Source organism: Mumia sp. zg.B21 (assembly GCF_019550855.1).
Taxonomy (GTDB): domain Bacteria; phylum Actinomycetota; class Actinomycetes; order Propionibacteriales; family Nocardioidaceae; genus Mumia.
In genome coordinates this window covers 451,178-508,848 of sequence record NZ_JAHWCJ010000004.1, presented here as the reverse complement: position 1 = coordinate 508,848, position 57,671 = coordinate 451,178, and the positions used below count along the sequence as shown (strand labels likewise).

Below are 57,671 nucleotides of genomic sequence, written 5' to 3'. Positions count from 1 at the left end.
TGCGACCTCGTCGGTGATGAGAAGCTCCTCCACCTGCGCCTTACGCAGGGCGTCGATGACCCGGTCGATGCCCGTCACGGCCATGGCGTTGCGGCCGAGCTCCTGACGGAAGCGGTCGACCGAGGCTGCCCGGCGCCGGACCCGGAACGCCTCGAGCACCTCGTCCACCTTCGCCTCGAACGCACCGTTGATCCCGTTGTGACGAGCGCCGCCCGGCACGTGCTCGGTGAGGTCCTTGGCGGCCGCGCCGAGCGCACCGTGAACCAGCGCGACGGCCCGGACGTCTCCGGTGATGACGAGGAGGTCAGGACGACGCTCGCTCACGATCCGGTCGAGATCCGCGGCGACGGTCTCGGCGTTGCGCTCCCACGAGTCCTCGACGCGGCTCTCGATCCGCTTGTGCGAGAGTCCTCCCCCGCGAATCTTGTTGAGCACGTCGTGGTCGCCGTCCACGCTCTCGCGGACCGGTGAACCGCCGACGGCGCCGGAGGTGGAGTCGTACAGGGTGACGTCAGCGCCGGTCCGGTCGATCGCCGCCAGGAGATATCTGACGGTGTCGTCGGCCTCCCGCGCCAGGGCGAAGACGTCCGGCCCCGTGGAGAGGACGGCCTCGTCCTTGCGGGGCGGGAAGAGGAGCAGGCGGTCCATGAGGATGCCTTCGTCCGAGGCGACGATGAGACGCCCGTGCGGACCTGTGGCCCTGGTCGGCTGCAGCACCTGCTCTTCCAGCACCGCTGACATCTCCGGCGTGATCCCTTGCCCGTCGAGCGAGCGGCGGAGCTCGGACCATCGTGCCGCGACGGTCCGGTCCCCGCTCTCGGTGTCGCGACTTGCGTCCATGACCACGGTCGCCAGCATCTCGTCGGACGGAAGCTGCTCAGTCAGCCACTGGAAGTGCATGCGTGCCCCTCTCTGCGGTGGGATCCCGGTCCTGCCTGCAGGGTCACGCACTGAGCGCCCCTGGGCAGGTCATCGGCTTGCCTCCACCCTGCCCCAGCCCGACGTTGCGGACAACCGTGATGCACCCGCGGCTCGGGGCCCCGGCTGGCCGTCAGACGCCGACGGGAGGCAGCGGCGCGTCGTCGCGGTGCGTGCCGGCGGCCGGCTCCCGCGGGAGGGTCAACCACGCGACGAGGAGCAGCCCGAGGAGCGCGGCGACCGGCCAGACGAAGAGCATCCCGTACGCGTCGAGGGCGACCTGCCCGGAGACCGTGGCACCCGCCGGCCGCGAGCCGACAGTCGGCTCAGGGGGCCCGGCCAGCACGCCTGTCCCCCATGCCACCAGCGCACCGACGACGGCGCCCAGAGCAGTCCGGACGATCACGGCGTTGCCGCCGGCGCGTCCCCAGAGCCAGGTGGCGACGGAGCCCCACAGCGCCGCGATCACCGCGCCGATCCAGGCATAGGTGACTTCGACGCCGAACTGCGCGGTCGACGCCGCCTCGTCTGCGCTCAGCCCGGACTGGTCGCCGATCCGGACGACGGTGTACTGGATGGGGTCGCTGAGCAGGGCCCAGAGGACCCCGGCGACGGCACCGGCAACGACGAAGCCGACCACCGTCGCGAAGCCACCCTTGCGTGTCCTGCGCACACGTTCCTCCTGTGCCCTGCGCCCGCGACGGGCGCGGTGTCCATCCTCCCCCACGGGGTACGGACGCGTCGGCGCGGTCACGAGACGAGGCAGCCGGGACCGAGCAGTGCCTTGAGGTCGGCGATCAACGACGACGACGGGGACACGCGAAGGCGCGGGTCCAGGCGCATGAGCTTGGTGCTCTTGGTCCCCACCAGACGCAGGTGGACCTCGGTGGCGCCGGGGTGGCTCGCGAGGACGTCGCGGAGCTGGTCGAGGGTTGGCGGAGTGCAGCGCGCGGTCGGGATGGAGAGGACGACGGGACCGTCGTCACCCACGCTCAGATCCGCGGCCGTGAGCTCGGTCGCCGCGATCTCGGGCGTGTCCTCCTTGCGCTTGAGGCGTCCCTTGACCACCACCACCGCGTCCTCGACGAGAAGGTGCCCCGACAAGGTGTAGACCGACGGGAAGAGCATCACGTTGACGGCACCCTCGAGGTCCTCGACGGTCACGATGGCCCAGGGATCGCCCTTCTTGGTCAGCTTGCGCTGGATCGAGGTCACCAGGCCGGCCACCGCGATCTGCGCCCCGTCGGGTCGCTCCTCGTCGGCGATCACATCGCCGATCGTGCAGTCGCTGGCCGCACGGAGGACGTGCTCCAGACCGAACAGCGGATGGTCGGAGACGTACAGGCCGAGCATCTCGCGCTCGTGGGCGAGCAGCGTCGTCTTGTCCCACTCGTCGAGGTCGGGGACGACGACGGCCGAACCGGCGAACCCGGCATCGGCGTCGTCGAGGCCGGCGAAGAGCGAGTCCTGCCCGATCGCCTCGTTGCGCTTGATGTCGACGTACTGGTCGACGGCATCCTCGTGGACGGTCACCAGGGCGCGGCGGTGGTGCTTGAGCGAGTCGAAGGATCCGGACTTGATCAGCGACTCGATCACGCGCTTGTTGCAGACGACCGGCGGGACCTTCTCCATGAAGTCGGCGAAGTCGGTGAACGGGGACTTCTCCGTCCGCGCCTCGACGATGGCGTCCACGACGTTGTGCCCCACGTTGCGCACGGCGGACAGACCGAACCGGATGTCGCGGTCGACGGCCGTGAAGTTGGCCTCGGAGTCGTTGACGTCGGGCGGAAGCACCTTGATGCCCATCCGGCGGCACTCGTTGAGGTAGATCGCCGACTTGTCCTTGTCTCCGCGCACGCTGGTGAGGAGGGCGGCCATGTATTCGGCCGGGTAGTGCGCCTTGAGGTAGGCGGTCCAGAACGACACGACTCCGTACGCCGCCGAGTGCGCCTTGTTGAAGGCGTAGTCGGAGAACGGCAGCAGGATGTCCCACAGCGTCTTGACCGCCGCCGCCGAGAAGCCGCGCGCGTTCATGCCGGCGGAGAAGTTCTCGAACTGCTTGTCCAGCTCGGACTTCTTCTTCTTGCCCATCGCGCGGCGGAGCAGGTCGGCCTGTCCGAGCGAGTAGCCCGCCAGCTGCTGCGCGATGGCCATGACCTGCTCTTGGTACACGATCAGGCCGTACGTCTCGCCCAGGATGTCCTCGAGGGCGTCAGCGAGCTCGGGGTGGATCGGCTCGACCTTCTCGCGCCCGTTCTTGCGGCGGGCGTACTTGTTGTGCGAGTCGGCGCCCATCGGGCCGGGACGATAGAGCGCACCGACGGCGGAGATGTCCTCGAAGCTGTCGGGGCGCATGCTCCGCAGCAGGGCTCGCATCGGGCCGCCGTCGAGCTGGAAGACGCCGAGGGTGTCGCCGCGCGACAGCAGCGCGAAGGTCTCCTCGTCGCTCAGCTCGAGGTCCTCGAGGACGACCTCCTCGCCACGGTTGGCGCGGATGTTGTCGAGGGCGTCGTCGAGGACCGTGAGGTTGCGCAACCCCAGGAAGTCCATCTTGATCAGTCCGAGCGCCTCGCACGTCGGGTAGTCGAACTGGGTGATGATCGCGCCGTCCTGCTCGCGCTTCATCACCGGGATGATGTCGAGCAACGGCTCGCTCGACATGATGACGCCGGCGGCGTGGACGCCCCACTGACGCTTGAGGCCCTCGAGGCCGACCGCCGTGTCGACCACGCGCTTGGCGTCGGGGTCGGTGTCATAGAGCGACCGGAACTCGCCGCCCTCGTTGTAGCGGGCGTGCCCGGCGTTGAAGATCTCCTTGAGCGGGACGTCCTTGCCCATGATCACCGGCGGCATCGCCTTGGTGATCCGCTCTCCCATGGAGAACGGGTAGCCCAGCACGCGCGACGCGTCCTTGACGGCCTGCTTGGACTTGATCGTGCCGTAGGTGACGATCTGCGAGACGCGGTCGTCGCCGTACTTGTCGGTGACGTAGCGGATGACCTCGCCGCGCCGACGCTCGTCGAAGTCGACGTCGAAGTCGGGCATCGAGACACGGTCGGGGTTGAGGAACCGCTCGAAGATCAGGCCGTGGACGATCGGGTCCAGATCGGTGATGCGCATCGCGTACGCGACCATCGATCCGGCGCCGGAGCCTCGGCCGGGCCCCACCCGGATGCCGTTCTCCTTGGCCCAGTTGATGAAGTCGGCAACGACGAGGAAGTATCCGGCGAAGCCCATCTTGAGGATGACATCGACCTCGAAGTCGGCGCGGGCCCGCACCTCCTCCGTGATGCCCTGGGGGTAGCGATCAGCCAGCCCGCGGTCGACCTCCTTGAGGAGCCACGTCTCCTCCGATTCGCCCTCGGGGACCGGGAACCGCGGCATGAAAGTGCCGTTGCCCTCGGTGAACTCGACCTCGCACCGCTGCGCGATCAGCAGTGTCGTGTCGCACGCCTCGGCCAGACCGGCGTCCTGCTCCCAGATCTGCCGCATCTCCTGCGGCGACTTGATGTAGTAGCCGTTGCCGTCGAACTTGAACCGCGTCGGGTCGGCCAGCGTCTTGCCGGACTGCACGCACAGCAGCGCCTCGTGCGCCGTGCTGTCCTCCGGGTTGGTGTAGTGCGAGTCGTTGGTGGCGACGAGGCGGAGGTCGAGGTCCTTGGCGAGGCGCAGGAGGTCGTCCCGGACCCGCGTCTCGATCGAGAGGCCGTGGTCCATGAGCTCGACGAAGAAGTTGTCACGGCCGAAGATGTCCATGAACTCAGCGGCGGACTGGCGAGCCCTCGCGTAGTCGCCGATGCGGAGCCACGTCTGCACCTCGCCGGACGGGCACCCGGTCGTCGCGATGAGCCCCTCGGCGTACTCGGCGAGAAGCTCGCGGTCGGCACGGGGCTTGTAGAAGAAGCCCTCGAGCGAGGACCGCGACGACAGCCGGAACAGGTTGTGCATCCCGGTGGTGCTCTCGGCGAGCAGCGTCATGTGCGTGAACGCACCGCCGCCCGAGACGTCGTCACCGCCGCCCTTGTTCCACTGGACGCGCTTGCGCTCCGAGCGGTGGGTGTCGGGGGTGAGGTAGGCCTCCATGCCGATGATCGGCTTGACCCCGGCCGCCTTCGCCTTGGCGTAGAAGTCGTACGCCCCGAACACGTTGCCGTGGTCGGTCATCGCGATGGCGTCCATCCCGAGCTCGGCCGTCCGCGCGAACATCTCGGTCAGCCGGGCCGCCCCGTCGAGCATGGAGTACTCGGTGTGGACGTGCAGGTGCACGAACGAGTCGGCGCTCGACATCGGGGTGGGGCCTCCTGGAAGAACGGGCCGGCGAGGGGGTCGATGACAGCCTACGACCACCGACCGACACCCGGGACGAGGCTCGCGGGGTGGTCTCGATCGGTGGTCGGCAGGTGTCAGTCGGCGTTGCGGATGACCTCGAGCGCACGCTCCAGGTCGTCGGGGTACGGCGAGGTGAACGTCACCCAGTCACGGGTCCGAGGATGCTCGAAGCCGAGCCTGTGGGCGTGCAGCCACTGGCGTTCGAGCCCCACCCGCTTGGTCAACGTCGGGTCCGAGCCGTAGAGCGGATCGCCGACGCACGGATGCTTCAGCGCGGCCATGTGGACTCGGATCTGGTGCGTACGACCGGTCTCGAGCTTGATCTCGAGGAGGCTCGCGAAGCGGTGCGCCTCGAGCGTCTCGTAGTGCGTCACGCTGGCCCGTCCGTCGGCCATCACGGCGAACTTCCAGTCGTGCTTCGGGTGGCGGGCGATCGGGGCGTCGACCGTGCCCTCGAGCGGGTCCGGGTGCCCCTGCACCATCGCGTGGTAGGTCTTGTCGACCTCGCGCTCGCGGAAGGCGCGCTTGAGGACGGTGTAGGCGTGCTCCGACTTCGCGACGACCATCAGCCCGCTGGTCCCGACGTCGAGCCGCTGGACGATGCCCTGTCGCTCCGGGGCACCCGAGGTGCTGATCCGGAAGCCGGCGCCGGCCAGGTGACCCACGACGGTCGGCCCGGTCCACCCGACGCTGGGGTGGGCGGCGACCCCCGCCGGCTTGTCGACGACGACGATCTCGTCGTCGTCGTGGACGATGCGGAGGTCGTCGACGATCTCGGGGACAACCTCGGCGACGTCGCGCTGCCGCGGGATCTCGACCTCCAGGAACGCCCCGGCCTCGACGCGGTCCGACTTGGACGCCGGCTTGTGGTCCACCGTGACCAGGCCGTCGGCGACGAGCTCGGCGACACGGCTGCGCGAGAGGCCCAGGAGGCGGGCCAGCGCGGCGTCGAGCCGCTCGCCCGCGAGCCCGTCCGGGACGAAGTAGGCACGCTGCTCCGCGGCTGCGGCGGGGCCGGTCATGGCGCTTCCGGCTCGGAGCCGGCCTTCTTGGCTGCCCGGGTGCCGTCGAGACCGACACCGCGGACGGTCTGCAGGACGATGATGACCGCCGCGATGTTGATCATCACGTCGGCGATGTTGAAGACCGGCCAGTTGGGTGGCCAGTCGGGGAACTGCAGGAAGTCGACGACGTGGCCCTCGAGCGGCGAGGGCTCTCGGAAGATCCGGTCGGTCAGGTTGCCCAGGGCGCCTGCCAGGAGGAGACCCAGTCCGACGGCCCACAAGGGGTCGCGCAGCTGTCGGGCCATCCGGATCACGACCACGCACACCGTGATGGCGATGAGCGTGAGCACGATCGTGAACCCGGTCGCCATCCCGAAGGCGGCGCCCGGGTTGCGCAGGAAGGTGAGGTGGAGCACGTGCGGCACGAGGACGACGGGGTCGGCGTCCTCGAGGCGTGCGACGGCGATGATCTTGGTGATGAGGTCGGTGAGGTAGCCGACCAGCGCGACCACCGCGAACAGCACGATCCGTCGGGACCGTGCTGGGGGGTGGTCGGCGTCGTGATCGGGGGTCAGCGACGTTCCTCGCGTTGCTTGCATGTCATGCACAGTGTGGCACGGGGGAACGCCATCAGCCGCATCTTCCCGATCGGCTGACCGCAGATCTCGCAGTTGCCGTAGGTGCCGGCCTCGATCCGGGCGAGGGCCTTCTCCACCTGGAGGAGAAGCTCGCGGTGGTTCGCGGCGAGCGACATCTCCGCGTCGCGCTCGAGGGACGTGGAGCCCACGTCGGCCTGGTCGTTGCCCGCCCCGTCTACTCCCCCGCTGAGGAGGTCGGCGAGTCCACGCTCGGCCACCTGGATCTCGTCCAGGAGTCGGGTCCGGTCGGCCTCCAGCGCGGCGCGGACCTCCGAAATCTCGTCGGCGGACCAGGGAGCCTCGTCGGCCTTGACAGCCAAGGAGCCGGTCGTCGTCGGGTTCGTCACAGTTCTCGGTGCTCCTGTCGTACGGGGTCGCTTCGCGGCGCCCTTGGCTGGTGTCTTCTTCGCGGTCGCCTTCTTGGCCGGCGCCGCCTTCTTCGCGGTCGCCTTCTTGGCCGGCGCCGTCTTCTTGGCCGGCGCCGTCTTCTTGACCGGCGCCGCCTTCGTGGCGGTCGCCTTCTTGGCCGGCGCCGTCTTCTTGGCGGTCGTCTTCTTAGCCGCCGGCGACTTCTTGGCGGTCGTCTTCTTAGCCGCCGCCTTCGTGGCGGTCGCCTTCTTGACCGGCGCCGCCTTCTTGGCCGCCGGCGCCTTCTTCAGGGTCGCCTTCTTGGCCGGCGCCGCCTTCGTGGCGGTCGTCGTCGTGTCCGGCGCCTTCTTCGAGGGCGTCGCCTTGCTCGCCACCTTGCGTGCGGCACCCTTCACGGCTGCCACGCCGCGCGACGCGGCACTGCGCTTGCTGGTCTTGGTCGTGCTCGCCATCTCTGGCCCCCTCGATGTGCACGAAATGCCACACATCGAGGCCATCCGCTCGGGATCGCCTCGATGTGACGTGGTGCCCGAACAATAGGCGGGCGTTCGGCCGTTCACAAGCCGATTTGCCTGTGTCGCCCGCTCTGCCCGACTCCTGGCGTGCTGCACTAGACTGGTGTCCGCCGCAGGCATCGACGAGGACGCGCGGCGTACGTCTCCTGAGCACGAGCGATCCGGGGTTGGTGCGAGCCCGGAGCCCAGCCGTACGCCGTATCACCTCGGAGCCGCCGGAAGAACGGCGCACACCGTGCGCTCACTAGACCCGCGCAGCGGCAGACCAGAGAGGGTGGGCGGATCGTCGTCCACCAAGGAGGGTGGTACCGCGGGGCCGAGCGCCTCGTCCCTTCGCCGAGCCGAAGCTTTCGTGACTTGTCGGAGGAAGACCGTGACCGCCGCGTACCCCGCTGTTCCCGCCCACGTGGACCTACCCGCCATGGAGCGCGACATGATCGCGCTCTGGGAGCGGGAAGGCACCTTCGAGGCCTCGCTCGAACGGCGCGACGGCGCCCCGCGCTGGACGTTCTACGAGGGCCCTCCGACCGCCAACGGCACGCCGGGCGTCCACCACGTCGAGGCGCGGGTCTTCAAGGACGTGTTCCCGCGGTTCCGCACGATGCAGGGCTACCTGGTCGAGCGCAAGGGCGGCTGGGACTGCCACGGCCTCCCCGTCGAGATCGCCGTCGAGAAGGAGCTCGGCTTCAACGGCAAGCCCGACATCGAAGCCTTCGGTGTCGCCGAGTTCAACGCGAAGTGCCGCGAGGCGGTGCTGCGCAACGTCGGCCTGTTCGAGCAGATGACCGAGCGGATGGGCTACTGGGTCGACACGGACAACCCGTACCGCACGATGGACACGCCGTACGTCGAGAGCGTCTGGTGGGCTCTGCAGCAGATCTTCGACAAAGGGCTGCTCGCGGAGGACTACCGCGTGGCGCCGTACTGTCCGCGATGCGGCACCGGCCTGAGCGACCATGAGGTCGCCCAGGGGTACGAGTCGGTCGTCGACCCGTCGGTCTACGTGCGCTTCCCTCTGACCTCTGGTCCCCTGGCCGGCGAGGCCTCGTTGCTGGTCTGGACGACCACGCCGTGGACGTTGGTGTCCAACGCCCTGGTCGCGGCCAAGGCCGACATCACGTACGTGGCGGTCAGCAACGGGCACGAGACGCTCGTCGTCGCGGAGCCCTTGGTCGAGACGGCCCTCGGCGAAGGATGGACCGTCGATGCGCGCTTCGAGGGCGCCGAGCTCGAGGGGTGGACGTACGCGCGTCCGTTCGACCTCGTCGACTGGCCCGACGACAACGCGCACTACGTGGTGACCGAGGACTACGTCACCACCGACGACGGCTCGGGCCTGGTCCACCAGGCGCCAGCGTTCGGCGCGGACGACTTCGCGTCCGGGAAGCGCAACGGCGTGGCGATGGTCAACCCGATCGACCCCACCGGCCACTTCGAGGACGGGCTGGACCTGGTTGGCGGCGCGTTCTTCAAGAAGGCCGACGCGATCCTGGTCGAGGACCTCGAGCGTCGAGGCCTGCTCTTCCGCCACCTCCCCTACGAGCACAGCTACCCGCACTGCTGGCGCTGCCACACGCCTCTGATGTACTACGCCTCCCCCGCCTGGTACGTCCGCACCACGGCAGCCAAGGACGCACTGCTGCGCGAGAACGAGAGCACGAACTGGTTCCCGCAGACGATCAAGTGGGGCCGCTACGGCGACTGGCTGCAGAACAACGTCGACTGGTCCCTGTCGCGCAACCGCTACTGGGGCACCCCGCTGCCGATCTGGCGCAACGACGCCGATCCCGGCCGGCTGGTGTGCGTCGGGTCGCTCGCGGAGCTGTCGGAGCTCACCGGGCGCGACCTGTCCGACCTCGACCCGCACCGCCCGTACATCGACGACGTCACCTTCACGGTCGAGGGCGAGGAGGGCACCTACCGTCGAGTGCCGGAGGTCATCGACGCATGGTTCGACTCCGGGTCGATGCCTTTCGCGCAGTGGGGATACCCGCACCTGCCCGGCTCGGAGGAGAAGTTCCGCCAGGCCTTCCCCGCCCAGTACATCTGCGAGGCGATCGACCAGACGCGGGGATGGTTCTACTCGCTGATGGCCGTCTCGACCCTCGTCTTCGACCAGAACTCGTACGAGAACGTCGTCTGCCTGGGGCACATCCTCGCCGAGGACGGCCGCAAGATGTCCAAGCACCTGGGCAACATCCTGCTCCCCGTCCCCTTGATGGACGAGCACGGCGCCGACGCCGTCCGCTGGTTCATGGCCTGCTCAGGCTCGCCGTGGCAGGCCCGCCGTGTGGGGCACTCGGCGCTGCAGGAGATCGTGCGCAAGGTCCTGCTGACCTACTGGAACACCGTCGCCTTCCACGTCCTGTACGCGCGCACCGCCCACTGGTCGCCTGCCGACGGCGCACCGCCCGTCGCGGAGCGCCCGATCCTCGACCGCTGGCTGGTCTCGCGGACACAGGGCCTGGTCTCCGAGGTCACGACCTGCCTGGAGCGGTTCGACACCCAGCGCGCCGGCGCCCTCCTCTCGCAGTTCGTCGACGACCTGTCCAACTGGTACGTCCGCCGCTCCCGGCGCCGGTTCTGGAGCGGTGATCCTGCGGCGCTCGCGACCTTGCACGACACGCTCGACGTGCTCACGCGTCTGATGGCGCCGTTGGTCCCGTTCGTCACCGAGCGGGTCTGGCAGGACCTCGTCCGTGCGTCCGACCCCGATGCGCCGCCGTCGGTGCACCTGGCGTCGTGGCCCGTGGCCGACGAGTCGCTGGCGGTCAACGGTCTGGACGAGCAGGTCGCGCTCGCGCGGCGGGTCACCGAGCTGGGACGTGCCGCACGCGCCGAGGCCAAGGTCCGGACGCGGCAGCCGCTTCGCCGTGCGCTGGTCCCCTCACGTGCGTGGGAGCAGCTCGGCGACGAGCTTCGGGCAGAGGTGTGCGACGAGCTCAACGTCGGCTCCCTGGAGTCTTTGGCGGCTGCGTCGGGTGACCTCGTGGAGCACTCGGCCAAGGGCAACTTCCGCAGCCTCGGCAAGCGGTTCGGCAAGCAGACGCCGAAGGTGGCCGGCGCTGTCGCAGAGGCCGACGCCGCCGAGCTCGCCGCAGCCGTCGCGGACGGCGGGTCGTACGCCCTGCAGGTGGACGGCGAGACGATCGAGGTGACGGCCGACGACGTCATCGTGTCGGAACGTCCTCGAGAGGGCTGGGCCGTCGTCAACGACCAGGGCGAGACCGTCGCGCTCGACCTGGACCTCGACGAGGACCTCCTCCGGGCCGGCACCGCACGCGAGGTCGTCCGCATGCTCCAGGAGGCGCGCAAGAACGCCGGTCTCGACCTCACCGACCGGATCCGCGTGACGTGGGCGGCCGAGGGAGAAACCGCGGAGGCGGTCCGGGCCCATGAGTCCACGATCGCGGACGAGGTCCTCGCGGTCGAGATCGCGCAAGGTCCGGCAGTCGTCGACGGACACGTGGCGACCGACGAGGACCTGGGGGTGACCGTCTCGCTGCGCAAGGCCTGAGCAGGTCGCCGACGTGCGAAGGCCCCCTCCGACCCGATGGTCGGACGGGGCCTTCGAACGTGCGGTGAAGAGCCGGTGGCTCAGGAGCGCTCGTCGTCGCCGAACAGCGACTTGAGACGGCGCGGCGCGTGCTCCGGGGTGGGGGACCCGTGCACCGCCGCAGGCGTCGGGCTGCTGGTCGGCAGCGACGCCGCGACCGGCTGCTCGCCCTCGAGGTGCGAGAGCTGCGCCTGGAAGTAGCTCTTGAGGCGGCTGCGGTACTCGCGCTCGAAGGTGCGGAGCCGCTCGAGCTCGCGGTTGAGGTCGTCGCGCTCCTTCTCGATGTTGCCGAAGGCCTGCTGGCGGCGCTCGGCGGTCTCGGCGTCGAGCTTCTGGGCGCGCATCCGCGCCTCGCTCTCGAGCCGCTCCGCCTTGCCCCGAGCCTCGTTCTCGACCCGGTCGGCCTTGGTCCGGGCCTCACCCAGGATCCGGTCGGCCTCGTTCTTGGCGGCGTCGACGAGCTCGTCGGCGTTGTGCGTCGCGATCTCGAGGAGGCGGGCAGCGGCGCTGGAGGCGTCACCCACCGACGAGGAGGCCGGCGACTGCGCCTGGACCGGCATCGGAGCCGGCGGCGGCGGAGCCATCGGCGCCGGAGCCGGGGCGGGCGCGCGGAAGCTGTCGAACGACGAGGTCGACGAGCCGGAGCCGGACGAGGCGGAAGCGAGCTTGCTCCTCAGGTCCTCGTTCTCCAGGGTCAGACGCTCGAGCTCGGCCTCAACCTCGTCGAGGAACTGGTCGACCTCGCCCATGTCGTAGCCCTCACGAAGGCGGACCGGGGTAAATCGCTTGTTCCGCACGTCCTCTGGCGTCAACGGCATGGTTTCACCTCGGGGTCATGTTTCATCGGACAGTCCTGACAACGGTACTTGGTCGGGGAAGCCATCCCTGCGGCACCCCGTGGGGAACCACCTTAGTGCGACTCCCCCGCGGGAAAGAAGGCTCATGCTCAGCGGAAGAAGATCTGAGCGTTGATGATCTGGAGAAGGTAGAGGCCGATCAGCAGCACCATCGGCGACAGGTCGAGCGCCATCCCGCCGAAGCGGATCGGCGGGATCACGCGGCGCACCGCCCGCATCGGCGGATCGGTGACCGAGTAGATCGCCTCGCAGAACACGAGCACGATGCCCTTGGGCTGCCACGAGCGTGACAGCACCTGGACCCAGTCGATGACGAAGCGGGCCAGCAGGAGCAGGATGCACGCCCACAGAACGAAGTTGATGACCTCACCGACGACGACCATGAACGACAGTGTGTCCTACGTCAGCTCTGGTTGAAGAACCCGCCCTGCGCGAGGCGCTGGCGATCCTCCGCAGTGACCGTCACATTGGGCGGCGAAAGAAGGAACACCTTGCTCGTGATCCGCTCGATCGACCCGTAGACGGCGAAGATGAGTCCGGCCGCGAAGTCGACGAGACGCTTGGCGTCGTTGTCGTCCATCTCGCTGAGGTTCATGATGACCGGGGTGCCCTCGCGGAAGTGCTCGCCGATGATCCGGGCCTCGTTGTAGGTCCGCGGGTGCAGCGTCGTGATCCTCGTGAACTCTGCCGGCGCGGGCACGACCGTCGGGGTCGACGCCGGTCGGCGCCGGTCGTCGATCCGGGCGACAGGCCGCGGCTCCGCCTCGCGCACGGCCGGGCCCGCCGGTCGGACGGGCCGACGCGCGGCCTCCGGCTCCGACTCGTAGTCGTCGTACTCGTCGTACTCGCCGGACTGCTCGACGAGGCCGAGGTACTCACCCATCTTGCGCATCGCGCCAGCCATCGCCTGACCTCCCTGAAAACCACGCTGCTTGCTCGAACTCATGAACCGGCGGTGTGCTCACCGTCGCCCTCAACCTACCGGAGCGGAGGGCGCTCTCCGAGCACCGAACGCCCGATCCGTACGTGTGTCGCGCCGTGCTTGACAGCCACCTCCAGGTCACCGCTCATGCCCGCGGAGATCGCCGTCGCACGCGGGTACGCCGCCGCGACGCTGGCCGCCACCTCCGCGAGGCGCGCGAACGCGTCGTCGGGGTCGGCGTCGAGGGGGGCCACGGCCATCACGCCTTCGAGCCGCAGCGCCTCTGCCGCGTCGACCTGCGCGGCGAGCCCCAGGACGTCGCCGGGGGCGGCGCCGGCCCTCCCGGCGGGGTCGTCGTCGCGGCCCTCGAGGTTGACCTGGACGAGCACGCCGAGGGTACGGCCCGCCTGACGCGCGCCACGGTCGAGCGCATCGACGAGCCTGGGCCGGTCCACCGAGTGGACGACGTCGGCGTAGCGGGCCACCGCGGCAGCCTTGTTGGTCTGCAGGGCGCCCACGAAGTGCCACCGGAGGGCGGCGGCAGGATCGCCCGCCTCCTCCCGCTTGCGGGCCGCCTCCGGGTGGCGGTTCTCGCCGACGTCGGTGACCCCCAGGTCGCCGAGGAGCGCGACGTCGGAGGCAGGGTAGGTTTTGGTGACCACGATCAGGGTGACCTCGTCCGGTGCGCGACCGGCCGTGGCGGCCGCGGTCTCGATGCGGTCGCGGACCGCACGGAGGCTGCGGGCGAGCTCGTCACGGCGTGCGTCGTTGGTGTCGGTCACGCGCTCAGCCTCGCACGCGGACGAGCGCGGCGAGCCGGCCGGAGCGCTCACCCTGGCGCCGGTAGGAGAAGAAGTCCTTCTCCCCCTCGATCGTGCACATCGGGTGGTGGTCGGCGAGGTCGACGACGTCGACGTCCGCGGCACGGAGCTGGCCGGCGACACCGGCCGCCAGGTCCAGAGCAGGTGTGCCGCTCCGGGTCTGTGCCCACGTGCCGGTGACCTGGCGTGCGACCTCGTCACGCATCGCCTCCGGGACCTCGTAGCAGTGCCCGCACGCACGAGGTCCCAGCCACGCCGTGATCCGCTCGGCGCCCAGGGCACGCATCGCCTCGACCGCGGCACCGGCGACGTCGAGGACGACGCCCTTGCGCCCGGCGTGGACGACTGCGGCGACCGCGTTCTCGTCGTCGACGAGCACGACAGGAAGACAGTCGGCCACCCGGACGACGAGCACCGCGCCCGGCACAGCTGTCACCAGCGCGTCGGCAGCGGCGCGCGGGGCGGTCGGGTCGTCGTCGGCCGTCACGACACGGACACCACGGCCGTGCACCTGGCGTACGAGATGCGTCCGGTCAGGGTCCCCACCGAAGGCCTCGACGGCGTCTCGAAGGTTGCGCGCGACTGTGGCCTCGTCGTCGCCGTTGCTCGCCCCCAGGTTCAGCGAGGCCCAGGGACCCGTGCTGTGACCGTCGTGACGGTCGGTGAACGCGAGGTCGGCGCGCGAGAGGGTCTCGTGGAAGGCGAACACTTACTTCAGGAAGTCGGGGATGTCGAGGTCGTCCTCGAAGGGATCGACAGCCTGACGCTTCGGGGTCGACGGCCGAGCCCCGTTGCCTGAGCCGGTCGCCGGACCCGTGACAGGGGACGGGCCGCGCGAGGCACGGGACTCGGTGGTCGGGGTGGTGCTGTCGCCGGCCTGGCTGCGCACCCCCACGGGGACACGGTCGCCGCGGCTGGCCGTCTCCGCCGGCGCTGCCGGTGCGGCGGGCGGCTCCTTGGTCACGGGCCGGGCCGGCGCTGTGTCGCGGCGCAGGGCAGGACGTGACGCGTCGCGTCGTTTGGGCGTGCCTCCGTCGAAGCCTGCGGCGATGACGGTGACACGCACCTCGTCGCCGAGGGCGTCGTCGATCACGGCACCGAAGATGATGTTGGCCTCGGCGTGAGCTGCCTCGCTGACGAGCGCCGCGGCCTCGTTGATCTCGAAGAGGCCGAGGTCGGACCCGCCGGCGATCGAGAGCAGCACGCCGTGCGCACCGTCGATCGACGCCTCGAGCAGAGGGCTGGAGACGGCCATCTCCGCGGCCGCCACCGCGCGGTCGTCTCCCCGAGCGGACCCTATTCCCATCAACGCTGAGCCGGCATCAGACATCACGGACTTGACGTCGGCGAAGTCGAGGTTGATCAGGCCCGGCGTCGTGATCAGGTCGGTGATGCCCGAGACGCCCTGGAGGAGGACCTGGTCGGCCTGCTTGAACGCGTCGAGCATGGTGACGTTGCGGTCGCTGATCGACAGCAGCCGGTCGTTCGGGATGACGATCAGCGTGTCGACCTCCTCCCGCAGCCCTTCGATGCCGTCATCGGCCTGGTTGGCGCGGCGTCGACCCTCGAAGGAGAACGGGCGGGTGACGACGCCGATCGTGAGGGCGCCCAGCGAGCGGGCGATGCGGGCGACCACCGGCGCACCGCCGGTGCCCGTGCCGCCTCCCTCACCTGCGGTGACGAACACCATGTCGGCGCCCTTGAGCACCTCTTCGATGTCGTCCGCGTGGTCGTCGGCCGCCTGTCGCCCGGTGTCGGGGTTGGCGCCGGCGCCGAGGCCGCGGGTGAGCTCGCGACCGATGTCGAGCTTGACGTCGGCGTCGCTCATCAGCAACGCCTGGGCGTCGGTGTTGATCGCGATGAACTCGACTCCCTTGAGGCCGGCCTCGATCATCCGGTTGACCGCGTTGACGCCACCTCCGCCGATGCCGACGACCTTGATCACGGCCAGGTAGTTCTGAGCTGCCACGATGGTGCCCCTCACGTGCTTGTGTGTCCGAGTCTTCACGAGGCACCGCAGTCCGGTGTCGGCGCCACAGGCTCCGAGCGGTGAGCCCAGAACCCTAACCCTCAAGTTCAGGGTTATAGTTATGTCAACCTCGTGTCTGTGCATGAACCTACGTGCTCGACCGCGCCGCTCTGCGCCGACACGCCGCCGGTCCCGCCGCTCCTCGTCGAGATGTCACCCACAGAGCGTGCTCGGAGGTCGGTCACGGCCGGATGGTCGGCCGTTCAGGTGCACGGACGTCGTAGGCGCTGGCCTTCTGGGGCAGCAGCGCCGAGAGGACCTGGGCCTTCAGACCGGCATGGTCGGCGCTCCCCCAGGCGACCTCGGCACCGTCCCGCAGCTCGAGCGTGATCCCGTCCCGACTGCTCACCCGGACCTCACGGACCCTCCGGGCGAGGTCTCGGTCCATCGCGCGGACGGCGTCGGCCGCCTCCTTCAGCGCCTCCGCCCTGGGCCCCGACCCCGAGGCGAGGACGACCCGCGGCAACCGGCGCGGCGTCTTGCCGGCAGGAGGATAGACGACTCCGTCGCGATCGAGCAGGCGTACGTCGTCGCCGGACAGGCGTGCCACAGGAGTCCGCTCGGTGACCTCGACGACGACCGAGCGCGGCCACCGGCGGCTGACGTCGACGGTCGCCACCTGCGGGATCTGCTCGACACGTTCGCGCACGGCCTCCACGTCGAGGCGCGCGAGGGGACGGCCCTCCACGACGTCGGCGCGTGCGCGGACCACGCTCGGCGACACGGTGGTCGCCCCACGGACCTGGACGGAGTGGGCACCCAGGACGGACGTCTCGAGGGTGACCCACGCGCCGGCGCCGATCACGGCGAGCGCGGCCGCCACGAGGAGGTACGGACGCAGCCGCCCGAGCCGCGCCCGCCAGCGCCGCCCTGCGAACCGGTCCGTGACGGTCACGAGCCCACTGCCCTCTCCCGCAGACGCGCGACGAGCCGGGGTCCGACCGTCGTGATGTCACCGGCGCCGAGCAGGAGGACGAGGTCACCCTCCGCCGCGAGGTCGGCCAGCTGGGCGTCCAGCGTCTCGAGGTCGGCGCCCGCGTGGACGTCCTCCGGCGGGAGGGACACCGCGTCCCGAACGAGGGCCGAGGTCACGTCGGGGTCGGCGTCCTCGCGGGCGAGATAGACGTCGGTCACGACGACGACGTCGGCCGCGCTGAGCGCCTCCCCCATCGCCGTGCCGAAGATTCGGGTCCGGCTGACGAGGTGGGGCTGGAACGCCACGACGACCCGCCCGTCACCCGCCAGTGCCCGCGCCGCCTGGAGGTCACCGGCGATCTCGACCGGGTGGTGGGCGTAGGAGTCGTACACCGTCACGCCGGCACCCTCGCCGATCCGCTCCATCCGCCGGCTCGCGCCGGTGTAGGCCGCGAGACCGGCTGCGGCGTCGGCGAACGACGCGCCGCACTCGAGCGCGGCGCCGAGCGCTCCGAGAGCGTCGACGACGTAGTGCTCCCCCGGGACCTGCAACCTGACCCGCCCGAGCGACTCCCCCCGGCGGACCACGGTGAACGAGGTGCCTCCACCCTCCGTCACCAGGTCGGTGCCGCGCAGCTCCGCCGACTCGCCGAGACCGGCGCGCAGGACCCGCAGCCCACGTCCCTCGGCACGGGCCTCCAGCGCCGCAGCACCGGGATCGTCGACGCAGAGCACGAGGAACCCGTCAGGCGAGACGCGGTCGACGAACCGCGCGAAGGCCTGCTCGTACGCCTCCGGCGTACCCCAGACGTCGAGGTGGTCGGCGTCGACGTTGGTGACCACGGCGGCGTACGGCTCGTAGACGAGGAAGGCGCCGTCGCTCTCGTCGGCCTCCGCGACGAACCAGCGACCCGTGCCGGCGTGCGCGTTGGTCCCGAGCGAGGCGACCGGCGCCCCGATCGCGTACGAGGGGTCCAGCCCGGCATGCACCAGCGCGCTCGCCAGCATCGACGTCGTCGTCGTCTTGCCGTGGGTGCCGGCCACCGCCACCACGTCGTGCCCGACCATCACCGACTGCAGACCCGCGGACCGTGGATACAGCCGCAGGCCGCGTGCCAGGGCCGCCACGATCTCCGGGTTGTCGGCGCGGACCGCGGTCGTCGCGATGACGGTGTCGGCCTCACCGAGGTTGTCGGCCGCCTGTCCCACCGTCACTGTCGCCCCGTCACGCTCGAGCGCCCTGAGGAGGTCCGAGTCGGCCGCATCGCTGCCCTGCACGGTGATGCCCCGCTCGAGCATGATGCGGGCGATCGCCGACAGGCCGGCGCCGCCGATGCCGACGAGGTGGACCACGCCGAGCCGTTCGGCCGCGTCGATCTGCTCCGGGACCTCGATCTTCATCCCTGCGCCGCCTCACCGGCAGCCTCGAGCACGATCTTGGCCAGCACCTCGTCGGCGTCACGGGGCATCAGGTGCGACGCCGCCGTGGACATCCGCGTCAGCCGGTCGGGATCGCGCAGCAGCGACACGACCGCGGTCGCCACCCACTCGGGCGTCAGCGCCGCGTCGTCGACGAGGATGCCGCCGCCGGCGCCGACGACCGGGTGTGCGTTGAGCGCCTGCTCGCCGTTGCCGATCGGCAGCGGGACGAAGATCGCGGGCAGTCCCACGGCTGCCACCTCGGCGACCGTATTGGCCCCCGACCGGCAGACGATCGCGTCAGCAGCGGCGTAGGCCAGGTCGATGCGGTCGATGAACGGGAGGGTGACGTACGGCGGCTCGCCCGGTCCACGCTTGACCTGCGCCTCCTCGACGCGGCCTGCGGCGTGCAAGACCTGCACGCCGGCAGCGGCGAGCTCGTCGGCGGCGCCCGACACGGCCTCGTTGATGCGCCGTGCGCCCTGCGATCCGCCCGTCACGAGCAACGTCGGGAGCTCGGGATCGAGCCCGAACGCACGGCGGGCCTCGGCGCGCTCGGCGCCCCGGTCCAGACGCGCGATCTGCTCGCGCATCGGCAGGCCGATGTAGCGCGAGCTCGGCAGGGGCGTCTCGGGGAAGCTGGTGAAGACACGCGAGGTGAATCGTGCTCCGAGCTTGTTGGCGACGCCGGGGAGGGCGTTCTGCTCGTGGACGACGATCGGCACCTTGCGCTTGCGGGCGACGAGGTAGGCAGGGACCGACACGTAGCCGCCGAACCCGACGACGACGTCCGGACGCACCCGGTCGAAGACCTCACCGGTCGCCTTGACGGTCCCGGCGAGCCTGCCGGGAACCCGGAGCAGGTCGGCTCCCACGCTGCGTGGGAGCGGCACCGCCGGGACCAGCTCGAGGGGGTAGCCCGCCTGCGGGACCAGCGTCACCTCCAGCCCTCTGGGGGTCCCCAGTGCCGTGATCTCCGCCTCGGGGGTGAGCCTGCGGACCGCAGCAGCGGTGGCCAGCAGGGGTGAGGTGTGGCCGGCGGTGCCTCCGCCGGCCAGCAGGACGCGTGGCGCCACCGATCATCCTTCCTCGCGGACGATGCGTCCGACAGGTCGTGGGGCAGGTTTGATGGGGTCGTGCAGCGGCACCGTACCGCTCGCGCCGCGCCCCCGGGCACGGCGGCGTCGGTGCGCCCGCAGCGCCGTCTGCGCACCAGGCTCGTTGCGCGCGAAGTTGGCGAGCATCCCGAGCGCGACCACGGTCGGGACGAGTGCGGAACCACCGTAGGAGATGAGCGGCAGAGGGATGCCGATGACCGGCAGCATGCCGAGCACCATCCCGATGTTGACGATCGTCTGGACCATCAGCCAGACGGTGATCCCGGCGGCCGCGAGGCGGCAGAACGGGTCGCGCGCCCGTCGCGCGATGCGGAAGCCGACGTAGGCCAGAAGGCCGAAGAGCAGCAGCACGCTGAGGGCTCCCACCAAGCCGAGCTCCTCGCCGATCACGGCGAACACGAAGTCGGTGTGGGCTCCCGGCAGCGAGCCCCACTTCTGCCGGCTATATCCGAGCCCTACCCCGAACCACTGGCCGGTCGCGAGCCCCATCAGTCCGTGGGCGGCCTGGTAGCCGCTGTTCTGGGCGTCGGCGAAGGGATCGGTGAACGAGGTGATGCGCTGCAGACGCTCTGCGCTGGAGCGCACGAACACCAGGACCACGGCACCGATGCCGAGGAGCGAGACCAGGAAGAGGCGTCCCGGAAGTCCGGCGACGAAGAGCAGGCCCAGGATGATCGCGAAGAGCACGAGCGCCGTACCGAGGTCGCGCTGCAGCACGACGAGCATCGCGACGAACCCCGTCACCGGCAACATCGGCAGGAGGACGTGCTTCGGCTGGTGCAGCAGGCGCTGCTTGCGGGCGAAGAGGTCGGCCGTCCACAGCACGATCGCGAGCTTCGCGACCTCCGACGGCTGGATGAGGAACGGGCCTCCGAAGTCGAGCCAGTTCTGGTTGCCACGCACCTCCTCGCCCAGCGGGGTGAAGGTCAGGCCGAGCAGCACCAGGGCCAGCAGCAGCAACGGGTAGACGCACCATCGCATCGCGCGCAGCGGCATCTTCCACGCCACCAGGCCCAGCACGAGGGCCGCCACGAGGAAACCTCCCTGGCGGGCGGCGATGGCGTAGGGACTTCCGTTGTTGAGCTGGGAGGTGACCGAGCTGGCGCTGAGCACCATCACCATGCCGAAGCCGATGAGCAGGCCGGCGACCGCCAGCACGAGGTAGTAGGAGGTCAGGGGCTTCTCGAGGGTGTCGCGCAACGTCGCGACCCACGTGTGCCTGCCCGACCTCGCCACCGGTCGCCTCCCGCTCGTGTGCTCGTCGGGCGGCGGCGGTCTCACCGTCGCGTCGCCGCGTGCCTGGCCACGGCTGCGGCGAAGGAGTCGCCTCGCTCCGCGTAGCTCGTGAACTGGTCCAAGGACGCGCACCCCGGGGCGAGCAGCACCGTGTCGCCCGGCCGGGCGAACCGCACTGCCGCGTCCACGACGCGATCCATGAGCACATCCTTGCCCGCATCGACCTCGACGACCGGCACCTCCGGCGCGTGTCGCCGCAACGCGTCCCGGATCACGGCGCGGTCGGCGCCGATCAGCACCGCCGCCCGCAGCCGAGAGCCCGTGCGCTCGACGAGACCGTCGAACGTCGTGCCCTTGGCCTGTCCGCCGGCTACCCAGACGACCGAGGGGTAGGCGAGGAGCGACCCGATCGCCGCGTGCGGGTTGGTGGCCTTGGAGTCGTCGACGAACGTGACGCCGTCGACCTCCGCGATCTGCTGGATCCGGTGGGCTCCGGGCTGGTAGGCCCGCAGCCCGTCGCGCACGGCGACGGGCGGCACCCCGTGGGCACGGGCGAGCGCGGCGGCCGCCAGTGCGTTGGCGACCACGTGAGGCGCGGGCGGCTCTCCCGCGGGACCGGCGAGGTCACCCAGCGTGGCAAGCTCTGCGGCGCTGGTCGTGCGCTCGGGGACGAAGGCGCGGTCGGCGAGCACGTCGTCGACCATGCCGACCATCCCGACCGACGGCACGCCGAGGGTGAACCCGATCGCGCGCGCGCCTTCCTGCACGTCGGCGTCGCGCACCAGACGCTCCGTGGCCGGGTCGTCGACGTTGTAGACGCACGCCCGCTCCACGTGCTCGTAGATCCTGCCCTTGTCACGGGCGTAGTCGGCCGGGCCACCGTGCCAGTCGAGGTGGTCGTCGGCGACGTTGAGCACGGCCGACGCCTCGCAGGCCAGGGATCGGGCGAAGTGCAGCTGGAAGCTCGACAGCTCCACGGCCAGCACGTCGTAGCCTGCGGGGTCCATCACCGCCTCGGTCACCGGGACCCCGATGTTGCCCACGGCGGGCGCACGGAGCCCGGCGGCAGCGAGGATCGACTCGAGCATCTGGACGGTGGTGGTCTTGCCGTTGGTGCCGGTGACCGCGAGCCAGGGTGCCGCGCCCGGTTCGCGCAACCGCCACGCGAGCTCGGGCTCGGACCAGACCGCGACGTCGCGGGCCTGCGCCGCCTCGGCGACGATCGGCGTGCGAGGTGGCAGTCCCGGGAACGGAACGAGGAGAGCGGCCCCGGCGGGCAGGGTCGCGGTCGCACCCGGACCCAGCCGCACCTCGGCCCCGAGCACCTCGAGGATGCCCGCCCGCTCGCGCAGGAGGTCGCCCTCGCCGTCGTCGAGGATGGTGACTCGCGCACCGACCTGCACCAGGGCGTCCGCGGCGGCGTAGCCGCTGGCGCCCAGGCCGGCGACGACGGCGTGCACCCCCTCCCACGAGTCGTGCCGTCCGAGGTGGTCCACAGAGGGCTCGGCGGTCACAGTCCGCTGACCCACTCGGAGTAGAAGATGCCCAGGCCGAGCGCTACGAAGAGCCCGCTGATGATCCAGAACCGGACGACGATGGTGATCTCGGCCCACCCCATCAGCTCGAAGTGGTGCTGCAGCGGCGCCATCCTGAACAGCCGCTTGCCCCCCGACATCTTGAACCACCCGACCTGGAGGATCACCGACAGCGTGATGATGACGAACAGGCCGCCGAGGACCAGGAGGAGGACCTCCGTACGGGTCATGATCGCGAAGCCGGCCATCGCGCCGCCCAGCGACAGCGACCCGGTGTCGCCCATGAAGATCTTGGCCGGTGAGGCGTTCCACCACAGGAAACCGAAGCAGGCGCCGGTGAGGGCGGCCGCGACCACGGCGAGGTCGAGCGGGTCTCGGACGTCGTAGCACTTGGGGCCGGGGTTGAAGGCGCACGACTGGTTGCTCTGCCAGAGGTTGATCAGCATGTAGGCGCCGAAGACCATCACGGACGCTCCGGTCGCGAGACCGTCGAGACCGTCGGTGAGGTTGACCGCGTTGCTGGTGCCCCAGATCATCACGAGCACCCAGATGACGATCAGCGCGGCGGGGACGGTCCACCCGGGGATGTCACGGATGAACGAGATGCCCTCGGAGATCGGGGTCCGACCGTTCGCGTCGGGGAAGCTGAGCGCGAGCAGGGCGAAGCTGAGCGCGACGAGCGCCTGCCCCGCCAGCTTTGCCTTGGACCGAAGACCGAGGCTGCGCTGCTTGATCACCTTGATGTAGTCGTCCAGGAACCCGACCAGCCCGAGCCCGACGAAGAGGTAGAGCAGCAGGACCGCTGAGGCCGACGGCACGCTCCCCGTGATCAGCTTGGCCAGCGCGTAGGCCAGGACGACCGAGATGATGATCACCAGGCCGCCCATGGTCGGCGTCCCGCGCTTGGTGTGGTGCGAGGTAGGACCGTCGTCGCGGATCAGCTGCCCGTAGCCCTTGCGGACGAGCAGACGGATCGCCAGCGGCGTGCCGAGCAACGTGCCGATCAGCCCGAAACCGCTGGCGATCAGAATGGCCCTCATCGACCGTCGTTCCCTTCGTCGTCGCGTCCTCCGCCGTCCTCGGGCTCGGTGCCCGCGACTCGTTCGTGCTGCGCCGGTGGCGAGAGCAGCGCGTCAGCCACCCGCTCCAGACCACTCGCGCGAGAGGCCTTCACCAGCACGATGTCACCCGGGCCGGCGTACGTCCGCAGCCACGCGACGGCGTCGTTGACGTCGTCGACGGCGACGGACGGAGCGCCGGCGGCGAGCACCGCCTCGTGGATCGGGCGTGCGCCCGACCCGACGGCGACCACGTGGGTGACACCGAGGTCCGCGGCGAGACTACCAACGTCGGAGTGGGCACGGTGAGACGCATCGCCGAGCTCGAGCATCTCTCCGAGGACGGCCACCACTCTCCCCTCTCCCCGCATCGCTGCCACCGCGCGCAGGGCGGCTGCCGTGGACTCCGGGTTGGCGTTGTAGGCGTCGTTGACGACCACGAGGCCGTCGTCGCGCACGAGGCGCTCCATCCGCCACGCCGAGCGCGTCGTGGCCGCACCGAGGGCGTCGCTCACGGTCGGAAGGTCCATGCCGACCGCGAGTGCCACCGCGGCCGCCGCAGCAGCGTTGGAGGCCTGGTGAGCACCGAGCAGCGGGACGTGGACCCCGACGCTCTCGTCGCCGGCGACCAGCCGGAAGCGAGGCTCGCCGTCGGGTCCGACAGCGAGGTCGCGCACCGCCACGTCGGCGCCGTCGGACATGCCGTAGGTCACCACCCGCGCCCTCGTGCGTGTCGACATCGCCGCGACGGTCGCGTCGTCGGCGTTGAGCACCGCCACACCCTGCGGAGGGAGCGCTTCCACGAGCTCGCCCTTCGTGCGCGCGATCGTCTCCACCGACCCGAACTCACCCAGGTGGGCCGACCCGACGCTGAGGACGGCGCCGACGTCCGGGCGGGCGATCGCACACAGCTCGGCGATGTTGCCCAGCGCTCGCGCCCCCATCTCGACGACGAGGAACCGGGTGTCGGGGTCGGCGCGCAGCACGGTGAGCGGCACCCCCAGCTCGTTGTTGTAGTTGCCAGCGGTGGCCACGGTCGTCCCCGCACGGGTGAGGACCTGCGCCAGCAGGTCCTTCACACTGGTCTTGCCCTGCGACCCGGTCACCCCTACGACCGTGCAGCCGTCCAGCCGGTCGCGCACGTCGGCCGCGAGCGTGCCGAGCGCTCGGGTCACGTCGTCGACGACCACGCAGGGGCCGTCGACCCGGCGCTCGCCGAGGACTGCGGCGGCACCCGCCCGCAGCGCCGCGGGCGCGTATTCATGACCGTCGACGTGCTCGCCCCGGACGGCGACGAAGAGCCCCCCGGACGCGACGTCGCGCGAGTCGAGCGTGGCGGGGCCGGTGACGACCACGTCGTCGGAGTCGTAGGCCGTACCGTCGACGAGGTCGGCGACGCGGGCGAGCGAGGTCGCGATCACCCGTCTCTCCTCTCCCGGTCACGCAGCGCCTCGGCGACGACCTCGCGGTCGTCGAACCGGTGCACGACGTCGCCCACGACCTGTCCGCTCTCGTCGCCCTTGCCCGCCACGACGACCGTGTCGCCGGGCCGGGCGTCGGCGACGGCGTGCGCGATGGCCGCCCGTCGGTCGCCGATCTCGACCAGCGTCGCGGTGGCCCCGCGGAGGATGGCGTCCTGCGCCCCGGCCAGGATCGCGGCCCGGATCGCGGCCGGCTCTTCCGTGCGCGGGTTGTCGTCGGTGACCACCACCACGTCGGCGAGCTCAGCAGCGACGGCGCCCATCAGCGGACGCTTGCCGGGGTCGCGGTCGCCGCCGGCACCGACCACGACCAGCAGCCGCCCGGGGCCCAGCCCACGCAGGGACGCCAGCACCGCTCGGAGGGCGTCCGGCTTGTGCGCGTAGTCGACCAGGGCGACGAAGTCCTGACCCACGTCGACGGGCTCCATCCTGCCCGGCACGCCGGTGCAGGCGGCGATCCCGGCCAGCGCGTCGTCGACCGCACGGCCGGTCGCGGTGACGGCTGCGAGGACGGCGAGCGCGTTGGCGACGTTGAAGCGGCCCGGCAGGCCGACGACGAGCGTCCTCTCCTGACCGTCCGGTCCGACGACCTCTGCGGTCGAACCGGAGGGGGTGCTCTCCAACGACGCGACCCGCCAGTCGGCCTCCTCGCGCCCGTCCACCGAGACCGTGGTCACCGGGAGGGCGGTCTCCGCGGCCAGCCGACGGCCGTACGGGTCGTCCACGTCGACGACGGCGTGGCCGGCGTGCTCGGGAGTGAACAAAGACGCCTTGGCCGCGAAGTAGTCCTCGACGTCGGCGTGGAAGTCGAGGTGGTCGCGGCCCAGGTTGAGAAAGACCGCGACGTCGTAGACGACACCGTCGACGCGGTGCAGCGCGAGGGCGTGGCTGGAGACCTCCATCACGACCGCGTCGGCCCCGTGGTCGCGCATCACCGCGAAGAGCGCGTGCAGCGCCGGGGCCTCGGGAGTCGTCAGCGCCGAGCTGACCGGACGGTCCTCCAGGAAGGCGCCGGTCGTGCCGATCACACCCACACGGTCGCCGCACGCCCGCAGCGCAGATGCCATCAGGAAGGCACTGGTCGTCTTGCCCTGCGTGCCCGTGATCCCGATCGTCGTCACGCTCTCGGCAGGCCAGCCGTAGACGTGCGCAGCGACGCGACCGAGCACCTCTCGGGGGTCGTCGACGCGGAGGACGGGCACGTCCACGCCGGCCTCGGAGAGAAGGTCGGCACCTGGCCCGTCGGTGAGCACGGCCACGGCGCCGGACGCCACGGCGTCCGCGGCGAAGCGCGCCCCGTGGGTTCGCATGCCCGGGAGCGCGGCGTAGAGGTCGCCGTCCCGCACGTCGCGCGACGACAGGGTGACGCCGGTGACGACACCTCCCGTACCGCCGACGAGGGTGGCGCCGACAGCCTCGGCGAGATCATCGAGAGCGACCGGGACCACCGAGGGCGGTCGCGTGTCGAGAGGGGTGAGAGGCTCAGAAGACATCGCAGCCGAGCGTATCGAGTCTCACCACTTGACCGGCGTCCTGGGCGCACGCGACCCGCTCGGCGCGATGCCGTAGCGCTGCAGGGACTGCTGCATGATGTCTCGGAAGACCGGGCCTGCCGTGCCGCTGCCCGATCCTCCCCCCTGCGGGTTGTCGAGCACGACGTAGGTGAGGAAGCGCGGCTTCTCCGCCGGCGCGAACCCGATGAACGACACGGTGTTCTCGCCGCGCACGTACCGCCCGGTGTCGGGATTCACCCGCCAGGCGGTGCCGGTCTTCCCGGCGACCCGGTAGCCGGGGATCGACACGTTGGGCGCCGACCCCCGCGGCGAGGTGACCGCCTCCATCATCGTCGTGACCATCGACGCGGCCTCGGGCGAGACGACCTCACGGGCCTCGGGTGCCTTCCGCGGGACCGTGGTGCCGTCGGCGCGACGGACCTCGGTGACCAGGGTCGGGCTGGTGTAGCGGCCGCCGTTGGCGATCGCTGCGACCGCGGCGGTCTGCTGCATCGCCGTCACCGAGATCCCCTGGCCGAACGAGATGGTCGCGTGCTGCGCCCTCGACCACCGCTCCGCCGGGGTGAGGATGCCTCGCGACTCCGAGGACAGCCCGACGCCCGTGGGCCGACCGAACCCGAACTTCGTCAGGTAGTCGTGCATCGTCGCGTCGTCCATCTGCTGGGCCAGGGCGATCGTGCCGAGGTTGGACGACTTCGCCACCACACCCGCGGCGGTGAGCCGCAGGCGTCCGTGGTCCCACCAGTCGCTGATCGTGAACCCGTCGAGACGCAGCTCGCTGGGCACCCGGACCTTGGTCTGCGGCGTCACGAGACCGGCGTCGGCGAGCGCGGCCATCGTGACGACCTTCTGCACCGAGCCCGGCTCGTAGACGTTCTGCACGGCGCGGTTGTTCATCGACGCCGGCGTGACGGTCGAGCGGTCCTCGGCGTCGAACGTCGGGAGCTGCGACAGCTGCAGCACCTGCATCGTCTCGAGGTCGACCGTGATCGCGACGCCCCAGTCGGAGTCGCTCGCGCGCACGGCCGCGGCGAGACGCTTGTCGGCGTACCACTGGAGGTCGCGGTCGATCGTGGTCACCACGTCGGCGCCAGGCACCGCCTCCTTCATCGTCTGACGCGCCAGCGGGATGCGTACCCCCTTGGGGGAGGTCTCGTAGGTCGCCTTCCCGTCGCTGCCCGTCAGGTCGTCGTCGAACGCCTTCTCCAGCCCGCTGGTGCCCTCGCCCGTCTCACCCGAGACCAGGCCGATCAGCGTGGCGCCGAGAGTGCCGCCGGGGTACGTCCGGACCGCGTCGCGCTCCGTCGTCACACCGTTGAGGAGGCCGGCGTCGGCGAGCTTGGCCATCGCGCTGCTGGCCTGGTAGGCCGGGACCTTGCGGGCGACGTAGACGAACTGCGTCCCCTCGCGACGCAGCTTCGTCACCGTGTCGAAGTAGTCGACGCCCAGCTCCGCGGCGAGGATGCTCGCAATCTCGGTGGCCGGCTTGGCGGTGAACCTCGGGTTGGCGATGATCGACTGCGCGTCGAGCGAGGTGGCCAGAGGTTCACCGTCGCGGTCGAGGATCCGCCCACGGTCGGCGTGCAGCACCGTCGGCTGCACCGTCTCCTTCAGAGCACGCTCGGCGTACGCGTTCGCGTCGACACCCTGGATCTGGAAGAGGCGGCCGGCGAAGATCACGAGGAGGGTCGCGACGACCACGAAGCAGAAGCGCGCACGGTTGCGGACCGCCGGACTCACTCGCGGGCTCCCACGGCGGCCGGCGACGGCCCTCCGACCCCGGAAGGGCTTTCGCCCCGGGCGGCGGGCTCCGGGTCGCCGACGACCTTCCCGTCGGAGAGTCGCAGGAAGACGGGAGTCGTGTTGGGCACCATGCCGAGCTCTGCGGCTCGCTCCGCGAGTGCCGCCGGGGTCGCACGCTCCTCGACCTCGAGGGACAGCTGGGCGTGCCTGCTCTGCAGCGTCTCCGCCTCCTTCTCCAGCTCGGCGAGCTGGAAGGCGCCGTTCTGCATCGAGGTGTTGAGGAGCAGCAGACCGACGAGCCCACCGGCGAGCAGGGTGACCACGAGGAGCACGAAGGGCGCGCGCGGCGAACGGGGGCGAGCGGCCGGGACGACGCGCAGGGGACTGCGCGTCGGCTGCGGACGACCCGGCGCCCGGCGCGGAGCGCTGTGGACGACACTCATGCTGCCTCCTTCACTCGCTCGACGACGCGGAGCCTGACGGGCTTCGCGCGGGGGTTCTGCTCGATCTCGGCCTCCGACGCCGTCTCGGCGCCGCGGGTGACGAGTCGGAACCGGGGCTCGAGGGCCTCGGGGACGACGGGGAGTCCTGGCGGGACGTCCAGCCGGGTGACCTTCGCGAACGCCTGCTTGACGATCCGGTCCTCGAGGGAGTGGTAGGCCATGGACACGACTCGACCACCGAGGCTGACCGCGTCCAGCGCGGCCGGGACAGCACGCCGGAGCACGCCGAGCTCGTCGTTCACCTCGATGCGCAGTGCCTGGAAGGTCCGCTTGGCGGGGTTTCCGCCGGTGCGCATCGCCGCCGCGGGGAGGGCCTCGCGGACCAGCGCCACCAGTTCGTCGCTCGTGCGCAGGGGTGCTTCGGCCCGCCTCCGTACGATCGCGTCGGCGATCCGCCCCGCGTGCTTCTCCTCGCCGTAGGTCCGCAGGATGCGGGCCAGGTCGTCCCGGCTGTAGGTCTCGAGGACCTCCGCCGCGGTCGTCCCCTCACTCCCCATGCGCATGTCGAGCGGAGCAGGGCGGGAGTACGAGAAGCCGCGCTCGTCGAGGTCGAGCTGCATCGAGGAGACGCCCAGGTCGAACAGGACGGCATCGACGTGGGAGCGCCCGGCCTCGGCGATCGCCTCCTCGAGCTGGTCGTACACGCCCTCGAAGAAGGTCACCCGGTCTCCGAAGGGAGCGAGGCGCTCGCGAGAGCGCCGGAGGGCCTCGGGATCACGGTCGATCCCGATCAGCTGCACGCCGGCGAAGCGCGACAGCACCGCCTCCGCGTGCCCGCCCAGGCCCAGCGTCGCGTCGACCAGGACCGCGTCGCTTCCGGCCAGGGCGGGCGCGAGGAGCTCGACCGTCCGATCCAGCAGCACCGGTACGTGCTTCGTCTCACCCATGCGTCCCGGCCCCGGGACGTCCGACCACCATCTCGACCCCTCGTTCCGTGTGGTTCAGCGTTGTGTGCGCCTCGATCCGCTACCCGTGCGGTCTGATCGCGGGTGGTTCGTCCGGCCAGGTCCCTGGCCGCTTGCCCTGGGAAGTCACCTCTTGGCACCGGGGAAGTGGAGCCAGGAGGTGGAGCAAGCGGCCCAGAGGCCTCGACGGACGAGCCTCTAGAGCAGTCCCTCGATCACCTCCTCCGAGAGGGTCGCGAAGCTCTCCTCCTGCTCGTCGGAGTACTCCGCCCAGCGTGCGGCGTCCCAGATCTCGACCCGCTCCATCGCCCCGACGACCACGCAGTCGCGGTCGAGCCGGGCGTAGTCACGCAGAGGTCCCGGGACGGTGATGCGGCCTTGCTTGTCGGGAACCTCGTCCGAGGCGCCCGAGAACAGGACGCGGACGAAGTCGCGAGTGGCCTTGTTGGTGAACGGCGTCTTGCTGATCCGGTCGCTGAACTCCTGGAAGCTCGCCTGCGGCCAGACGTAGATGCAGCGGTCCTGCCCCTTCGTCAGCACGAGACCCTCCGTGAGCCGGTCGCGGAACTTGGCGGGGAGGAACAGGCGACCCTTGTCGTCGAGTCGAGGCGTGTATGTGCCGAAGAACATCGCACCGCACACTCCCTCGTCTCGCGCCGCCGAACCGGACACCCGAGGACCCGAAAGTCGATGACCGGCTGTTGCTCCACTTTGCGCCACCATACTCCACAACGCACCACGAATGCCGATCTTGCACGTCGGCGCGCCCTCCTGACGCCGTCGCGCACGAGAGGGCAGGTCAGGCGTCGATGCCTCGCGATCGCTGGGATCCCAGGCACTCCCCTGGCCGTGGCGCAGAGGATGGGGAAGAGTGGAGGAGAAGTGGAGGACGAGAGCGCGCGCTCCGCGTTCCGAGGTGGCCCGTTGGGACGCGCGGGTAGTCTCGGAACCTCCGGGGGGTGATCGCGTCATCTCCCGACCGAGCCCCGCTGGAGCCCCAGGAGACTGCCGTGACGACGACACCTCGCCGAGAGCCGGCCGCCCCTCCCGGGCCGGACCAGACCGACGAGCTCGTCGTCGCCGCGCAGCGTCTGGTGGACAACGTCGGGACGGTGATCGTCGGCAAGGCCGACGTCGTCCGCACCGCCGTCATCGTGCTCCTCGCCGGCGGACATCTCCTCCTCGAGGACGTCCCCGGAGTCGGCAAGACGATGCTCAGCAAGGCGCTCGCGCGATCGATCGACGGGTCGATGCGGCGGATCCAGTTCACTCCCGACCTACTCCCCAGCGACGTCACCGGCTCGTCGGTCTGGGATCCGGCGACCCGCACCTTCGAGTTCCGGCAGGGCGCGGTGTTCGGCAACGTGGTCGTCGGAGACGAGATCAACCGCGCGTCCCCCAAGACGCAGTCGGCGCTCCTGGAGTGCATGGAGGAGCGTCAGGTCACCGTCGACGGCACCTCGTACCCGCTCGACGACCCGTTCATGGTCGTCGCCACCCAGAACCCGCTGGAGATGGAGGGCACCTACCCGCTGCCCGAGGCGCAGCGTGACCGGTTCATGGCCCGCGTGGCGATGGGCTACCCGTCCGCCGATGCCGAGGCGGCGATGCTGCGCGAGCACGGCAGCACCGACCCTCTCGCCGACCTCGTCCCGGTGACCGACGTCAAGCAGGTGGCCGACCTCGTCGCCACCGTGCGCACCGTCCACGTCGCGCCCGCCATCGAGAAGTACGCCGTCGCGCTCACGACCGCGACCCGCTCCTCGCCCCGCCTGCGGCTCGGCGCCTCCCCGCGCGCCACGCTGCACCTCGTGCGTGCGGCTCGCGCACGCGCTGCGCTGGAGCGGCGTCCGTACGTCCTGCCCGACGACGTCTCGACCCTGGCCGTCCCGGTGCTCGCTCACCGTCTGCTCCTGTCCCCCGACGCCGTCGTCGCGGGTTGGCAGGCTGCCGACGTCGTCAGCGAGGTCCTGTCCGACGTCCGCGTGCCCGACCCTGGGCGATGACGTGCGCTCGACGCTCGGTGCTCTGACGTCGCGCGGCCGCGCGTTCCTGGCCGCGGGGACCACCGTGGTGCTCGGGGGCATGTTCCTGGGACTCGACCTCCTGGTCCGCATCGGCGCCCTCGCGCTCGCGCTGCCGCTGCTGGCGGTCATCGCGGTCGCTCACAGCCGGAGCACGGTGGGCGCCAGCCGCGAGGTGTCGCCGGCGCGGGTGCCTGCGGGCACGGACGTCGACGTGTCGCTCGACCTTTCCGGCCGTGGTCGAGGCACGTCGGGCACCCTCCTCCTGGAGGACCGGCTGCCCGACGCCCTGGGGGGCGACCGCCGCTTCGCCGTCGACACGGTCGGAGCGCGGTGGCAGTGCCCGGCCCGTTATCGACTGGTTCCTCGGCGGCGCGGCTTCTATTCCCTGGGTCCCCTGTCGGTCCGGGTCGGAGACCCCTTCGGCTTCCTGTCCGTCCGCAAGACCTTCCACACCACGACGCCCCTCGTCGTCACCCCCACCATCCACCCGCTCGGCCGGCTGTGGGCGGGAGGCGTGGGAACCGAGCAGGGAGAGCACCGGGTCCGGCTCGGCTCGAACGGACGCCCCGACGACGCCTCCGTACGCGAGTACCGCATCGGCGACGACCTCCGCCGCATCCACTGGCGCACGACGGCGCGGACCGGAGAGCTGATGGTCCGCCGCGAGGAGGAGGGTCGCCACGCCGACGTCACCGTCTACCTCGACACCCGCCGCCACGTCCACCGCCCTGGCTCGGACGGCTCCTTCGAGTGGGCGGTGTCGGCAGCCGCCTCGGTCGTCGCCCACTTCGCCGGCAACGGGTGGGACGTCCGTCTGATCACCGACACCACCGACTCCCACGACTCCGCACGTGACGAGCTCGGCCTGATCCTCGACGACCTGGCCGCCGTACGCATGTCGGCCCGGCGCGGGAGCGACCTGGTGCCCGCCGACGTGATGGCGTCGCGAGGAACGGTCGTGGCCATCGTCGGCGGAGCAGACCCGGACTCGCTGGAGCACGTCAACCGGTGCTCGCTCGGCGCCGGACGGCGACTGGCCCTGGTGCTCGACGGCGACGGCTGGCTGCGCGGGGCCCACGGTGGTTCGGGCACCGCGGCCGACCTCGCCTCCTCGGCACGCGCGCAGGGTTGGGCCGCCACGGCGGTCGGCGGCGGCGACACGGTGGGCGAGGCGTGGCACGCCCTTGCGGCCCAGTCCACGAAGGATGCGGTGCGATGAACGCGTCGGTGGCGCACACGTTCTGGGTCGGGCTGTGGGTGTGGCTGCTTGCGGTCACGACGGGAGCCGCGTTCTCGCCGCTGGTGGCCGACAGCCGCTTCCTGCTCGAGGGCGCGCTCGGCGCCGCGGCCGTGGTCCTCGTCGGCGTCGTCGTCCGCGCGGCAGGCGGACGCCGACCCGTCGTCGTCGCCGCGCAGGCCGCGGTGACGCTCGGGTGGCTCACCGCGGCGTACGGGGCAGGCACCGGGATCGCCGGGGTGATTCCTACCCCCGACACGCTCGAACGTGCCGGTGCCCTGGCCGAGGCGACCTATCTGCACGCCCAGCGATATGCGGCGCCTGTCCCCGACACCGCGGCGCTCACCGCGACCCTCGCCGCCCTCGTCATCGTCCTGGCGCTGGTGATCGACGTCCTCGCCGCCGAGCTGCGATGGACGCCGGCCCTCGGGCTCGTCCTCCTCGCCGTCGTCATGGTGCCGGCGACCCTCCTCGAGGGTCGCTCGCCGCTCCTCGTGTTCGTCCTGGGCGCTGCGGCGTACGCCGGCCTGCTCGCCGTCACGCGCAACGACGACGGCCGTGCCTGGGGACCGCGCGTCACCGCGGTCGGCTCCCAGCCGCAGGACCCCGTCGACTCCGCGGTCGGGCACGTGCGCGCGTCGATTCCCGCGGTCGGGATCGCGATCGGCGCGATCGCCGTCGCCCTGGTCGTCCCCCTGGTCACGCCGACCGCCGGTGAGAGCTTCCTCGACGGGGCCGGCTCGGGTGCCGGATCCGGCATCGGCACGGGCCTCGACAACCCGGTGCTCGACATGCGCCGCAACCTCCGCGGACAGAGTCGCGACGTCCTCCTGACGATGACCGAGGAGAAGGACGCGCCCCGGCCGCGATACGTCCGGCTCGCCTCGATGCAGTCGGTCGGCGACCAGGGGTGGACCCTCGGTGACCGCGTCGGTGCCGGCCAGCAGCTCGACGACGACCTCCCGTCGGTGCCGGGTCTCAATCCCGGCGTGCCGACGACGACAGCGCGCTACCGGACCGCGGTCTCACCCGGGTTCGAGACGCGCTGGCTCCCCCATGTCTATGCTCCGACCGCCGTGAGGCTCGAGGACTCCTCCGGTGTCGAGATCAACCGGAGCATGCTCGACATCAGTCGCCTCCCACGTCTCGGGTCCTTCGCCGGAGCGTCCTACGACGTCGAGGTCATGGTCGCGCGTCCGACTCAGGCCGACCTGCGCACCGCTCCTGCCTCGACGCTGACGATGTCGTCCTACGTCGATCTCCCCTCCTCCACGCCGGATGTCGTGAACGAACGCGCGGAGGAGGTCACCGCCGGCGCGTCCAACGCGTTCGACCGTGCCCTCGCTCTCCAGCGGTGGTTCCGTCAGGACGGTGGCTTCAAGTACTCGCTCGCCCAGCGCCCCGGATCGGGGATGGAGACGATCGAGGCCTTCCTCACCGACGATCGGGTCGGCTACTGCGAGCAGTTCGCCACCGCGATGGCAATGATGGCCCGGTCGTTGGGGATCCCCTCACGCGTCTCCGTCGGCTTCCTCTCCGGTGAGCCCGCCCGTCAGAAGGGCACGTGGGTCTTCCGGGGAACCGCCATGCACGCGTGGCCCGAGCTGTACTTCGCGGGCGTCGGCTGGATCGGCTTCGAGCCGACACCTGGCGGCAGCGGCTACACACCTCCGACGTTCGCCGAAGGCTCGGCCGACCCGCAGGAGGCTCCGGACCCGTCAGCAGACCCGACGGCGCTGCCGACCGGCGCCGCGTCCCCGGCTCCGGGCAGCGCTGAGGCAGACGCCGCGGGGGACGCCGCTGACGGCGGAGGGTCGTGGGTGCCCGTGGCCCTCGTGGTGCTCGGGCTCCTCACGGTCGCGCTCGCCGTCCCCGCGGCCGTCCGCACCGCCCGGCGACGCCGTCGACGCGCGGCCCACGACGATCCGGCGGCGGCAGCCGAGGACGCCTGGGCAGAGGTCCGCGACACCGCGACCGACCACGGGATCGGTTGGACCGAAGGCGTCTCACCGCGAACGTCGATCGCGCCGCTGCGGGCACGGCTGGACGACGACCCGGTGGCGCGAGAGGCGATCGACACGCTCGTCGACGCGGTCGAGCGCAGTCGCTACGCGCCTGTCTACGAGCCGGCAGACCTCACCGCGGCGGTCGACCACCTAGTCGGTGCGACGGCGGCCGGCGTCACGCGCCGGCAGCGACTGGGTGCCGCGGTGCTCCCCCGGTCGGTCCTCGTGCCGGCCGAGCGGCGTGTCGGGGTCCGGGAAGAGGACGAGGTTCTTTCGCTGCGGGAGTAGCCCGCGGGGCGAGAGTCGGAAGCTCGGTCCCGAGCGGGCACGCCCGCTCAGGAGGCCGCAGCCGTCAGGAGCCGGAGTCGTCGCGCCGGCGGCGCCAGCGCTCCTCCATGCGGTGCATGAAGGAGTCCGAGGTGCTTCCGCTGCCCTGCTTCGGACGCGGCGGCGCGGTCTGGGTGGACTCGTCAGGTCCTTCGACGTCACGCGAACGCCACGTCGTGAGGAAGAAGTAGGCGCCCGCGACCATGAGGGCGAACCCGGCAACTCCGACGGGCGTCGAGGCGGCGATCACGCCGATCATCAGCATCGCGACCCCGGCGACGAAGCCGATCGACGCCAGGACGATGATCCGGCGAGCGCGGGCTCGGAGCTTCGAACCGCGCAAGGTCGAAGCGAGTCGCGGGTCTTCGGCAGCAAGCGCCTGCTCAAGTTGCTCGAGCAGTCGCTGCTCTTCCTCTGAGAGCGGCACTTCGGGCCTCCCCTGAACTCGACCGGCGGTTGCCGCCGGACCTTGGGTGTCCAGTCTAGGCAGGCGTCATCGGCTGCGCCACAGCACGGGCTATTGTTTGTGCGCAGGGGGGCAACGGCTCCCGTCTGCCATCCCGGAAGGACGCCGATGCGCCGGTCCACCACCCTTGTCTGCTCTGCCGCCCTGGCCTTCTCAGGACTCGCTCTCGGCGCTGGGTCGCCGGCGAGCGCGGCCCCGGCCGCCGTGGTGCCGGCCGTGGTGTCACCGGCCGCCGCCGGCCAGTCCACGGTCGCGGCCGCGCCGGCAGCCCTCCGCGCAGCCAGGCCCTCCCGCAAGGACCGGTTCTACCGGGCGACGACGCGTCCGGGCGACCGCGACCGGTCGGTGACCTCGATCAAGCACGTCCGCGAGCTCCAGTACCGCCTGCGTTGGGCCGGCGTCTACGGAGGCTCGGTCAACGGCGTCTACACCGCCCGCACCGCGAAGGCCGTCAAGAAGTTCCAGAAGCGCCACGGGCTCAAGCGCTCGGGCGTGGCGAACACCGCGACCTGGAAGCGCCTCATCCAGAAGACGGTGCGTGGCAAGTCCAAGATCCCCAAGCGGTGCAAGTCGTCGGGCTGGAACGCCTGCTACGACCGCCGTCGGCACCAGGTCGTGCTCTACCGCAACGGCACGCTGTGGAACAGCTGGCTGGTGCGTGGCGGCGCCGCCTCGTCGAAGACCCGCACCGGCAAGTTCACCGTGTTCTCCCGTAGCAAGAACCACGTCAGCTCGATCTACGAAGCCAAGATGCCGTACGCGCAGTTCTTCTCGGGCGGTCAGGCCTTCCACGCCTCCTACCTGATGATGGACCCCTTCGTCGGGCACAGCCACGGCTGCGTGAACCTCTACATCCCCGACGCCAAGCAGCTGTGGGCGCTGACCTCCAACAAGAAGCTCAAGGTGACCGTCTACGGCGCCTGGAGCTGAGGGCGCCGGCGAGCGCTGGCCCCCACAGCCAGTACGGTCGCCCGATGACTGCGACACATCCGAGGGTCCAGCAGGTGATCCAGGCCCTTGCCGATCGTGGGGTCGTCGACGAGGTCGTGCGGATGCTGCCCGACTCCGTACGTACGGCGCAGGAGGCGGCCGACGCACTCGGCGTCGACGTCGCCGCGATCGCCAACAGTCTCGTCTTCGACGCCGGGGGCGAGGTGGTGCTTGTCCTGACCAGCGGCGCGCACCGCGTCGACACCGAGGCCCTGGCTGCCGCCCACGGACTGCCGACGCTCGAGCGTGCCCGACCCGAGGCGGTTCGGGCCGCGACCGGCCAGGTGATCGGCGGGGTGGCGCCGGTCGGCCACCCCGCACCGCTTCGGACCTTCGTCGACCTCGCCCTGAGGGAGCACGAGGTGGTCTGGGCGGCGGCCGGCCATCCGCGCGCGGTGTTCGCAACCTCGTTCGACCAGCTCGTCGCGATCACGGGCGGCACTCCCACCGAGGTCGCCTGACCCGGCAGCGCCGATCACCCGGAGACATGGAGCTGCCCGCCCGGCTCGACCCCCGACGCGAGCCGGACGAGCAGCGTCGCCACCATCGTCTCGCGCGTGAGCGCCGATCCACATGAGCATTCGTACTCAGATCGTGACCTGAGTGAGGACCGCGACGTGCAGGTCGGCGCGGCGGCGTCGCTCGGTAGCCTGACCCGGTGGCTGACGTGGTGGTGGTCGGGGGCGGGTTCGCGGGCATCTCTGCTGCGGTCCGCCTGGCCAAGATGCGGCACCGCGTGGTCCTGCTCGAGGCCGACGACCGTCTCGGTGGGCAGCTCCGGCCGTACGAGGCGGGAGGCTGGTCCTTCGACCACGGGTGGTCGGAGCTGACGCTGCCCGCGACGGTGCGTGACCTCTTCAAGAAGTCCGGCCGGCCGCTCGAGCGCGTCCTCGACCTCGAGCCTCTTGCCGTCGCCCGGCGGCATGTGTTCGACCGCGACCTGGTCCTCGACCTTCCCACCGGCAGCCGGGGAGCCCAGACCGACGCGATCGACGCCGTGCTCGGCCGTGGCACGGGCGAGCGGTGGACCCGGTGGCTCGACGGGTTCGACGACGCGTGGGAGGTGCTGCGCCACGTCGCGCTCGGGCGGCCGCTGACCGGACGCGACGACTTCGACCGTGAGCAGTGGCGGACGCTGCGGATGCGCCTGTCCCTCGAGCGCGCGGCTCGACGCGGTCTTCGCGATCCTCACCTGCGCGCGCTCGTGCTCGACCGCCACCGGCTCGACGGGCAGCAGCCCCGCTCGATGCCCGCCTTCCTCGGGGTGTACGACCTGGTCGAGCGTTCCTTCGGCCGCTGGCGGATCGCCGGCGGCTCGACGGCCCTCCTCGCGGCGCTCGAGCGACGGCTGGAGGAGCGGCGGGTGGAGATCAGGCTCGGCGTGCGTGCCCACGACGTGACAGGGACCGACGTCGTCGACGGTGTCCTCACCGACGACGGCAGGGTCGGCGCGGACGTCGTCGTGTGGGCAGTCCCGACCGGACCGGGCGGGCGGTCGGAGACCGACGCCCTCCCCCGGGTGCCGTCGGCGGTCACCTACCTCGGCCTGGGCCCGTACGCCCCCCGGCTGGCTCAGCAGACGGTCGTCCACGGCACCCCCGTCCGGGTCACGCCCAGCGCCACGCACACGGGCGACGGGCAGGCATGGACGGTCGAGCACCTCGCCGCCGAAGACCCCGTGCTGACCTTGCGCCGGGTCGGGATCGACGTCGGCGACCACGTCGTCCACCGGGAGGACGTGAGCCCGGTCGACGTGGCGCGCCGCCACGGGGCGCGCCACGGCTGGCAGTGGTCGGGGTGGCGTACGGCGTTCACGCTCCCCGGGGTCGGGCCGGAGCGACGCGGCCTGCTCCGGGTCGGCGTCAACGCCCACCCAGGCCCGTCGACCGAGCTGGTCGCACTCGGGACCGCCGCGGCGGCCGAGACCCTCCGACCATGAGGCCGACCGCTCAGCGGCGCCCGTGGGTGCCGGTGTGGCTCCACTCCTGACGGAGACCGGTGACGAGCGAGCCGAGATAGTGGGGACGCTCGATGCCGTCGTCCTCGACGCCACAGGTCGCCACCCCCAGACCGACGCTCACCAGGCCGCTGGTCCACCACGCGACGACGAGGAGGCCCCCGTGGACGCCTCCGTGGAAGTACAGGTAGGCGCAGCCGACGAACACGACGGCCCCGATCAGACCGCCGAGCACCAGCATCCCCCGCTTGCGGTGCTGCTCCCGAGTCACAACGTCAGGATCGCACCGCTGGGGTCCACGCGCCGGACGCAGGCGATGGCCGCGCGTGTCGCAGGTCACATCACGGGGAGCGGAGCGAGGCTCTCGTAGATGCGCCGGGTCGCCGTCGAGCGGTTGAGCGTGTAGAAGTGCAGGCCCGGCGCCCCGCCCTCGAGGAGCGCGTCGCACAGCTCGGTCGCGACCAGCGTCCCCTCCGCGCGCAGGCCGTCGGGATCGTCGGCCCACGGCTCCAGCCGTGAGACCACCGACGGCGGCACGTCGTGACCCGAGAGCTCGGCCATGCGGGAGATCTGCTTGAGGTTCGTGATCGGCATGATGCCCGGCACCACGGGGATCTCGCATCCTCGGGCGCGGACGCGCTCCACGAGCGCGAAGTAGTCCTCGGCGAGGAAGAAGAAGTCGGTGACCACGAACTCCGCCCCGGCACGGGCCTTCGCCACCACGACGTCGGCGTCCGCCTCCAGGCTGGAGGACTCGCGGTGTCCCTTCGGGTACGCCGCCGCACCGACGCAGAAGGTCCCCAACCCCGCGACCAGGGCGACCAGCTCGTCGCCGTGGTCGAGGCCGCCCGGGTGCGGCGTCCAGGGCGCACCGGGACCTCCGACCGGGTCACCGCGCAGCGCGAGGATGTTGCGCACACCCGCGGCCGCGTACTGGCCGAGCACCGTACGAAGGTCGTCGCGCGACTGGCCGACGCAGGTCAGGTGCCCCATCGGGCGGAGCGTGGTCTCGGTGGCGATGCGCTCGGTGATGCGCACGGTGCGGTCACGGGTGGACCCGCCGGCGCCATACGTCACCGAGACGAACGTCGGGTGCAAGGGCTCCAGCTCGCGGATCGCCGTCCACAGCGCGCGCTCGCCGGCGTCGTTCTTCGGCGGGAAGAACTCGAACGAGAAGCTCGGCGCCGAGGCGGCGATGTCCTCGCTGAGGCGGCGGGCGGTCGACATGACCTCACCTTAACCGGGCGTACGGCCGCAGGCGGCGTTCCGGCCGAGTCGTGGACGTCGGTGTGGACGTCGGTAGGGTGGAGATCGTGTCCGACTCCCCCGACCTCTCGACCCGGGTCGGTGAGGAGCTCCAGGCCTTCGCGGCCGCCCAGCGCGAGCGACTCGCCCCCCTCGGGCCCCGCCTGATCCCCTTCCTCGCCGCCGCGTCGGAGGCCGCGGCAGGCGGCAAGCGTCTCCGCGCGGCGTTCTGCCACGCGGGGTGGGTCGTCGGCGGCGGGACCGGCGACGACGCGGCAGTCGCTCGCGCGTCCGCCGCCCTCGAGTGGCTCCAGGCGAGCGCGCTCGTGCACGACGACGTGATCGACGCCTCGCTGACTCGGCGTGGCAACCCGTCCGCGTACGCCGCCTTCGCGATCGCCCACCGAGAGGCCGGCTGGTCAGGAGACCCCGACGCGTACGGCACCGGGGCGGCGCTCCTGCTCGGCGACCTCCTGCTCTCCTGGTCGGACGAGATGTTCCGTACGTCGGGGTTCGCACCCGCCGTCGTCGCACGGGCCACCCCGTACCTCGATGCCTGCAAGACCGAGGTGGTCTCGGGCCAGTTCCTCGACCTCGTCGGCCAGGCGATCGGCGAGAGCTCGGTCGAGGAGGCGCTGCGAGTGGTGCGCTACAAGGCGGCGAAGTACACCGTGGAACGCCCCCTCCACCTCGGTGCGGCCCTGGCGGGGGCCGGTCAGGACACGATCGACGCGCTCAGCGAGTACGCCGTCCCGCTCGGCGAGGCGTTCCAGCTGCGCGACGACGTGCTCGGCGTGTTCGGCGACCCGGCGGTCACCGGCAAGCCGGCCGGCGACGACCTCCGCGAGGGCAAGCAGACGGTGCTCGTCGCGCACGCCTACGAGCGGGCGACGAGCGAGCAGCGCGCGGCTCTCGACGGAGGGCTCGGCGATCCGTCTCTCACCCCGGAGGCGGTCGACCGCCTCCGCGACGTGATGCGTGACACCGGTGCCCTGGCTCGGCTCGAGGAGGACATCGTCGCCCTCGAGGATCGGGCGTCAGCCGCGCTCACGCATCCGCGGCTGGCGCCGTACGCCGGGCTGCTCTCGGATCTCGCGACCCGCGCGGTGCGTCGCTCGGCCTGAGCCGGTCGGGCGCTTCGCTCAGAAGCCGAGCGCCTGCGCGCGCCGGCGGACCTCACGGCCGCGGCCCTCGCGCAGCGCGTCGACGGGGCGACCCGGCAGCGTGTCGTCGGCGGTGAAGAGCCAGACCGCCGCCTCCTCGTCGGTGAAGCGTGCATCCCCCAGGAGCACCAGCGTGCCGCGAAGCCCTTCGAGCGGGGCGCCGTCGACCAGGAGCAGCGCGGGGACACGCTGCTTCGACGACGACGCCGTGCGCACAGCGAGCAGGTCGCGCTCGCGCACCTTCTGGCGTACGCGGCTCACCGTCGTCTCCAGCGCCGTCGCAGCCTCGTCCAGCGTGAGCCACTCGTCAACGAGCTCGTCGAGCTGTTCGCCCGTCGTCGGGACGGATCCGGTCTCGTCAGCCATGGGTCAAGACTCGCACGACCCGACGGAGTCGCCTCCGCCGGTCGGGGTAGGCGCTCACCTACACTGAGGCGGGGCCGTTCCCCGCGTTGGCCTGCCCGGACCACGATCCGGCCCGCACGCCGTGAGGAGGTGACCGTGACGACACTCGACGACGATCTGCTCGTAGGACGAGTGCTCGACGGTCGCTACCACCTGCGCAAGATCCTCGCCCGCGGCGGCATGGGCACCGTCCTGCTCGCCACCGACACGCGCCTCGACCGTACCGTCGCGGTGAAGGTGATGCAGTCCGGTCCCGACGCCGACGGCTTCACCACGCGCCTCCAGGGCGAGGCACGGGCCGCAGCCCGCCTCAGCCACCCCAACGTCGTCGCGGTGTTCGACCAGGGGGCCGACCTGGGGCTCCTGTACCTCGTCATGGAGTACGTCGCCGGCCACACTCTCCGCGACGTGATCAGCCGCGAGGCCCCGCTGCCCCCTCGCCGCGTGCTCACTCTCGTCGAGCCGCTGCTGCTCGCGCTCTCGGCGGCGCACGACGCACGCATGATCCACCGCGACGTGAAGCCCGAGAACGTCCTCATCACCCCCGACGGGCAGCTGAAGGTCGCCGACTTCGGCCTCGCCCGGGCGATCAGCTCCGACTCCCAGGCGACGGGCGGCGTCCTGGTCGGGTCCGTCTCGTACCTCGCCCCCGAGCTCGTTCTCAACGAGGCCGCCGACGCCCGCTGCGACGTCTACGCGGTCGGCGCGATGATGTTCGAGATGCTGACCGGCTCCAAGCCGCACACCGGTGAGACCCCGCTCCAGGTCGCCTACCAGCACGTCCACGCCGACGTCCCCGCGCCGTCGACCCTGGTGGCCGGCATCCCGCCGTACGTCGATGCGCTGGTCGCCCGCGCGACAGCGCGCGACCGCGACCAGCGCTCCGCCGACGCCCGGGTCCTCCTCCACCAGGTGCGCAGAGTCCGGTCCGCGTTGGAGGCTGACGTCGCCGACGACGTCGAGCTCACCCAGGACCTGCGTCTGCACAAGATCGTGATGGCTCCGAGCGACGAGATCCCGCACCACCCGACGGAGGCGATGACGGCCCTCGCGCCCGCCGACGCCGCCCACGACCACTGGGGGCCGCGCGACCCCTCCGCGGACGCGCCGACGACGGTGGCGTCGTACGCCGACGGTGACCACGGCGGCTACGAGGCGACCCGGACCGTCACCCGCGACGCGTCCGGCATCCCCTCAGCGCCCGCGTCTCCCCCGTCGACGCCCCGCGGCGGACCACGGAGCCGGCGCGGGCGACTCCTGCTCGTCGGAGTCCTCCTCGTCGCGCTCCTCGCGGCGGGCGCCGGCTGGTGGTACGGCGTGGCCCGCTACGACTCCGCACCCGACCTCGTCGGGCTGCCGCTCGCCGAGGCGCGCGCCGAGGGAGAGCGCGCGGGCTACGTGGTCGAGACAGGCGGCGACTCCTACAGCGAGACGGTCGCTCGCGGGTCGGTCGTCTCCACCGACCCCGGTCCCGGCGGACGAATCCTTCCCGACGGCACGCTGACGCTCACCGTGTCCAAGGGCAAAGAGCGCTACCCCCTCCCCGACCTCGAAGGCATGTCCGAGAGCGAGGCGGAGCAGGCGCTGGCCGACATCAAGGCCGTCGTCGGTCAGGTCGACCGCAAGTACGACGACTCCGTCGAGCTCGGTGACGTGATCGCCGTCTCGTTGCCGGTCGGACGGATGATCCGGCCCGACACCGAGGTCGACCTGGTGGTGAGCAAGGGACGGCGCCCGGTCAAGGTGACCGACTACACCGGCAAGCCGGTCGACCGGGCTCAGCAGGAGCTTGAGAAGGCGGGCTTCGAGGTCGAGGTCACGCGGGTCAACGACGACGAGGTCCCCAAGGACGAGGTCATGAGTCAGGACCCCTCGGGCGGCACGGCCTACAAGGGCGACACTGTCACGCTCACGGTCTCCGACGGTCGCGAGCCCATCGAGGTCCCCGGCGTGGTCGGCAAGAACGTCGATGACGCGCGGGCCATCCTGGAGGCCGCCGGCTTCGTGGTCGAGGTCGAGAAGGAGCGCATCCACTTCGGGAGCAACCTGGTCTCCCGGCAGTCGCCGGGCGGTGGCGACGAGGCTCCGCCCGGGTCCACGATCATCCTCAGGATCGTTTGACCGGCCCCTCGGTCGTCGTACCGTCCGGACGGTACGACCTAAGATGGTCGGCGTGCCGAACCCCTCCCCCTCTGCCCCCGTCACGCACGCCCGCAACCCTCTGGGGGCGCACATCGCCGTCGGAGCCGGGCTCGCCCGAGGTGCGTGGACGACCATGCGCGCCCTCGGGGCCGACACGCTCCAGGTCTTCGCCGGGAACCCGCGTGGATGGGCGGCGTCGGCGGGCAACCCGGGCCAGGACGCCGCGTTCCGCCAGCGGTGCGAGGACGAGGACGTGCCGGCGTTCGTCCACGCGCCGTACCTGGTGAACCTCGGCAGCCCGAACCCCACGACGTACGAGAGGTCGATCGCCGCGGTCGCGCACAACCTCGGACGCACCGCCGCCATCGGGGCGCAGGGTCTGGTCGTCCACACCGGGTCCTGCGTCGACGAAGGGGCGTACGACACGGGCCTCAAGCAGGTGCGCGAAGGGCTTCTCCCGCTCCTCGACGCGCTCCCGGATGACGGCCCGCGGCTGCTCCTCGAGCCCACCGCCGGACAGGGACGATCGCTCTGCGCCCGGGTCGACGACCTCGAGCCCTATCTCGACATCCTCGAACACCACCCTCGCCTCGGCATCTGCCTCGACACGTGCCACGCCTTCGCGGCCGGCGAGCCGCTCGACGAGCCAGACGGGGTCGCCACAACCCTCGAACGCCTGGTGGAGATCGCCGGGCCGGGTCGGCTGGCGCTGGTCCATGCCAACGACTCGATGGACGTGCGGGGGAGCTTCAAGGACCGGCACGAGCGGATCGGGCAGGGGCACATCGGGACGGAGGCGTTCGCGGCGCTGCTCGCGCACCCGGCGACTGCGGGCGTGCCGTTCGTGCTCGAGACACCGGGGGGCGACGCCGCGACCGCCGAGGATCTCGTCCTGCTCGCCGGGCTGCGCGGCCGCTAACTTCCTCCGCCCGCGGGTCACCCTCTCGCAGTCGCGGGTCACCTTCTTCCGTCCGCGGGTCACCTTCTCGCAGTCGCGAGTCACCATCTCGCGCCCGCGGATCACAGTCGAACTCCGGGAACTGACCCACGAACACCAAAGACTGACCCGCTAGCGCAAGAAACTGACCCGCGGGCGGAAGGGGGTGACCCGCGGGCGGAAGGGACCGACCCGCGAGCGCCAGGGACCGACCCGCGAGCGCCAGGGACTGACCCGCGGGCAGTCAGCGAAGGCGCTCGACCGCGAACTCCATCGGCGGGTCGGCGATGACATCCTGCGCGGCCACCACTTCCATCTCCCGCGCCCCGGTACGGCGGGTGTGCTCGAGGATGCCGAAGATCGACGAGGCGACCGTGCCCAGCGCACCGGGCACGTCCATGTCCGACTGCAGGAGGCGGCCGAGGAACATCGACGTCGTCGCGTCGCCGGATCCGGCGACCACGTTCATCTCCAGCTTCGGCGTGGTCACCACGTACGCCCCCGTGTCGTCGACGGCCACCATCGAGATGGTCTTCTCGCTGGGGTCGAACACCTCGACCGAGGTCACGAGCACGATGCGGGGTCCACGCGCGCGCAACGCGTCGACGGCCGCCAGCAGCGCATCGAGGGAGCCGACCTCGGCGCCGGTCAGCAGCTCGAGCTCGAACTGGTTGGGCGTGGTGATGTCGGCCGCGGGGACGATCCGGTCGCGCATCAGCTCCGCGATGCCCGGTCGCACGTAGACGCCGCGTCCGCGGTCGCCGATCACCGGGTCCGCGCAGTAGACGGCACGTGGGCTGGCCGCCTTGACCTGCGCGACGGCATCGAGGATGACCTCGGCGATCTCAGGCGCCCCCTGGTAGCCGGAGAGGACCGCGTCGAGGGAGGGGAACACTCCCCGCTCGGCGACACCGGTGATGACGTCGGCGACCTGGGACGCCTCGAAGACGGTGCCACGCCAGACGCCGTAGCCGGAGTGGTTGGAGAACGCGACCGTGTTGACCGGCCATGTATCGACGCCGAGGCGCTGGAGCGGGAAGACGGCCGAGCTGTTGCCTGCGTGGCCGTACGCGACGGAGGACTGGATCGAGAGCACCTGCACGAAGCACAGCGTACGACCTGTCGAGCCGACGGGCGGTGCCGACCGACTCTCCACCGACGAGGCCGGGCGGCCTGCGGCGTACGGACGTCAGCGTGCGCGCAGCATCTCCGCGACGAGGAAGGCCAGCTCGAGGGACTGGGCACGGTTGAGGCGCGGGTCGCAGAGCGTCTCGTAACGGTGCGTGAGGTCTGCCGCGACGAGCTTGCCGCCACCACCGACGCACTCGGTCACGTCGTCACCGGTGAGCTCGACGTGGACGCCGCCCGGCCAGGTCCCGAGCGCCCGGTGCACCTCGAAGAAGCCGCGCACCTCGTCGATCACGTCGTCGAACTCGCGCGTCTTGTAGCCGTTGTCCGTGGCGAAGGTGTTGCCGTGCATCGGGTCGCTGATCCACGCGACCTGGACGCCGGCGGCGTGGACCTTCTCCACGAGCACGGGCAGCAGGTCGCGGATCCGGTCGGCACCGAAGCGGGTCACGAAGGTCAGCTTGCCGGGGATGTTCTCCGGGTTGAGCTTGTGCGCGTACGCGAGGGCGTCGTCGGGCGACGTCGTCGGGCCGAGCTTGATGCCGACCGGGTTGGCGATCCTGCTGAGGAGCTCGACGTGCGCCCCGTCGAGCTGGCGGGTCCGCTCGCCGATCCACAGGAAGTGCCCGGAGACGTCGTAGAGGTGACCGGTGCGCGAGTCGACGCGGGTGAGCGCCTGCTCGTACTCCAGGAGGAGCGCCTCGTGGGACGAGTAGAAGTCGACGGTGTGGAACTCGTCGGGGTCGACCCCGATCGCGTCCATGAAGGCGAGCGCCTTGTCGATCTCGTTGCCGATCGTCTCGTACTTGGTGCCCACCGGGCTGTTGCGGACGAAGTCGGAGTTCCAGGCGTGCATCTTGCGCAGGTCGGCGTAGCCGCCCTGGGTGAAGGCGCGGGCGAGGTTCAGGGTGGCGGCCGACGCGTGGTAGACCTCGAGCAGACGCTGCGGGTCGTGGGCCCGCGCCTCGGGCGTGAACTCGAAGCCGTTGACCGCGTCGCCGCGGTAGGCCGGCAGCGTCACACCGTCGCGGGTCTCGGTGTCGCTCGAGCGCGGCTTGGCGTACTGCCCGGCGATCCTCCCGATCTTGACGACCGGCACGCTCGCGGCATAGGTGAGCACGACGGCCATCGACAGCAGGACGCGCAGCTTGTTGCGGATGTTGTCGGCGTTGACGCCGTCGAAGGTCTCGGCGCAGTCACCACCCTGCAGCACGAACGCCTCACCGCGCGCCACGGCGCCCAGCTTGTCGCGCAGCTGGTCGGCCTCGCCGGCGAACACCAGCGGCGGCATCCCCCGCAGTCGCTGCACCGCGGCGTCACGGGCCGCGGGGTCAGCGTACGTCGGCTGCTGCGCGGGGCCCATGGCGCGCAGGGCTTCGAGGCTCGGGATGCTCACGATCCCAGGGTACGACGCCCCGCGCACGGGGCTCTCCCGGTCCCGGTCGGCGGGACGAGCCGTCAGCCGAGCAGCGCCGCCACCTCGGCATACCGCTCGGGCGACACGGTCTTGAGCTGCCCCACCGCGTCGGCCAGCGGAACCCGGGTGATGTCGTCACCCCGCAGGGCGACCATCGAGCCCCATGCCCCGTCGACGACCGCCTCGACGGCGTGAAGTCCGTAGCGGGTCCCGAGGCTGCGGTCGTACGCCGTCGGCGTGCCGCCGCGCTGCACGTGCCCGAGCACCGCGGCCCGGGTGCTGGGGTCTTGCGCCCGCGCGAACTCGGCGGCCAGCCAGTCACCGACGCCACCGAGCTGGGTGTGTCCGAACGCATCGGTGCCGGCGTTGGCGAGCACCTCGGCACCATCCTCGGGGACCGCGCCCTCAGCGACGACGACGATGGGAGCACGTCCCCTCGCGACGACGCGGGCGCACCGCTCGAGGACATCGTCGACGACGACCGGCTGCTCCGGGATCAGGATGTCGTCGGCGCCACCGGCGAGACCGGCGCGCAGCGCGATCCAGCCCGCGTGCCGTCCCATCACCTCGAGGACGATCGGACGGTGGTGGGACTCGGCGGTGGTGCGAAGCCGGTCCACGGCCTCGGTCGCGATCACGACGGCGGTGTCGTGACCGAGCGTGATGTCGGTCGCGGAGAGGTCGTTGTCGATCGTCTTGGGCACTCCGACGACGGCGACGCCCTCGTCGGCGAGGGCGTGCGCCACCCCCAGGGTGTCCTCGCCCCCGATCGCGATGAGCGCGTCGCAGCCGGCGGAGTCGAGTCCTGCGCGCACCCTCGCGATCCCGTCGTCCATGGCGACCGGGTTCGTGCGCGAGGATCCGAGCATCGTGCCGCCGCGGTCGAGCAGGTCGGCGACGTCGTCCCAGCCGAGCGGGCGGGTGTCGACGTCGATCGGCCCCCGCCAGCCGTCACGGAAGCCGACGATCTCCATCGACGACTCCGACCGGGCACGGCCGACGATCGCTCTGAGGGCCGCGTTGAGACCGGGGCAGTCTCCGCCACCGGTCAGCACTCCGACTCGCATGTGACTCCCCTTCCAGCGTCAGCGGCGGTGTGGTGGCTACTCGTCGAGCCCGCGCTCGATCGCGTAGCGGACCAGCTCGACCCGGTTGTGCAGCTGGAGCTTGCGCAAGGTGTTCTGGACGTGGTTCTGGACCGTACGGTGGCTCAGTACCAGGCGTTCGGCGATCTGCTTGTAGGTCAGACCCTTGGCGACGAGGCGCAGCACCTCGGTCTCCCGCTCGGTCAGGCGGGGCGCGTCCGGCTCGTCGGTCGGGGGTGCCTCCGACAGCCGGCGGTACTCGCCGAGCACGAGGCCCGCGAGCCCGGGCGTGAAGACCGACTCTCCACGAGCCACCGCCTGGACCGCGTCCAGCAGCGCCTCGCGTGACGCCGACTTGACGAGGTAGCCGCTCGCACCGGCCTTCACGGCGTCGAGGACGTCCTGCTGCTCGCCGGAGGCGCTCAGGACGAGGACCTTGGTGTCGAGCCCGCGCTGGGTCAGCGTCGCGGTCACCTCGACGCCGTCGGGAGCGGGGATGTTGAGGTCGAGCAGGAGGACCTCCGGCCGCGTGGCGAGCACCCGGTTGATCGCGTCGACGCCGTTGGCCGCGGTCGCGACCACGTCGAGGCCGGCCTCGGTCAGATCACGCGCGACGCCCTCCCGCCACAACGGGTGGTCGTCCACGACCATCACTCGCACCATGGGCCGCACCCTATCGTGCGCCTGTGGGCCACGACACACGCGTCAGGGGTACGGAGAGCTCCCACTCGCACCCCTGTCCGCCGGTGTCGACGAGGTCAGCGCTCCCGCCCAGGTCACGCAGACGTCCCTTGATCGACGTGGCGACACCCATCCGGCCCTCGGCCTCCGCCTCCTCCAGCCGTCCTGACGGGATCCCGGGTCCGTCGTCGCGCACGCTCACGACCACCCGGTCGCCGACCGTCTCGAGCAGGATCCACGTGGACGGCTCCGGCCCGCCGTGGAGCGTGGTGTTGGCGCGGCACGCCCGGATGGCAGCGACCAGCTCCTCGACGACCTCCGCCGGAAGCATGACCGGACGGCTTGGCGTCGCGACGCTCACCCGCGGCTCCGCCAGCGTGTCGAGGGCACGGCCCAGGTCGATCATCTGACCGTCGGTCGTCGGCTCGTCGCGTCCCCGGGACTGGATGAGACTCCGCAGCGCCAGCTCCTGCTCCCCCGCCAGACGCCCCAGCTCGGCGGCCTCGCCTCCGATCTCGTTGCCGCGTCGCTGGACCAGCGCGAGGATCTGGAGAACGCCGTCGTGCACCGCGCGACCGAGCCGCTCGCGCTCGCTGGCCATCGCCGCCGCGCGCTCGGCCTCGACCCTGCGCACCGCCGAGACCCTCAGGGCGTGGGCGCAGAAGCCGACGAGCATGGAGGCGAGGACCATCAGGAAGATGTTGCCGACGGTGGACGAGTTGACCGTCGGACGCATGGTGACGTCGACGGTCTGCACGATGGCGGTGGCGAGCAGCCCTCCCGTGACCCCCCAGCGCACCGCCCAGCACACGACGACGGTGGTCACCCAGTAGGTGGTGAGGGTGAACGTGTGCTCGGCGAGCATCTCGGGCGTGTGGACGTACTGCGTCGAACGCAGGAGCGCCAGGGTGACCACCATGTCGACGATGAAGACCCACGTCGCGCGGTGGCGGGGCTCGTACAGCCACGTGACCACACCCGACCAGATGACCATCACGCCGATGAGCAACCACGCTGCGACAGGATGCTCGAAGTCGCGCCAACGGGCGGCGTTGACGCCGACGGCGTAGACCAGCGTCACGGCCCGCAGGACGGTGAGGACACGGTAGAACTGGTCGTCGACCTGCTGTGCAGCGCGCGTCACGCGGTCCATGCTCGCGGCCTACGACGCCTTCGGGAGCTCGCGGGGCGGAGCGTCCGAGAGCGACTCGGGCCCGGGCCTGCGAGAGCGGGATGCGTACGTGTCGACGTACTCCTGGCCCGAGAGCCGCATGATCTCGTACATGATCTCGTCGGTGACCGCCCGAAGGATGTAGCGGTCGTCGGCCATGCCCTCGTAGCGGCTGAAGTCGAGCGGCTCGCCGAACCGTACGGTCGGCCGCGTGTAGCGGCCGAAGACCTTGCCGGGGGGTGCGACGACGTTGGTGCCCCGCACTGCCACCGGGACGACGGTCACCCCGGACTCGAGCGCCAGCCGGGCGACGCCGGTGCGCCCGCGGTAGAGGCGGCCGTCGGGCGACCTCGTGCCCTCGGGATAGATCCCGCACACCTCGCCCTTGCGCAGCAGACGGAGCTGGGTGCGCAGAGCGCCCTCGGACGCACGTCCGCCGGTCCGGTCGATGGGGACCTGACCGGTGGACGAGAAGAACGTCTTCTGGAACCACCCCTTGATGCCGGGGGTGGTGAAGTATTCCGCCTTGGCGACGAAGGTGACACGCCGCGGCACGACGAGCGGCATGAACAGCCAGTCGCTGTAGGAGAGGTGGTTGCTCGCGATGATCACCGGGCCCTCAGCGGGGACGTTCTCGGCCCCGGAGGCCTCAGGCCGGAACACGAGCCGCAGCAGCGGACCGAGGAACACGAACTTGAGTAGCCAGTAGGTCACATCATCCCCTCCTTGATCAGCGAAAGCGTACAGCGCCTGACACCCTCTGCTGTACGGACGGGCGGCACTGGGCGAAGATGGGCTCATGGCCGACTCCCCTGCGCTGCACCCCCTCGCGCACCCGCTCGTCGCCGACGGAGGACCGACCGGCGTGCTGCTGCTCCACGGCTTCACCGGCTCGCCGGCGTCGATGGCTCCCTGGGGACGCCACCTTGCCGACCGGGGCTTCACCGTGCGGGTCCCCCGTCTTCCCGGCCACGGCACCACCTGGCAGGAGCTGAACCGCACCCGCTGGGACGACTGGTACGCAGAGGCCGACCGGACCCTGTCGGAGCTGCGTGGACGCTGCGAGCACGTTGCGGTCGCCGGGCTGTCGATGGGCGGCGCCCTCGCGCTTCGGCTCGCCGAGCAGCGACCCGACGACCTGGACGCCGTCGTGCTGGTCAACCCGGCCGTCACCATCGCCGACCGCCGGCTCGCCGCGCTCCCGGTGGTGCGTCACCTGGTGCCGTCGCTGGCCGGCATCGGCAACGACATCAAGAAGAGCGGCGTCGAGGAGTCCGGGTACGACCGGACCCCGCTCCACGCGCTGTGGTCGCAGACGCGGCTGTGGGCCGACGTCCGCGCCAACCTCCACAAGGTCTCGCAGCCGCTGCTGATGTTCCGGTCGGCCGAGGACCACGTCGTGGACCCGTCGTCGGGTCGCCTCATCCTCGCGGGGGTCTCCTCTGCGGTGGCGGTCGAGGTCGTCCTCACCGACAGCTACCACGTCGCCACGCTCGACAACGACGCCGAGCGCATCTGGTCGGAGTCGGCCGACTTCATCGCCCGGCACACCGCCGGCACAACGCTGGAGGGTGACCCGGCCCTGTGAGCGGCGCGACCTCCGACGACGAGGAGTTCGAGCGGATCGTCGCAGGCCTCGAGCTCTCGATGCCCGACCTCGACCCGCCTGCCGAGGAGCGTCCGACGTCCGATCCACATGACGCAACAGGCACCTCCGATCCCCGCGACGTCCTCGAACCCCAGGGCGTCTTCCAGCCGCGCTGGTCCGACCCGGTCCCCGACGAGGACGACGACGCGTGGGACGAGGAGGAGTTCGTCCCACCCGAGCCCGAGCCGATGCCGCGAGGTGACCTGTGGACCAGGGTGGCGTGGGGCGGCCTGGTCGGAGGGCCGTTGCTGCTCTTCGCCCTCGCCGTGATCGGCGCGCCGGTGCCGGGCATCATCCCCGGCGTCGCGGTGGTCGCCTTCGTGGTGGCCCTGGTGTTCCTGCTCGTCCGCCGTGGAGACCACGACCGGGGAGACGACCCCGACCACGGCGCGGTCCTCTGAGAGGTCAGTGCTCGACCGTGAACGCGTCGCGGAAGCGCTCGAGCGCGAGGTCGGAGTCAACCGAGGCCCACGCCTCCAGGGCGACGACCCCGTCGTACCCGGCCGCCGCGAGCTCACGGGCGACGTAGGACCACCGGATCTCGCCGGTGCCGGGCTCGCATCGTCCCGGAACGTCGGCGACCTGCACCTCACCGAGGTACGGGATCGATCGCCGTACGAGATCGACGAGGTTCCCCTCGCCGATCTGGGCGTGGTAGAGATCCAGGTTCATCCGGAGGTGCGGGCTGCCCACCTCCCGGACGAGCGCAAGGGTGTCGGTGGCGCGTGCGAACGGCGTCCCCGGGTGATCGACCTCGGTGTTGAGGTTCTCGAGGACGTAGGTCACGCCCTCCCCCTCGGCCAGCGCAGCGAGCCGCTCGAGGGTCCGCCGGGCGGCGAGCCACATGCCGCCCGTGACGTGCTCGACCGGCCGGACCGGGAGGCCACCGTCGCCCAGGCCGGTGCCATGGACGTTGAGGGTGGGGCAGCCGATCTCGTGCGCGAACCGGATCGACGCTGCCGCGGTCCGAAGGAGGGCGTCGGCTCCCTCGGGCGTGGTCAGGTCGCCGTGCAGGTAGCCGGTCATCGAGGTGAACCGTGCGCCGGTGGCGGCGAGCGTCGCGGCGTCCTTGTCGGTCCAGCCCCAGATCTCGACGGCGAAGCCGGCGTCGTGGATCCTCCTCACGCGTTCGAGGTGCGGCAGGTCGAGATGGACCATCTCGGCGCAGGCCGCCAGGGTGAACGTCACGCCAGGACTCCTGGGTCAACCTCGGCCCGGCCTCCGGAGCGGATCGAGGCGATGCATGCCTCGGCGATCGCGAGCGCGGCGCGGGCGTCCGCGCCGGTGACCTCGGGGGCCCGGCACTCCTGGACGGCGGCGACCAGCTCGGCGAGCTCGGCGGCGTAGGCGTCACCCAGCAGCGCGACGTCGCTGCGGGCGGTGGCAGCGCGTCGCCCCGACGCATCGTGCAGCCGCATGGTCGAGGCCGCCGCGTCGCCGGCGGTCACCATCCCCGCGGAGCCCAGGACCTCCGCCCGTACGTCATAGCCGTAGGCCGCAGCAAAGCTGGCCTCCGCAGTGCCGATGGCGCCGCTGTCGTAGCGGATGACCACGACCGCCGAGTCCAGCAGCCCGGACGACTTCAGCCGGGGCGCGACGAGGGCGTCGGCGGTGGCGAGGACATCGACCGCACGAGCACCCGGATTGAGCCAGTTGAGCATGTCGAAGTCATGGATCAACGTCTGGGTGAAGATCGTCCACGGAGGCACGGCAGCAGGGTCGGGTGGTCCTTCCCCGGCGTCGCGGGTCAGCGAGCGGAGCATCCGCACCTGGCCGATGGCGCCGTCGACGACCGCGTCGTGAGCCGCGCGGAAGTCCCGGGCGAAGCGCCGGTTGAAGCCGACCTGGAACACCACGCCTGCAGCCGAGGCCGCCGCCACACCGGCGTCGATCTCGGCGAGCGTCATGCCCGCCGGCTTCTCGCAGAACACGTGCTTGCCCGCCTCTGCCGCCGCGACCACCAGTGCCGAGTGCGCAGTCGAAGAGGCGGTGATGACGACCGCGTCGATGTCGTCGGCGGCTGTCACCGCCTCAGCGGTGGTCTCCCCGCGGGCTCCCAGCGGTTGCGCGAGCGCCGCCGCGACACCCGGTCGCGGGTCGGCCACGGCGACGAGATCGGCTCCGTGCACCGTCCGGACCAACGTCTCGGCGTGGGCAGCACCGATACGACCCGCGCCGATCAGCCCGATGCGCACCCCGTTCATCAGTCAGCCCGCCGGGGGTAGAGGTCAGGACGCGGGACCGGCGTGACGGCCTGCCGCACGCCGCTCGTCAACGCGGTGACGCCGGCCTCGGCGACGAGGTTCGCGAGGTAGCCGTCCCAGGCGGTCGGCCCGTCGACGCCGCCGGCTCGCGCGGCTCGGGTCCACGCTGACAGCTCGACCCGGTAGGCGTCGGCGAAGTGGACGACGAAGTCGCTCGCGACCACGATTCCTTCGACCCCGGCGATCCTGGTGCTGACGTCGGCGCCGCGCGTCAGCGCCGCGGTCCCGCTCGTGCCGACGACCTCGCACCGCACGTCGTAGCCGTAGCCGGCGTTGACGAACACCTCGACCGTCGCGAGTGTCCCTCCGGCCATCTCCAGCGTCGCCAGCTGGGGGTCGGGCAGGCCGTCCTTGACCGGCGACTCGATCCGGATGCCGACGACCTCGTCGTCGAGCAGCCACGGGACGGTGTCGAGCTCGTGGATCATCGACCCGGTGACGATGCCCGGTCCGGTGGCGCTCGTGGCGCTGGAGGCGTTGCGGTGCACGTTGTGGACCACCCTCACCTCACCCAGCGCACCCGAGGACACGGTCGCCTTGAGGCGGTTGTAGCCGGGGTCGTACCGACGCATGAACCCCACCTGGACCAGCCGTCGTCCGGCCGACACCTCGGCCTCGACGACGCCGAGCGCCTCCTCGGAGGTGACCGCGAGCGGCTTCTCGCACAGCACCGGCTTGCCCGCGGCGATGCAGGCCAGGACCAGATCGGCGTGGGTCGCATCCGGGGAGGCGACCACCACGGCGTCCACCTCGTCGGAGGCGATCAGCTCCTCGGCGGACCGCGCCGCGACACCCCCGGCCGCCGCGGCGACCTGCTCGGCACGGTCGGTGTCGCGGTCGTAGACCTGGGTGACGGCAACGCCCGGGACCGTCGTGGTGAGGGTACGGACGTGGTCGGCACCCATCGCCCCCGCACCCACCACGCCGACCCGCAGCATGCCCGTCACAGCGCCACCCACCGTCGCTCGACGATCGAGGCACGCATCGCCTCGACGATCTCGGCAGCGACGACCGCATCGTCGATCGTCGCGCCACGCGGCGTGCCGGTGGCGATCGACTCGACGAGCCGGAGGGCCTCGACGACCTTCAGGTCGTCGTACCCCATCGCGATCCCCGCCCCGGGCTGGAACGCGGACACGACGCCGTCCTCCGGTCCGACGAACACCGTCGCGTACGAGGCGTCCTGGTAGTCCTGGTCGAGGCAGACGCGCAGCTCGCCCATCCGGCGGAAGTCCCACGCCAGCGCACCCCGCTCGCCGTGCACCTCGATCCCGTACGAGCACTGCTCGCCGACGGAGGTCCTCCCCGCCTCGAGCACGCCCCGCGACCCGTCGGCGAAGCGCAGCAGCGCGGAGACGTAGTCCTCGTTCTCGACCTCCTGCAGCGGTCCCTGACCACCGCGGGAGAAGTGCGACGCAGCACCGACAGCCGCCGGACGCCGAGGGATGAAGCGACCGTCGTCGGCGACCAGCTCGCCGATCTCCCCGACCACGTGACGGGCGAGGTCGACCGCATGGCTCACGAGGTCACCGAGCACACCGCTGCCGGCCAGGTCCTGGCGGAACCGCCAGGTCAGCGCCCCGGCGGGGTGCGCGGCGTAGTCGGAGAGGAACCGGACGGTCGTGTGGGTCACCGCGCCGATCCGGCCCGAGGCCACCAGCTCCCGTGCGCGCTGGACAGCGGGCGCGTTGCGGTAGTTGAACCCGACGGTCGCCTGGACGCCCGCCTCTCGGGCTGCGGCAGCGATCTCGCGCGTCTCGACCGCGGTCCGCCCGGCCGGCTTCTCCACCCACAGGTGCTTGCCGGCCCGAGCCGCCGCGACGGCGACATCTCGGTGGACGTGGTTGGGTCCGGTCACCGAGACGACGTCCACGTCGTCACGGGCGACCAGGTCGTGCCAGTCGTCCACGAGCACCTCGGCACCGTAAGCCCTGGCGGCCCGCCCGAGCCGGTCGTCGGGGGCAGGATCGGCTGCGGCGACCACCCGGACGCGCCGCGGTAGGTCGGCGAAGTGGTGGGCCAGGCGGCTGACGGCTCGCGCGTGGACCTCGCCCATCCAGCCGAACCCGACGATCCCGAGCCGGAGCTCGTCGGTCATGGGCGCGGGGACGTGCCGTGTCCGGGGGACGTCTCGGTCGTCGCGCCGTGCGACGTCTCGACCGCTGCCTCGACACCGGCGGCGTCTGCGCTCATCTCCTGCGCGATGGGGGAGTCGGCACCCAGGTCGCGGCTCAGCTCGTGGCTGAGCGCCTCCAGCTCGGTGCCACCGGCCATCATCGCGGTGAGCTCGTCGAGCGTCATCTCGGACTTGGGAAAGTCGCCCATGCTGCGTCCGCGGCGCAGCAGCACGAAGCGGTCACCCACGGGGTAGGCGTGGTGCGGGTTGTGCGTGATGAAGACGACGCCGAGGCCCCTCTCGCGAGCCTTGGCGATGTATTTCAGGACGACGCCGGACTGCTTCACCCCGAGCGCGGCGGTGGGCTCGTCGAGGATCAGGACGCGCGCCCCGAAGTGCACCGCGCGGGCGATCGCGACGCACTGCCGCTCTCCGCCTGACAGCGTGCCGATCGGCTGGTCGACGTCACGCAGGTCGATCCCCATGTCGCCGAGCTCGCTCTTGGTGATCCGCTTCATGGCGGGGATGTCGAGCCGCTTGAGCGGACCGCGGCCCTTCGTCGGCTCCGAGCCCAGGAAGAAGTTGCGCCACACCGGCATCAGCGGCACGACCGCGAGGTCCTGGTAGACGGTGGCGATGCCGAGGTTGAGGGCGGCGCGAGGGCTGGAGAACTGCCGCGCGATGCCGTCGACGAGCAGCGTCCCCTCGCTGTGCTCGTGGGCGCCGGCGAGGATCTTGATGAATGTCGACTTGCCCGCGCCGTTGTCGCCGAGGACGCAGGTCACCTCGCCGGCCTTCACCGTGGTCGAGACGTCGCTGAGCGCGATGATGTTGCCGTAGCGCTTGCCGATGTCACGGACCTCGACGATCGTCGTCCCTCGAGGCGGCGGAGCGCTGGTGCTGACGTCGTCGCTGGTGGCCTCGTCCCTGCTCGCTGTGCTCATCGCGCGTTCTCCGCCCTCTTGCGAACCCAGTTGTTGATCAGGCAGGCCCCCAGGAGCATCACGCCGAGGACTGCCTTGAGCCAGTTGCTGTCCCACCCCGAGTACGGGATGCCCTGGTTCACCATCCCGTAGATCAGCGCGCCGAGGGCGGCGCCGATCGCCGAGCCGTACCCGCCGGTCAGCAGACACCCGCCGACGACCGCGCAGATGATGTAGATGAACTCCTGGCCGATGCCGGTGTTGCTCTGGACCGTCGAGGTACGGAACAGCACGAGCATCCCGACCAGCCACCCTGCGAAGGCCGTGGTCATGAAGAGACCGATCTTGGTGCGGAAGACGGGCACGCCGACCTGTCGCGAGGCGGTCTGCGCACCGCCCACGGCAAAGATCCAGTTGCCCGCGCGGGTCCTCATCAGCACCCACGAGGCGATGATCGTGACGGCGATCCACCAGAAGACCGAGACGTGGATGGTGGCGCCGCCGACAGTGACGGTCGATCCGAAGATCTTGTGAGGCTGGTCGTAGAAGGGGACGTTGGACATCCCCTGGATGGCGACCTGGCCGATGATGAGCTTGACGAGGGCGAGGTCGATGCCCTGGAGCACGAAGAACGTGCCGAGCGTGACGATGAAGCTCGGCAAGCCCGTCTTCATCACCATGAAGCCGTTGAGCGCGCCGACCGCGAGCGCGAGGGCCAACGCGACCAGGATCGCGACCCAGATGTTGAGGCCCCAGTGCGTGGTGAGGACCCCGACCGTCAGTCCGGTGAAGCCGGTCATGACGCCGGCGGAGAGGTCGAACTCGCCGCCGATCATGAGCAGCGCGACGGCCACCGCCATGATCCCGATCGTCGAGGAGGTCTGGAGCCACGTGCTGGCCCCGGCAGGAGTGGCGAACGTCTCCGTGGTGAGGGCGAAGAAGAGGAACACC

General features: G+C 71.2%; 52 protein-coding genes (2 of these 52 running past the window's edge). 12 read left to right on the top strand and 40 right to left on the bottom strand.

Going from position 1 to position 57,671, the window contains the following annotated elements; all coding sequences use genetic code 11:
* The 6 genes from KV100_RS17695 to KV100_RS20265 all read right to left on the bottom strand — a co-directional run.
* Positions 1 to 900, bottom strand: partial view of a Vms1/Ankzf1 family peptidyl-tRNA hydrolase gene (locus tag KV100_RS17695; RefSeq protein ID WP_220344403.1) — the 5' portion only. The gene continues 264 nt to the left of window position 1, outside the view; the window shows 900 of its 1,164 coding nt (coding positions 1-900); the start codon lies at positions 898 to 900; its stop codon lies off the left edge, out of view.
* A gap of 151 nt (positions 901 to 1,051) precedes the next feature.
* Complete coding sequence (locus tag KV100_RS17690) at positions 1,052 to 1,591, bottom strand: hypothetical protein (RefSeq protein WP_220344402.1); 540 nt, start codon at positions 1,589 to 1,591, stop codon at positions 1,052 to 1,054.
* 77 nt (positions 1,592 to 1,668) lie between these two features.
* Positions 1,669 to 5,205 carry a DNA polymerase III subunit alpha gene (gene dnaE / locus KV100_RS17685; RefSeq protein ID WP_220344401.1) on the bottom strand — a complete coding sequence of 1,179 codons (3,537 nt, stop codon included), beginning with the start codon at positions 5,203 to 5,205 and terminating at the stop codon, positions 1,669 to 1,671.
* Positions 5,206 to 5,321: 116 nt separating this feature from the next.
* The gene (locus tag KV100_RS17680) at positions 5,322 to 6,269 is read right to left on the bottom strand and encodes an RluA family pseudouridine synthase (protein WP_220344400.1); all 948 of its coding nucleotides are present in this window, start codon (positions 6,267 to 6,269) and stop codon (positions 5,322 to 5,324) included.
* Positions 6,266 to 6,850 carry a signal peptidase II gene (lspA, locus tag KV100_RS17675; RefSeq protein WP_220344399.1) on the bottom strand — a complete coding sequence of 195 codons (585 nt, stop codon included), beginning with the start codon at positions 6,848 to 6,850 and terminating at the stop codon, positions 6,266 to 6,268. Before lspA ends, KV100_RS17680 begins: the two co-directional genes overlap by 4 nt.
* Complete coding sequence (locus KV100_RS20265) at positions 6,823 to 7,710, bottom strand: TraR/DksA C4-type zinc finger protein (protein WP_220344398.1); 888 nt, start codon at positions 7,708 to 7,710, stop codon at positions 6,823 to 6,825. The genes lspA and KV100_RS20265 overlap by 28 nt, the downstream gene beginning before the upstream one ends.
* Before the next feature lie 484 nt (positions 7,711 to 8,194).
* Between KV100_RS20265 and ileS the strand changes: the two genes are divergently transcribed.
* Positions 8,195 to 11,290, top strand: coding sequence for an isoleucine--tRNA ligase (ileS, locus tag KV100_RS17665; RefSeq protein WP_220344740.1), 3,096 nt, complete (start codon positions 8,195 to 8,197; stop codon positions 11,288 to 11,290).
* An 80-nt stretch (positions 11,291 to 11,370) separates the two neighbouring features.
* Here ileS and KV100_RS17660 read toward each other — a convergent pair whose 3' ends face one another.
* The 18 genes from KV100_RS17660 to mraZ form a co-directional block, all read right to left on the bottom strand.
* Positions 11,371 to 12,147 carry a DivIVA domain-containing protein gene (locus tag KV100_RS17660; protein WP_220344397.1) on the bottom strand — a complete coding sequence of 259 codons (777 nt, stop codon included), beginning with the start codon at positions 12,145 to 12,147 and terminating at the stop codon, positions 11,371 to 11,373.
* A 128-nt stretch (positions 12,148 to 12,275) separates the two neighbouring features.
* Positions 12,276 to 12,569 carry a YggT family protein gene (locus KV100_RS17655; RefSeq protein WP_220344396.1) on the bottom strand — a complete coding sequence of 98 codons (294 nt, stop codon included), beginning with the start codon at positions 12,567 to 12,569 and terminating at the stop codon, positions 12,276 to 12,278.
* A 20-nt stretch (positions 12,570 to 12,589) separates the two neighbouring features.
* Positions 12,590 to 13,090: a cell division protein SepF gene (locus tag KV100_RS17650; protein WP_220344395.1), complete on the bottom strand. Its 501-nt coding sequence runs from the start codon at positions 13,088 to 13,090 to the stop codon at positions 12,590 to 12,592.
* A 74-nt stretch (positions 13,091 to 13,164) separates the two neighbouring features.
* Positions 13,165 to 13,890 carry a YggS family pyridoxal phosphate-dependent enzyme gene (locus tag KV100_RS17645; RefSeq protein WP_220344394.1) on the bottom strand — a complete coding sequence of 242 codons (726 nt, stop codon included), beginning with the start codon at positions 13,888 to 13,890 and terminating at the stop codon, positions 13,165 to 13,167.
* Positions 13,891 to 13,894: 4 nt separating this feature from the next.
* On the bottom strand, positions 13,895 to 14,638 hold the full coding sequence (gene pgeF / locus KV100_RS17640; protein ID WP_220344393.1) for a peptidoglycan editing factor PgeF: 744 nt from the start codon (positions 14,636 to 14,638) through the stop codon (positions 13,895 to 13,897).
* The gene (gene ftsZ, locus KV100_RS17635; protein WP_220344739.1) at positions 14,639 to 15,901 is read right to left on the bottom strand and encodes a cell division protein FtsZ; all 1,263 of its coding nucleotides are present in this window, start codon (positions 15,899 to 15,901) and stop codon (positions 14,639 to 14,641) included.
* A gap of 238 nt (positions 15,902 to 16,139) precedes the next feature.
* Positions 16,140 to 16,853, bottom strand: coding sequence for a cell division protein FtsQ/DivIB (locus KV100_RS17630; protein WP_220344392.1), 714 nt, complete (start codon positions 16,851 to 16,853; stop codon positions 16,140 to 16,142).
* On the bottom strand, positions 16,850 to 18,274 hold the full coding sequence (gene murC / locus KV100_RS17625; protein ID WP_220344391.1) for a UDP-N-acetylmuramate--L-alanine ligase: 1,425 nt from the start codon (positions 18,272 to 18,274) through the stop codon (positions 16,850 to 16,852). Before murC ends, KV100_RS17630 begins: the two co-directional genes overlap by 4 nt.
* Positions 18,271 to 19,368 (bottom strand): undecaprenyldiphospho-muramoylpentapeptide beta-N-acetylglucosaminyltransferase, encoded by a 1,098-nt coding sequence (murG, locus tag KV100_RS17620; protein WP_220344390.1) that lies wholly within the window; start codon positions 19,366 to 19,368, stop codon positions 18,271 to 18,273. The genes murC and murG overlap by 4 nt, the downstream gene beginning before the upstream one ends.
* A 3-nt stretch (positions 19,369 to 19,371) precedes the next feature.
* Positions 19,372 to 20,646: a putative lipid II flippase FtsW gene (ftsW, locus tag KV100_RS17615; protein ID WP_308289391.1), complete on the bottom strand. Its 1,275-nt coding sequence runs from the start codon at positions 20,644 to 20,646 to the stop codon at positions 19,372 to 19,374.
* A 41-nt stretch (positions 20,647 to 20,687) separates the two neighbouring features.
* Positions 20,688 to 22,175, bottom strand: coding sequence for a UDP-N-acetylmuramoyl-L-alanine--D-glutamate ligase (gene murD / locus KV100_RS17610; RefSeq protein WP_374226672.1), 1,488 nt, complete (start codon positions 22,173 to 22,175; stop codon positions 20,688 to 20,690).
* Positions 22,157 to 23,221, bottom strand: a complete 1,065-nt coding sequence (gene mraY, locus KV100_RS17605) for a phospho-N-acetylmuramoyl-pentapeptide-transferase (RefSeq protein WP_220344388.1) — start codon at positions 23,219 to 23,221, stop codon at positions 22,157 to 22,159. Before mraY ends, murD begins: the two co-directional genes overlap by 19 nt.
* Complete coding sequence (murF, locus tag KV100_RS17600) at positions 23,218 to 24,660, bottom strand: UDP-N-acetylmuramoyl-tripeptide--D-alanyl-D-alanine ligase (protein WP_220344387.1); 1,443 nt, start codon at positions 24,658 to 24,660, stop codon at positions 23,218 to 23,220. Before murF ends, mraY begins: the two co-directional genes overlap by 4 nt.
* Complete coding sequence (locus KV100_RS17595; RefSeq protein ID WP_220344386.1) at positions 24,657 to 26,213, bottom strand: UDP-N-acetylmuramoyl-L-alanyl-D-glutamate--2,6-diaminopimelate ligase; 1,557 nt, start codon at positions 26,211 to 26,213, stop codon at positions 24,657 to 24,659. Before KV100_RS17595 ends, murF begins: the two co-directional genes overlap by 4 nt.
* A 21-nt stretch (positions 26,214 to 26,234) precedes the next feature.
* Positions 26,235 to 27,974 (bottom strand): penicillin-binding protein 2, encoded by a 1,740-nt coding sequence (locus tag KV100_RS17590; RefSeq protein WP_220344385.1) that lies wholly within the window; start codon positions 27,972 to 27,974, stop codon positions 26,235 to 26,237.
* Positions 27,971 to 28,420 carry a hypothetical protein gene (locus tag KV100_RS17585; protein ID WP_220344384.1) on the bottom strand — a complete coding sequence of 150 codons (450 nt, stop codon included), beginning with the start codon at positions 28,418 to 28,420 and terminating at the stop codon, positions 27,971 to 27,973. Before KV100_RS17585 ends, KV100_RS17590 begins: the two co-directional genes overlap by 4 nt.
* Positions 28,417 to 29,367, bottom strand: a complete 951-nt coding sequence (rsmH, locus tag KV100_RS17580) for a 16S rRNA (cytosine(1402)-N(4))-methyltransferase RsmH (RefSeq protein ID WP_220344383.1) — start codon at positions 29,365 to 29,367, stop codon at positions 28,417 to 28,419. The genes KV100_RS17585 and rsmH overlap by 4 nt, the downstream gene beginning before the upstream one ends.
* Positions 29,368 to 29,583: 216 nt before the next feature.
* Positions 29,584 to 30,015 carry a division/cell wall cluster transcriptional repressor MraZ gene (gene mraZ, locus KV100_RS17575; protein WP_220344382.1) on the bottom strand — a complete coding sequence of 144 codons (432 nt, stop codon included), beginning with the start codon at positions 30,013 to 30,015 and terminating at the stop codon, positions 29,584 to 29,586.
* Between the two features lie 380 nt (positions 30,016 to 30,395).
* On the opposite strand from mraZ, the gene KV100_RS17570 reads away from it, so the two are divergent.
* Genes KV100_RS17570 through KV100_RS17560 form a run of 3 tightly spaced genes read left to right on the top strand, consistent with a single transcriptional unit; the run spans position 30,396 to position 34,943 of the window.
* Positions 30,396 to 31,391 (top strand): MoxR family ATPase, encoded by a 996-nt coding sequence (locus KV100_RS17570; RefSeq protein WP_220344381.1) that lies wholly within the window; start codon positions 30,396 to 30,398, stop codon positions 31,389 to 31,391.
* 1 nt (position 31,392) lies between these two features.
* Positions 31,393 to 32,631, top strand: a complete 1,239-nt coding sequence (locus KV100_RS17565; RefSeq protein WP_220344380.1) for a DUF58 domain-containing protein — start codon at positions 31,393 to 31,395, stop codon at positions 32,629 to 32,631.
* Complete coding sequence (locus KV100_RS17560; protein ID WP_220344379.1) at positions 32,628 to 34,943, top strand: DUF3488 and transglutaminase-like domain-containing protein; 2,316 nt, start codon at positions 32,628 to 32,630, stop codon at positions 34,941 to 34,943. Before KV100_RS17565 ends, KV100_RS17560 begins: the two co-directional genes overlap by 4 nt.
* A 64-nt stretch (positions 34,944 to 35,007) precedes the next feature.
* Here the strand turns inward: KV100_RS17560 and KV100_RS17555 are convergent, their stop codons facing one another.
* Entirely contained in the window at positions 35,008 to 35,409 is a 402-nt protein-coding gene (locus KV100_RS17555) for a DUF3040 domain-containing protein (RefSeq protein WP_220344378.1), read from the bottom strand.
* Between the two features lie 147 nt (positions 35,410 to 35,556).
* Here KV100_RS17555 and KV100_RS17550 point away from each other — a divergent pair, with 147 nt between their 5' ends.
* From KV100_RS17550 to KV100_RS17540, 3 genes are all read left to right on the top strand, one after another.
* Entirely contained in the window at positions 35,557 to 36,378 is an 822-nt protein-coding gene (locus KV100_RS17550) for a L,D-transpeptidase family protein (RefSeq protein ID WP_220344377.1), read from the top strand.
* A 44-nt stretch (positions 36,379 to 36,422) separates the two neighbouring features.
* Complete coding sequence (locus KV100_RS17545) at positions 36,423 to 36,899, top strand: YbaK/EbsC family protein (protein WP_220344376.1); 477 nt, start codon at positions 36,423 to 36,425, stop codon at positions 36,897 to 36,899.
* Positions 36,900 to 37,096: 197 nt separating this feature from the next.
* Positions 37,097 to 38,377, top strand: coding sequence for an FAD-dependent oxidoreductase (locus tag KV100_RS17540; RefSeq protein ID WP_220344375.1), 1,281 nt, complete (start codon positions 37,097 to 37,099; stop codon positions 38,375 to 38,377).
* A 10-nt stretch (positions 38,378 to 38,387) separates the two neighbouring features.
* Here KV100_RS17540 and KV100_RS17535 read toward each other — a convergent pair whose 3' ends face one another.
* Both KV100_RS17535 and metF read right to left on the bottom strand, forming a co-directional pair.
* Entirely contained in the window at positions 38,388 to 38,666 is a 279-nt protein-coding gene (locus KV100_RS17535; protein ID WP_220344374.1) for a hypothetical protein, read from the bottom strand.
* Positions 38,667 to 38,731: 65 nt separating this feature from the next.
* Positions 38,732 to 39,622, bottom strand: a complete 891-nt coding sequence (metF, locus tag KV100_RS17530) for a methylenetetrahydrofolate reductase [NAD(P)H] (protein WP_220344373.1) — start codon at positions 39,620 to 39,622, stop codon at positions 38,732 to 38,734.
* An 86-nt stretch (positions 39,623 to 39,708) separates the two neighbouring features.
* Here metF and KV100_RS17525 point away from each other — a divergent pair, with 86 nt between their 5' ends.
* On the top strand, positions 39,709 to 40,764 hold the full coding sequence (locus tag KV100_RS17525; protein WP_220344372.1) for a polyprenyl synthetase family protein: 1,056 nt from the start codon (positions 39,709 to 39,711) through the stop codon (positions 40,762 to 40,764).
* Between the two features lie 18 nt (positions 40,765 to 40,782).
* Here KV100_RS17525 and KV100_RS17520 read toward each other — a convergent pair whose 3' ends face one another.
* Positions 40,783 to 41,169 carry an Rv2175c family DNA-binding protein gene (locus tag KV100_RS17520; protein WP_220344371.1) on the bottom strand — a complete coding sequence of 129 codons (387 nt, stop codon included), beginning with the start codon at positions 41,167 to 41,169 and terminating at the stop codon, positions 40,783 to 40,785.
* Positions 41,170 to 41,304: 135 nt separating this feature from the next.
* Between KV100_RS17520 and pknB the strand changes: the two genes are divergently transcribed.
* Complete coding sequence (gene pknB, locus KV100_RS17515) at positions 41,305 to 43,329, top strand: Stk1 family PASTA domain-containing Ser/Thr kinase (protein WP_308289393.1); 2,025 nt, start codon at positions 41,305 to 41,307, stop codon at positions 43,327 to 43,329.
* A gap of 52 nt (positions 43,330 to 43,381) precedes the next feature.
* Positions 43,382 to 44,269 (top strand): deoxyribonuclease IV, encoded by an 888-nt coding sequence (locus KV100_RS17510; protein WP_308291471.1) that lies wholly within the window; start codon positions 43,382 to 43,384, stop codon positions 44,267 to 44,269.
* A 262-nt stretch (positions 44,270 to 44,531) separates the two neighbouring features.
* Here the strand turns inward: KV100_RS17510 and pdxY are convergent, their stop codons facing one another.
* The 6 genes from pdxY to KV100_RS17480 form a co-directional block, all read right to left on the bottom strand.
* Positions 44,532 to 45,389 (bottom strand): pyridoxal kinase PdxY, encoded by an 858-nt coding sequence (pdxY, locus tag KV100_RS17505; RefSeq protein ID WP_220344369.1) that lies wholly within the window; start codon positions 45,387 to 45,389, stop codon positions 44,532 to 44,534.
* Between the two features lie 87 nt (positions 45,390 to 45,476).
* The gene (locus tag KV100_RS17500; protein WP_220344737.1) at positions 45,477 to 46,814 is read right to left on the bottom strand and encodes a class II 3-deoxy-7-phosphoheptulonate synthase; all 1,338 of its coding nucleotides are present in this window, start codon (positions 46,812 to 46,814) and stop codon (positions 45,477 to 45,479) included.
* Positions 46,815 to 46,873: 59 nt separating this feature from the next.
* A complete protein-coding gene (locus tag KV100_RS17495) occupies positions 46,874 to 47,899 on the bottom strand; it encodes an ATP-dependent 6-phosphofructokinase (RefSeq protein ID WP_220344368.1) in 1,026 nt (341 codons plus the stop codon).
* 36 nt (positions 47,900 to 47,935) lie between these two features.
* The gene (locus tag KV100_RS17490; protein WP_220344367.1) at positions 47,936 to 48,580 is read right to left on the bottom strand and encodes a response regulator transcription factor; all 645 of its coding nucleotides are present in this window, start codon (positions 48,578 to 48,580) and stop codon (positions 47,936 to 47,938) included.
* Positions 48,581 to 48,590: 10 nt separating this feature from the next.
* Entirely contained in the window at positions 48,591 to 49,742 is a 1,152-nt protein-coding gene (gene macS, locus KV100_RS17485; protein WP_220344366.1) for a MacS family sensor histidine kinase, read from the bottom strand.
* An 18-nt stretch (positions 49,743 to 49,760) separates the two neighbouring features.
* Positions 49,761 to 50,483, bottom strand: a complete 723-nt coding sequence (locus tag KV100_RS17480) for a 1-acyl-sn-glycerol-3-phosphate acyltransferase (protein ID WP_220344365.1) — start codon at positions 50,481 to 50,483, stop codon at positions 49,761 to 49,763.
* Between the two features lie 85 nt (positions 50,484 to 50,568).
* Here KV100_RS17480 and KV100_RS17475 point away from each other — a divergent pair, with 85 nt between their 5' ends.
* Positions 50,569 to 51,357, top strand: a complete 789-nt coding sequence (locus KV100_RS17475) for a carboxylesterase (RefSeq protein ID WP_220344364.1) — start codon at positions 50,569 to 50,571, stop codon at positions 51,355 to 51,357.
* Positions 51,354 to 51,818, top strand: coding sequence for a hypothetical protein (locus KV100_RS17470; RefSeq protein WP_220344363.1), 465 nt, complete (start codon positions 51,354 to 51,356; stop codon positions 51,816 to 51,818). The genes KV100_RS17475 and KV100_RS17470 overlap by 4 nt, the downstream gene beginning before the upstream one ends.
* 4 nt (positions 51,819 to 51,822) lie before the next feature.
* On the opposite strand, the gene KV100_RS17465 is transcribed toward KV100_RS17470, so the two are convergent.
* The 6 genes in view from KV100_RS17465 to KV100_RS17440 are tightly spaced (at most 5 nt apart) and all read right to left on the bottom strand, a layout consistent with a single transcriptional unit that may run on beyond the window.
* Positions 51,823 to 52,605 (bottom strand): TIM barrel protein, encoded by a 783-nt coding sequence (locus KV100_RS17465; protein ID WP_301021716.1) that lies wholly within the window; start codon positions 52,603 to 52,605, stop codon positions 51,823 to 51,825.
* Positions 52,602 to 53,621 (bottom strand): Gfo/Idh/MocA family oxidoreductase, encoded by a 1,020-nt coding sequence (locus KV100_RS17460; RefSeq protein ID WP_220344362.1) that lies wholly within the window; start codon positions 53,619 to 53,621, stop codon positions 52,602 to 52,604. Before KV100_RS17460 ends, KV100_RS17465 begins: the two co-directional genes overlap by 4 nt.
* Positions 53,621 to 54,619 carry a Gfo/Idh/MocA family oxidoreductase gene (locus KV100_RS17455; protein WP_255566359.1) on the bottom strand — a complete coding sequence of 333 codons (999 nt, stop codon included), beginning with the start codon at positions 54,617 to 54,619 and terminating at the stop codon, positions 53,621 to 53,623. Before KV100_RS17455 ends, KV100_RS17460 begins: the two co-directional genes overlap by 1 nt.
* 5 nt (positions 54,620 to 54,624) lie before the next feature.
* Positions 54,625 to 55,779: a Gfo/Idh/MocA family protein gene (locus tag KV100_RS17450; RefSeq protein ID WP_220344360.1), complete on the bottom strand. Its 1,155-nt coding sequence runs from the start codon at positions 55,777 to 55,779 to the stop codon at positions 54,625 to 54,627.
* Complete coding sequence (locus KV100_RS17445; protein WP_220344359.1) at positions 55,776 to 56,741, bottom strand: ATP-binding cassette domain-containing protein; 966 nt, start codon at positions 56,739 to 56,741, stop codon at positions 55,776 to 55,778. Before KV100_RS17445 ends, KV100_RS17450 begins: the two co-directional genes overlap by 4 nt.
* Positions 56,738 to 57,671 carry the 3' portion of an ABC transporter permease gene (locus KV100_RS17440; RefSeq protein WP_220344358.1) on the bottom strand. It continues 104 nt past the right edge of the window, so 934 of the gene's 1,038 nt are visible here — the last part of the coding sequence; its start codon lies beyond the right edge, outside the window; its stop codon occupies positions 56,738 to 56,740. Before KV100_RS17440 ends, KV100_RS17445 begins: the two co-directional genes overlap by 4 nt.

Excerpts from the sequence above, each read along its gene's own strand:
- dnaE (WP_220344401.1), bottom strand. The coding sequence starts at position 5,205 with ATGTCGAGCGCCGACTCGTTCGTGCACCTGCACGTCCACACCGAGTAC.
- KV100_RS17680 (WP_220344400.1), bottom strand. The coding sequence starts at position 6,269 with ATGACCGGCCCCGCCGCAGCCGCGGAGCAGCGTGCCTACTTCGTCCCG.
- lspA (WP_220344399.1), bottom strand. The coding sequence starts at position 6,850 with ATGCAAGCAACGCGAGGAACGTCGCTGACCCCCGATCACGACGCCGAC.
- KV100_RS20265 (WP_220344398.1), bottom strand. The coding sequence starts at position 7,710 with ATGGCGAGCACGACCAAGACCAGCAAGCGCAGTGCCGCGTCGCGCGGC.
- ileS (WP_220344740.1), top strand. The coding sequence starts at position 8,195 with ATGGAGCGCGACATGATCGCGCTCTGGGAGCGGGAAGGCACCTTCGAG.
- KV100_RS17660 (WP_220344397.1), bottom strand. The coding sequence starts at position 12,147 with ATGCCGTTGACGCCAGAGGACGTGCGGAACAAGCGATTTACCCCGGTC.
- KV100_RS17655 (WP_220344396.1), bottom strand. The coding sequence starts at position 12,569 with ATGGTCGTCGTCGGTGAGGTCATCAACTTCGTTCTGTGGGCGTGCATC.
- KV100_RS17650 (WP_220344395.1), bottom strand. The coding sequence starts at position 13,090 with ATGGCTGGCGCGATGCGCAAGATGGGTGAGTACCTCGGCCTCGTCGAG.
- murC (WP_220344391.1), bottom strand. The coding sequence starts at position 18,274 with ATGAAGATCGAGGTCCCGGAGCAGATCGACGCGGCCGAACGGCTCGGC.
- mraY (WP_220344388.1), bottom strand. The coding sequence starts at position 23,221 with ATGAGGGCCATTCTGATCGCCAGCGGTTTCGGGCTGATCGGCACGTTG.
- KV100_RS17595 (WP_220344386.1), bottom strand. The coding sequence starts at position 26,213 with ATGTCTTCTGAGCCTCTCACCCCTCTCGACACGCGACCGCCCTCGGTG.
- KV100_RS17585 (WP_220344384.1), bottom strand. The coding sequence starts at position 28,420 with ATGAGTGTCGTCCACAGCGCTCCGCGCCGGGCGCCGGGTCGTCCGCAG.
- rsmH (WP_220344383.1), bottom strand. The coding sequence starts at position 29,367 with ATGGGTGAGACGAAGCACGTACCGGTGCTGCTGGATCGGACGGTCGAG.
- mraZ (WP_220344382.1), bottom strand. The coding sequence starts at position 30,015 with ATGTTCTTCGGCACATACACGCCTCGACTCGACGACAAGGGTCGCCTG.
- KV100_RS17560 (WP_220344379.1), top strand. The coding sequence starts at position 32,628 with ATGAACGCGTCGGTGGCGCACACGTTCTGGGTCGGGCTGTGGGTGTGG.
- KV100_RS17550 (WP_220344377.1), top strand. The coding sequence starts at position 35,557 with ATGCGCCGGTCCACCACCCTTGTCTGCTCTGCCGCCCTGGCCTTCTCA.
- KV100_RS17545 (WP_220344376.1), top strand. The coding sequence starts at position 36,423 with ATGACTGCGACACATCCGAGGGTCCAGCAGGTGATCCAGGCCCTTGCC.
- metF (WP_220344373.1), bottom strand. The coding sequence starts at position 39,622 with ATGTCGACCGCCCGCCGCCTCAGCGAGGACATCGCCGCCTCGGCGCCG.
- KV100_RS17520 (WP_220344371.1), bottom strand. The coding sequence starts at position 41,169 with ATGGCTGACGAGACCGGATCCGTCCCGACGACGGGCGAACAGCTCGAC.
- KV100_RS17495 (WP_220344368.1), bottom strand. The coding sequence starts at position 47,899 with ATGCGAGTCGGAGTGCTGACCGGTGGCGGAGACTGCCCCGGTCTCAAC.
- KV100_RS17490 (WP_220344367.1), bottom strand. The coding sequence starts at position 48,580 with ATGGTGCGAGTGATGGTCGTGGACGACCACCCGTTGTGGCGGGAGGGC.
- KV100_RS17475 (WP_220344364.1), top strand. The coding sequence starts at position 50,569 with ATGGCCGACTCCCCTGCGCTGCACCCCCTCGCGCACCCGCTCGTCGCC.
- KV100_RS17460 (WP_220344362.1), bottom strand. The coding sequence starts at position 53,621 with ATGAACGGGGTGCGCATCGGGCTGATCGGCGCGGGTCGTATCGGTGCT.
- KV100_RS17455 (WP_255566359.1), bottom strand. The coding sequence starts at position 54,619 with ATGCTGCGGGTCGGCGTGGTGGGTGCGGGGGCGATGGGTGCCGACCAC.
- KV100_RS17450 (WP_220344360.1), bottom strand. The coding sequence starts at position 55,779 with ATGACCGACGAGCTCCGGCTCGGGATCGTCGGGTTCGGCTGGATGGGC.
- KV100_RS17445 (WP_220344359.1), bottom strand. The coding sequence starts at position 56,741 with ATGAGCACAGCGAGCAGGGACGAGGCCACCAGCGACGACGTCAGCACC.